The 51,777-nt window shown below is 52.8% G+C and carries 47 protein-coding genes and 3 tRNA genes (1 of these 50 running past the window's edge); 18 read left to right on the top strand and 32 right to left on the bottom strand.

Annotated elements, in window-relative coordinates:
* Window positions 1-440: 440 nt before the first annotated feature.
* Window positions 441-1,325, bottom strand: a complete 885-nt coding sequence (locus tag DW47_RS0111560; RefSeq protein ID WP_029686577.1) for a LysR family transcriptional regulator — start codon at window positions 1,323-1,325, stop codon at window positions 441-443.
* Between the two features lie 111 nt (window positions 1,326-1,436).
* On the opposite strand from DW47_RS0111560, the gene DW47_RS0111555 reads away from it, so the two are divergent.
* From DW47_RS0111555 to DW47_RS0111525, 7 genes are all read left to right on the top strand, one after another.
* Window positions 1,437-2,432 carry an ABC transporter substrate-binding protein gene (locus DW47_RS0111555; protein WP_051150920.1) on the top strand — a complete coding sequence of 332 codons (996 nt, stop codon included), beginning with the start codon at window positions 1,437-1,439 and terminating at the stop codon, window positions 2,430-2,432.
* A 135-nt stretch (window positions 2,433-2,567) separates the two neighbouring features.
* On the top strand, window positions 2,568-3,659 hold the full coding sequence (locus tag DW47_RS0111550; protein WP_029686575.1) for an LLM class flavin-dependent oxidoreductase: 1,092 nt from the start codon (window positions 2,568-2,570) through the stop codon (window positions 3,657-3,659).
* A 19-nt stretch (window positions 3,660-3,678) separates the two neighbouring features.
* Complete coding sequence (locus DW47_RS0111545) at window positions 3,679-4,845, top strand: acyl-CoA dehydrogenase family protein (RefSeq protein ID WP_029686574.1); 1,167 nt, start codon at window positions 3,679-3,681, stop codon at window positions 4,843-4,845.
* A gap of 70 nt (window positions 4,846-4,915) precedes the next feature.
* Window positions 4,916-6,013, top strand: a complete 1,098-nt coding sequence (locus DW47_RS0111540) for an ABC transporter substrate-binding protein (protein WP_029686573.1) — start codon at window positions 4,916-4,918, stop codon at window positions 6,011-6,013.
* Window positions 5,994-6,992, top strand: coding sequence for an ABC transporter permease (locus DW47_RS0111535; RefSeq protein WP_029686572.1), 999 nt, complete (start codon window positions 5,994-5,996; stop codon window positions 6,990-6,992). Before DW47_RS0111540 ends, DW47_RS0111535 begins: the two co-directional genes overlap by 20 nt.
* Window positions 6,986-7,771: an ABC transporter ATP-binding protein gene (locus DW47_RS0111530; protein ID WP_029686571.1), complete on the top strand. Its 786-nt coding sequence runs from the start codon at window positions 6,986-6,988 to the stop codon at window positions 7,769-7,771. The genes DW47_RS0111535 and DW47_RS0111530 overlap by 7 nt, the downstream gene beginning before the upstream one ends.
* 19 nt (window positions 7,772-7,790) lie before the next feature.
* Window positions 7,791-8,573, top strand: a complete 783-nt coding sequence (locus DW47_RS0111525) for a class II aldolase/adducin family protein (RefSeq protein WP_051150919.1) — start codon at window positions 7,791-7,793, stop codon at window positions 8,571-8,573.
* A 31-nt stretch (window positions 8,574-8,604) separates the two neighbouring features.
* On the opposite strand, the gene cybC is transcribed toward DW47_RS0111525, so the two are convergent.
* Both cybC and pmbA read right to left on the bottom strand, forming a co-directional pair.
* Complete coding sequence (cybC, locus tag DW47_RS0111520; RefSeq protein ID WP_029686569.1) at window positions 8,605-8,991, bottom strand: cytochrome b562; 387 nt, start codon at window positions 8,989-8,991, stop codon at window positions 8,605-8,607.
* 51 nt (window positions 8,992-9,042) lie between these two features.
* Entirely contained in the window at window positions 9,043-10,383 is a 1,341-nt protein-coding gene (pmbA, locus tag DW47_RS0111515) for a metalloprotease PmbA (protein ID WP_029686568.1), read from the bottom strand.
* Between the two features lie 114 nt (window positions 10,384-10,497).
* On the opposite strand from pmbA, the gene yjgA reads away from it, so the two are divergent.
* Window positions 10,498-11,043 carry a ribosome biogenesis factor YjgA gene (gene yjgA, locus DW47_RS0111510; RefSeq protein WP_029686567.1) on the top strand — a complete coding sequence of 182 codons (546 nt, stop codon included), beginning with the start codon at window positions 10,498-10,500 and terminating at the stop codon, window positions 11,041-11,043.
* A gap of 43 nt (window positions 11,044-11,086) precedes the next feature.
* On the opposite strand, the gene mpl is transcribed toward yjgA, so the two are convergent.
* Entirely contained in the window at window positions 11,087-12,442 is a 1,356-nt protein-coding gene (mpl, locus tag DW47_RS0111505) for a UDP-N-acetylmuramate:L-alanyl-gamma-D-glutamyl-meso-diaminopimelate ligase (protein WP_029686566.1), read from the bottom strand.
* A gap of 150 nt (window positions 12,443-12,592) precedes the next feature.
* Between mpl and fbp the strand changes: the two genes are divergently transcribed.
* Both fbp and ppa read left to right on the top strand, forming a co-directional pair.
* Window positions 12,593-13,591: a class 1 fructose-bisphosphatase gene (gene fbp, locus DW47_RS0111500; RefSeq protein WP_029686565.1), complete on the top strand. Its 999-nt coding sequence runs from the start codon at window positions 12,593-12,595 to the stop codon at window positions 13,589-13,591.
* Between the two features lie 251 nt (window positions 13,592-13,842).
* A complete protein-coding gene (gene ppa, locus DW47_RS0111495; RefSeq protein WP_029686564.1) occupies window positions 13,843-14,370 on the top strand; it encodes an inorganic diphosphatase in 528 nt (175 codons plus the stop codon).
* Window positions 14,371-14,420: 50 nt separating this feature from the next.
* Here ppa and DW47_RS0111490 read toward each other — a convergent pair whose 3' ends face one another.
* Genes DW47_RS0111490 through tamA form a run of 3 tightly spaced genes read right to left on the bottom strand, consistent with a single transcriptional unit; the run spans window position 14,421 to window position 20,304 of the window.
* Window positions 14,421-14,771 carry a gamma-glutamylcyclotransferase family protein gene (locus DW47_RS0111490; protein WP_029686563.1) on the bottom strand — a complete coding sequence of 117 codons (351 nt, stop codon included), beginning with the start codon at window positions 14,769-14,771 and terminating at the stop codon, window positions 14,421-14,423.
* Window positions 14,771-18,613, bottom strand: coding sequence for an autotransporter assembly complex protein TamB (gene tamB / locus DW47_RS0111485; protein ID WP_029686562.1), 3,843 nt, complete (start codon window positions 18,611-18,613; stop codon window positions 14,771-14,773). The genes DW47_RS0111490 and tamB overlap by 1 nt, the downstream gene beginning before the upstream one ends.
* Window positions 18,610-20,304, bottom strand: a complete 1,695-nt coding sequence (tamA, locus tag DW47_RS0111480) for an autotransporter assembly complex protein TamA (protein ID WP_051150922.1) — start codon at window positions 20,302-20,304, stop codon at window positions 18,610-18,612. Before tamA ends, tamB begins: the two co-directional genes overlap by 4 nt.
* 555 nt (window positions 20,305-20,859) lie before the next feature.
* Here tamA and paeA point away from each other — a divergent pair.
* Window positions 20,860-22,185 (top strand): polyamine export protein PaeA, encoded by a 1,326-nt coding sequence (paeA, locus tag DW47_RS0111475; RefSeq protein ID WP_029686560.1) that lies wholly within the window; start codon window positions 20,860-20,862, stop codon window positions 22,183-22,185.
* 41 nt (window positions 22,186-22,226) lie between these two features.
* On the opposite strand, the gene DW47_RS0111470 is transcribed toward paeA, so the two are convergent.
* The 3 genes from DW47_RS0111470 to fklB form a co-directional block, all read right to left on the bottom strand.
* Window positions 22,227-22,433 (bottom strand): DUF1107 domain-containing protein, encoded by a 207-nt coding sequence (locus tag DW47_RS0111470; protein WP_029686559.1) that lies wholly within the window; start codon window positions 22,431-22,433, stop codon window positions 22,227-22,229.
* Window positions 22,434-22,751: 318 nt separating this feature from the next.
* On the bottom strand, window positions 22,752-23,492 hold the full coding sequence (gene cysQ, locus DW47_RS0111465) for a 3'(2'),5'-bisphosphate nucleotidase CysQ (protein ID WP_029686558.1): 741 nt from the start codon (window positions 23,490-23,492) through the stop codon (window positions 22,752-22,754).
* 160 nt (window positions 23,493-23,652) lie between these two features.
* Window positions 23,653-24,273 carry a BamJ family beta-barrel-assembly machinery protein gene (fklB, locus tag DW47_RS0111460; RefSeq protein ID WP_029686557.1) on the bottom strand — a complete coding sequence of 207 codons (621 nt, stop codon included), beginning with the start codon at window positions 24,271-24,273 and terminating at the stop codon, window positions 23,653-23,655.
* A 322-nt stretch (window positions 24,274-24,595) separates the two neighbouring features.
* Between fklB and DW47_RS0111455 the strand changes: the two genes are divergently transcribed.
* Window positions 24,596-25,135 (top strand): LysM-like peptidoglycan-binding domain-containing protein, encoded by a 540-nt coding sequence (locus DW47_RS0111455; protein ID WP_029686556.1) that lies wholly within the window; start codon window positions 24,596-24,598, stop codon window positions 25,133-25,135.
* Window positions 25,136-25,207: 72 nt separating this feature from the next.
* Here DW47_RS0111455 and rplI read toward each other — a convergent pair whose 3' ends face one another.
* From rplI to rpsF, 4 genes are read right to left on the bottom strand one after another with little or no spacing between them, the layout of a single operon-like run.
* Window positions 25,208-25,657 (bottom strand): 50S ribosomal protein L9, encoded by a 450-nt coding sequence (gene rplI, locus DW47_RS0111450; protein ID WP_029686555.1) that lies wholly within the window; start codon window positions 25,655-25,657, stop codon window positions 25,208-25,210.
* A gap of 39 nt (window positions 25,658-25,696) precedes the next feature.
* Complete coding sequence (gene rpsR / locus DW47_RS0111445) at window positions 25,697-25,924, bottom strand: 30S ribosomal protein S18 (protein WP_000135199.1); 228 nt, start codon at window positions 25,922-25,924, stop codon at window positions 25,697-25,699.
* A gap of 4 nt (window positions 25,925-25,928) precedes the next feature.
* Window positions 25,929-26,249 (bottom strand): primosomal replication protein N, encoded by a 321-nt coding sequence (gene priB, locus DW47_RS0111440; protein ID WP_029686554.1) that lies wholly within the window; start codon window positions 26,247-26,249, stop codon window positions 25,929-25,931.
* Between the two features lie 3 nt (window positions 26,250-26,252).
* Window positions 26,253-26,648 (bottom strand): 30S ribosomal protein S6, encoded by a 396-nt coding sequence (gene rpsF, locus DW47_RS0111435; RefSeq protein ID WP_029686553.1) that lies wholly within the window; start codon window positions 26,646-26,648, stop codon window positions 26,253-26,255.
* Between the two features lie 267 nt (window positions 26,649-26,915).
* Between rpsF and DW47_RS0111430 the strand changes: the two genes are divergently transcribed.
* Together DW47_RS0111430 and bsmA are read left to right on the top strand one after the other, a co-directional pair.
* Window positions 26,916-27,374, top strand: a complete 459-nt coding sequence (locus DW47_RS0111430) for an Ivy family c-type lysozyme inhibitor (RefSeq protein ID WP_161606704.1) — start codon at window positions 26,916-26,918, stop codon at window positions 27,372-27,374.
* 82 nt (window positions 27,375-27,456) lie between these two features.
* Window positions 27,457-27,786 (top strand): biofilm peroxide resistance protein BsmA, encoded by a 330-nt coding sequence (gene bsmA, locus DW47_RS0111425; RefSeq protein ID WP_051150917.1) that lies wholly within the window; start codon window positions 27,457-27,459, stop codon window positions 27,784-27,786.
* Between the two features lie 25 nt (window positions 27,787-27,811).
* Here bsmA and rlmB read toward each other — a convergent pair whose 3' ends face one another.
* The 14 genes from rlmB to nnr all read right to left on the bottom strand — a co-directional run bounded on the left by rlmB (window position 27,812) and on the right by nnr (window position 44,051).
* Entirely contained in the window at window positions 27,812-28,546 is a 735-nt protein-coding gene (gene rlmB / locus DW47_RS0111420; protein WP_029686550.1) for a 23S rRNA (guanosine(2251)-2'-O)-methyltransferase RlmB, read from the bottom strand.
* Window positions 28,547-28,616: 70 nt separating this feature from the next.
* The gene (rnr, locus tag DW47_RS0111415) at window positions 28,617-31,130 is read right to left on the bottom strand and encodes a ribonuclease R (RefSeq protein ID WP_029686549.1); all 2,514 of its coding nucleotides are present in this window, start codon (window positions 31,128-31,130) and stop codon (window positions 28,617-28,619) included.
* 14 nt (window positions 31,131-31,144) lie between these two features.
* Window positions 31,145-31,588, bottom strand: a complete 444-nt coding sequence (gene nsrR, locus DW47_RS0111410; RefSeq protein WP_029686548.1) for a nitric oxide-sensing transcriptional repressor NsrR — start codon at window positions 31,586-31,588, stop codon at window positions 31,145-31,147.
* A 195-nt stretch (window positions 31,589-31,783) separates the two neighbouring features.
* Window positions 31,784-33,082 (bottom strand): adenylosuccinate synthase, encoded by a 1,299-nt coding sequence (locus DW47_RS0111405; protein WP_029686547.1) that lies wholly within the window; start codon window positions 33,080-33,082, stop codon window positions 31,784-31,786.
* Window positions 33,083-33,207: 125 nt separating this feature from the next.
* Window positions 33,208-33,396, bottom strand: a complete 189-nt coding sequence (locus DW47_RS17015; RefSeq protein ID WP_071846642.1) for a DUF2065 domain-containing protein — start codon at window positions 33,394-33,396, stop codon at window positions 33,208-33,210.
* A 58-nt stretch (window positions 33,397-33,454) separates the two neighbouring features.
* Window positions 33,455-34,459, bottom strand: coding sequence for a protease modulator HflC (hflC, locus tag DW47_RS0111395; RefSeq protein WP_029686545.1), 1,005 nt, complete (start codon window positions 34,457-34,459; stop codon window positions 33,455-33,457).
* Window positions 34,459-35,706: an FtsH protease activity modulator HflK gene (gene hflK, locus DW47_RS0111390; protein WP_029686544.1), complete on the bottom strand. Its 1,248-nt coding sequence runs from the start codon at window positions 35,704-35,706 to the stop codon at window positions 34,459-34,461. The genes hflC and hflK overlap by 1 nt, the downstream gene beginning before the upstream one ends.
* Before the next feature lie 92 nt (window positions 35,707-35,798).
* Window positions 35,799-37,079, bottom strand: coding sequence for a ribosome rescue GTPase HflX (hflX, locus tag DW47_RS0111385; protein WP_029686543.1), 1,281 nt, complete (start codon window positions 37,077-37,079; stop codon window positions 35,799-35,801).
* A 73-nt stretch (window positions 37,080-37,152) separates the two neighbouring features.
* Window positions 37,153-37,452 carry an RNA chaperone Hfq gene (gene hfq / locus DW47_RS0111380; protein ID WP_029686542.1) on the bottom strand — a complete coding sequence of 100 codons (300 nt, stop codon included), beginning with the start codon at window positions 37,450-37,452 and terminating at the stop codon, window positions 37,153-37,155.
* Window positions 37,453-37,550: 98 nt separating this feature from the next.
* Complete coding sequence (gene miaA, locus DW47_RS0111375; protein WP_029686541.1) at window positions 37,551-38,501, bottom strand: tRNA (adenosine(37)-N6)-dimethylallyltransferase MiaA; 951 nt, start codon at window positions 38,499-38,501, stop codon at window positions 37,551-37,553.
* Window positions 38,494-40,398 (bottom strand): DNA mismatch repair endonuclease MutL, encoded by a 1,905-nt coding sequence (gene mutL / locus DW47_RS0111370; RefSeq protein ID WP_029686540.1) that lies wholly within the window; start codon window positions 40,396-40,398, stop codon window positions 38,494-38,496. Before mutL ends, miaA begins: the two co-directional genes overlap by 8 nt.
* A 50-nt stretch (window positions 40,399-40,448) precedes the next feature.
* Complete coding sequence (gene amiB, locus DW47_RS0111365) at window positions 40,449-42,062, bottom strand: N-acetylmuramoyl-L-alanine amidase AmiB (protein ID WP_029686539.1); 1,614 nt, start codon at window positions 42,060-42,062, stop codon at window positions 40,449-40,451.
* Complete coding sequence (tsaE, locus tag DW47_RS0111360; protein ID WP_029686538.1) at window positions 42,062-42,538, bottom strand: tRNA (adenosine(37)-N6)-threonylcarbamoyltransferase complex ATPase subunit type 1 TsaE; 477 nt, start codon at window positions 42,536-42,538, stop codon at window positions 42,062-42,064. The genes amiB and tsaE overlap by 1 nt, the downstream gene beginning before the upstream one ends.
* Before the next feature lie 4 nt (window positions 42,539-42,542).
* A complete protein-coding gene (gene nnr, locus DW47_RS0111355) occupies window positions 42,543-44,051 on the bottom strand; it encodes a bifunctional ADP-dependent NAD(P)H-hydrate dehydratase/NAD(P)H-hydrate epimerase (protein WP_029686537.1) in 1,509 nt (502 codons plus the stop codon).
* Between the two features lie 1,226 nt (window positions 44,052-45,277).
* Between nnr and DW47_RS0111350 the strand changes: the two genes are divergently transcribed.
* Complete coding sequence (locus DW47_RS0111350) at window positions 45,278-46,135, top strand: branched-chain amino acid aminotransferase (RefSeq protein ID WP_029686536.1); 858 nt, start codon at window positions 45,278-45,280, stop codon at window positions 46,133-46,135.
* Between the two features lie 190 nt (window positions 46,136-46,325).
* Here the strand turns inward: DW47_RS0111350 and DW47_RS0111345 are convergent.
* The 4 genes from DW47_RS0111345 to orn form a co-directional block, all read right to left on the bottom strand.
* Window positions 46,326-46,401: transfer RNA gene (locus DW47_RS0111345), tRNA-Gly, on the bottom strand.
* 35 nt (window positions 46,402-46,436) lie between these two features.
* Window positions 46,437-46,512: transfer RNA gene (locus DW47_RS0111340), tRNA-Gly, on the bottom strand.
* Between the two features lie 34 nt (window positions 46,513-46,546).
* Window positions 46,547-46,622: transfer RNA gene (locus DW47_RS0111335), tRNA-Gly, on the bottom strand.
* A 145-nt stretch (window positions 46,623-46,767) separates the two neighbouring features.
* Window positions 46,768-47,319 carry an oligoribonuclease gene (orn, locus tag DW47_RS0111330; protein ID WP_029686535.1) on the bottom strand — a complete coding sequence of 184 codons (552 nt, stop codon included), beginning with the start codon at window positions 47,317-47,319 and terminating at the stop codon, window positions 46,768-46,770.
* Between the two features lie 102 nt (window positions 47,320-47,421).
* On the opposite strand from orn, the gene rsgA reads away from it, so the two are divergent.
* The 3 genes from rsgA to mscM all read left to right on the top strand — a co-directional run.
* Complete coding sequence (rsgA, locus tag DW47_RS0111325; RefSeq protein WP_029686534.1) at window positions 47,422-48,474, top strand: small ribosomal subunit biogenesis GTPase RsgA; 1,053 nt, start codon at window positions 47,422-47,424, stop codon at window positions 48,472-48,474.
* An 86-nt stretch (window positions 48,475-48,560) separates the two neighbouring features.
* Window positions 48,561-49,457, top strand: coding sequence for an archaetidylserine decarboxylase (asd, locus tag DW47_RS0111320; RefSeq protein WP_051150916.1), 897 nt, complete (start codon window positions 48,561-48,563; stop codon window positions 49,455-49,457).
* 17 nt (window positions 49,458-49,474) lie between these two features.
* Window positions 49,475-51,777, top strand: partial view of a miniconductance mechanosensitive channel MscM gene (gene mscM / locus DW47_RS0111315; RefSeq protein ID WP_029686532.1) — the 5' portion only. 1,033 nt of this gene lie beyond the right edge of the window; the window shows 2,303 of its 3,336 coding nt (coding positions 1-2,303); its start codon is at window positions 49,475-49,477; the stop codon falls past the right edge of the window.

Genomic DNA, 51,777 nt, shown 5'->3' with positions numbered 1-51,777 from the left:
CAATTTAGCAGCAACGAACCCGTCTGGCTGTCGTGGACCTGTCCACGACACTCTTCATGAAAGAATGCGGCTTACCAGTCAGCTTTAACTTTTTCTGTAAAAACCCGCTTCGGCGGGTTTTTGCTTTTCTGCTTCCGAAAAAAGACTGCGTGGCCTGCCTGTCGTAGACAGGTCCACGACACTCTTCATGAAAGAATGCGGCTTACCAGTCAGCTTCAACTTTTTCTGTGAAAACCCGCTTCGGCGGGTTTTTGCTTTTCTGCTTCCGAAAAAAGACTGCGTGGCCTGCCTGTCGTGGACATGTCCACGACACTCTTCATGAAAGAATGCGGCTTACCAGTCAGCTTCAACTTTTTCTGTGAAAACCCGCTACGGCGGTTTTTTGCTTTTCTGCTTCCGAAAAAAGACTGCGTGGCCTGCCTGTCGTGGGGGCTTACCGATCAGGGAAGTTGCTCCGCAACCAACCGCGCAAATTCACGGATAGCCGGCATCAGATTGCCTTGTTCTGGGGCAGAGATCAGCCATAAGAAACTCTCTGGGCAATACTCCTGTTCAGCAATCACTTCGATGCGACTGTGCTGCGGGCTGCTATCCACTACGCCTCGGGGCAGAATACCCAAGCCGGTTCCCGCGGCGACCAGTTCGGCCTGTAGGTAGGCTCCAACACTTTCGGCATTCACTTTCAACGGACAGCCCTGTTGTTCCAAGTAACGGATCATCCCCGCTCTCAGGCCACAGCCTTCTGGATTCAGTACCCAGCCACTTCGGGCAGCGTCACTCAGAGAGACTGTTGGGCTGAACATCCCTTTACGCGCAATGACAACGACCTCCAGCGGTTTGATCCGTTCAGCGTGCAGATGCCCCGCCACGGTCAAACCTGCCGGACCAATGGCCAGCGTCGCATCCAAGTCCAGACTTTCCATACGCTGTAACAACTGCCCTCCCCAACCGCAACTGACCGTCACTTCTGCCTGCGGTGAGTGACGACGTAGTCCTTCTAATAACGGCGGTAGGCTGAGCTCACTCAGGCTTTGTGGCAGACCGAGTCGCAATGGGCCACGGGCCTCCCCATCAGGGTCCGCCAGCGCATATAGGCGTCGTGTTTCCCGTTTCAGGGTCAGACACTGCTGATAAACCCGTTGACCCACGGTAGTTAGCCGTAAAGGTTTGGTCTGGCGGTCCAGTAACTGCGCCCCCAGCGCCTGCTCTAAGCTTTGTAAACGGCGAGTAATTGCCGATTGGGTGATCCCAAGGTGTTCAGCCGCTTGGCTAAGGGAGGAAAACTGCACTACGGCGAGTAGCGCTTCAATATCATCGATTCGCATCCATTTCCCTTATGAGCATTGCGCATATTAACTTAGCTTAAATTTGAATTTCGTGAATAAAAATCACTTTGCTAACGTAAATATCACATTTTATCGCGGCGGGAAATGGTTATGACCACTCAGAAAACAGTCACCCCGCGCCGGAACAAGTTCGCCGGCCTAGTGACTACAGTGCTGTTGCTAAGTAGCAGCCTTTCAGTGCATGCAGCAGACACTACGCTGGTTATTGGCGATCAAGCCCGGATTATGCGCAGTCTGATGGAGTCCGCTGGGGTATTGAATAATTTGCCCTATCAGATCCGTTGGGCCAATTTCCAAGGGGCAGCACCGCTGTTTGAAGCCCAGCGTGCAGATGCGGTGGATACCTCCTTCGCCGGTGACCTGCCGGTATTACAGGCATTGGCCGGTGGCGTTCGGCTGACTATCCTGCAGACGGATGTCGCGACGGGGAAAGGGAATGGCATCGTAGTGCCTGCTGGGAGTCCAATCCGGTCTATCAGTGACCTTAAAGGACAACAGGTGGTGGTTTCATCCGCTGCCGGCAGTATCTCGCAAAATCTGCTGTATCTGGCGCTCGCCAAAGCGGGCATCGACCGCCAAGCCACCCGCCTCCGTTTTGTGTTACCCACCGATGCCAGTGCTGCCTTTGACAGTGGGCAAATCAAGGCGTGGGCGGTGTTTGACCCGTATCTGGCGGTCGCTCAGGAAAACGGGGCTCGTCTACTGACCGATGCCAGTCATCTCACTACCAGTTTCTCATTTCTCAGCGCCACCACCGCCTCGCTAGCGGATCCCCACAAGCGACAGGCAATCTGGGATTTCGCTAAACGGGTACGTCAGGCCCGGCAGTGGGCTATCGACCATCCGGCGCTTTATGCCAGCAGTTATGCGCAACTCAGCCATCTGCCACTGAAAACCGCGCAACTGATCACCTCCCGTGGTCCGAGCATCTCACGTCCGGTCACGGAAGCTGATCTCAATGCCCTGCAACAAACGGCTGACCGTTTTTATCACTACGGGATCCTGCCGACAAAAATTACTGTCCGGCAATTCGCTGATACTGATTTTCTGACTCATGCGGCTAACTCCACGCAGAGTACACCCTGATTTTTATATCTTCATCGCATGATAGCTAATCATAAAAATGAATTTTGATCATATTAACGCCGAGATTACAGTATAAAAAACAACCTCCTCTTGATGGAGGCCGCCCGGTTATCACCTTGAATGAAGGAAATACTTATGAGCGTGCAGTTTATCGGAATGATCAGCCATCGCCTGGCGTCTGAAACCATCGCCCCGTCTGGCCCTGTGTTCAACCGTGATTACATCACCCGTATCGCCCGCGCCCATGAACACGCCGGGTTTGACCGACTGCTGGTGGCTCATGCCTCCGACCAGCCGGACGGATTTCTGGTCACGGCGCTGGCTGGACTGTCCACGGAAAAAATTAAGTTCCTGCTGGCCCACCGCCCGGGATTTGTCTCGCCGACCTTAGCGGCGCGTAAATTCGCCACCCTGCATCAGCTACTGGATAACCGGCTGGCAGTCCATATCATCAGCGGCGGTAGCGATGCCGAGCAGCGCCGTGACGGCGATTATCTGGATCACGACCAGCGCTATGCCCGCAGCGATGCGTTTCTGGACGTGGTGAGACAGGTATGGCAAAGCGAAAAACCGTTCGATATTGATAATGATTTTTATCGAGCAGAGCAGGCGGTCTCCGCCATTCGCCCCGCCGCTGAGCAGCCAATCCCAGTTTTCTTTGGCGGCTCCTCAGAGGCTGCAATCCGCGTCGCAGGTAAGCATGCGGATGTCTATGCATTATGGGGAGAATCACTCGCCCAAACCCGCGAAACCATTGAACGGGTCAGGGCCGAAGCTGCCCGTCATGGTCGCAACGTAGAATTCAGTGTCTCGTTCCGGCCCATCATTGCCGATACCGAACAGGCGGCTTGGCAGAAAGCAGAACAAATCCTTGCCACTGCGACTGAGCGTCAGCGCGTCAGTGGGCCGCTAAAACCGGATAGCAAACCACAGAGTGTCGGTGCGCAGCGACTGCGGGAAACGGCAGCCCTCGGCGACGTAGTGGATAAACGCTTATGGACCGGTATTGCTCGTCTGGTCGGTGGTGGACAAAACTCTACCTCACTGGTCGGCACCCCGGATCAGGTCGCTGATGCACTCCTTGATTATTACGACCTCGGAGTACGCAACTTCCTGATCCGCGGTTTTGATCCGCTTAATGATGCCCTGGACTACGGTAAAGAATTACTGCCTCTGACCCGTGAAAAAGTGGCTCGCCGTGAGCAAGCCGCCCTGAAGCGGGCCTGAGGACAACAAGGAAATGCCCATGAAACAGGCTGGCTCCCCCTTTTTAGACGCGGAAAACCGCCCATCACTGTCAGAAATTACCCGTCGGATGGCGGAAAGTGCCGCGCAAATCGATGAAGATGCCGCTTTTCCCCATCACACATTGAGCTGGTTACAGCAAAAGGGGCTCTGCGGGCTGGCGACTGCGGAAACCTTTGGCGGCGGCGGTGCATCACTGCTAGAGCTGCAACAGGTGATCAGCGCTATCGCCGCAGGTGAACCTTCTACTGCGCTGATTGTTTGTATGCATTATCTCTACCATCTGCGACTACGCCGCCATTCACACTGGCCGACGGATCTGCTACGCCGGGTCTCTGAAAGCGCTGTCACGGAAGGTGGGTTGATTAACAGTCTGCGGGTAGAGCCGGACCTAGGGTCTCCCGCACGGGGCGGCTTACCCCATACTTTGGCCCGGCGCACCGCGACCGGTTGGGTACTCAACGGCCATAAGCTCTACACCACCGGTATTGAAGGGCTGCACTGGTTGGCCGTCTGGGCACGCAGTGATGATGAGGTGCCACTGGTGGGCAGTTGGCTAGTCCCAAAATCGGCACCCGGGATCACGGTCGTGCCGAGTTGGGATCATCTCGGGATGCGCGGTACGGGCAGCCATGAAGTGATCCTCAAAGACGTCACGGTACCGCTCAGTTATGCAGCAGAAGTGCACCCGTTTAACGCCCCGCCATTGTTTGACAGTGACGCGGCTACCGCGACGGCGAATGCCAATACCGCGTTACTGGCTGCCATTTATGACGCGATTGCTCGCAGTGCCCGTGACTGGCTGTATCAGTGGCTGCGGATCCGTACCCCTTCCGGTCTCGGTAAACCCTTGGCCACTCTGCCGCGGGTGCAAGAACAGGCAGGACAGATTGAAGCTCTGCTGTTAGTTAATCGAACCCTACTTGAACAGGCGGCTCGTGACGGTCTGAGTCACAGCGAGGCTGAACTGGCTAAAGTAACCATCACTGATAATGCGATCCAGATCGTTGATTTGGCGTTGCAGCTCTGCGGAAACCATGGGCTGACACGTCATAACCCGCTGCAACGTCACTACCGCAATGTGCTCTGCGGGCGCATTCATACCCCGCAAAAAGACAGCGCTTGGGTTACAGCTGGGCGGCAACAGTTACACAGTGCCGCAGACTGACCGCGGGCTATTACCCTTTTTCTGAACAACATCCTCTCCCACGCAGGGAGAGTATTACAAGGAAAGCATTATGCGCCCAACACACTTTTCCCGTAGACGTTTCCTGGCTCTGGGGTCTGGTTTCACTGCCGCATCATTACTGGGGGGATTTTCCTCCCCTTTATGGGCAGCCGACGGTTCCGCTACTAGCATGCCCGGTATGGCGGGAATGATAGAAACGGCTGATAACACCTCTGGAGGCGTTGCCGACACATCATCATTGCGTCTACCACAACCGTTTAAACTTAAGCTGGCCATCAATCAGAGTGCGATCTGTATCGCCCCTGTTACCGTGGCACAACAGCAGGATCTGTTTAGTAAGTACAACCTCGATGTGGAGTTTGTTAATTTCGGCAACTCGACAGATGTCTTGCTACAAGCGATTGCGACCGGCAAGGCGGATGCGGGGATTGGTATGGCACTACGCTGGCTGAAAGCCCTGGAGCAGGGGTTTGACGTCAAGCTAACCGCAGGCACCCATGGCGGCTGTTTGAGCCTGTTGACCGCCAATAATAGCCCCTATACCTCACTGAAAACCCTGAAAGGCCAGTCTATCGGTGTCACTGACATGGCAGGGCCGGATAAGAACTTCTTTGCTATCTTGCTGAAAAATCAGGGAGTAGACCCGATATCGGACGTGCAGTGGAAAGTCTATCCCGCGGATCTGATGAGCCAAGCACTGGATAAAGGCGAAATCGCAGCCATCAGCGGCAGCGAACCTTTCAGTACCCGCCTGTTGGATACCGGTAAATACCATCTGCTGGCCAGCAATATGTCCGGTGAATATGCTCACCTCAGTTGCTGCGTGATCGGCGTCAGTGGTGCATTGGTTCGCAAACATAAACCTGCAGCGGCAGCGTTAACCCAGGCTCTGTTGGATGCGCACAGCTTTGCGGCCCATAACCCGCAAAAAGTCGGTACCGAATTTATGGCCCATGCCCTCAACACCACGCCACAGGAAGTAGCAGCGATTTTAATGAGCCAAGCTCATGATCATCATGCCGTCGGCCAAGTCTTTGTGAACGAAATGACCCAATACGTCACCGACCTAAAACGGGTGCAGGTGATCAGCCCATCGGTCGATCCTCACCAATTTGCGGAGAGTATCTATGCAAATGTTTTCGCCTGACCAGGTCATCACCGAACAACGGCTGGTCCTGCCGCGGGTATGGCTAAAAGGGGCTATCGCGACCTTGGCCTGGTTCGCCTCTGCCGCCATCACCCGTTACTGGCCGGATGCCGCCCGGAACTGGCCGTATTCGACGCTGTGGGCAGAGATCAATGCCACCCTTGGCGTGTTACTGCTGATCATGACGTTGAGCTATAGCCGCTGGTCCGCGCATTGGCCACAGCTGCGTCATGCCGCTGGTTGGCTGATAGCTCTGCCACTGCTGTTAAGCGCTTGGCAGTTGCTGACCGCTAAGTTACTGCTGTTGCCAGTACCTTTTTTTGCTCCCCCTCAAGCGCTGTTACAAGTCTTCCACGACGACTGGCCGCGCCTGCTCGACAGTCTGTATCACTCACTGTCACTGTTGATGAGTGGTGTGGTACTGGGGACGGTAGCAGGCTTTATTGTCGGCCTTGCTATTGGCTGGTCACCGAAGGTGGGATACTGGATCCATCCCCTGTTACGGATCCTCGGCCCTGTACCGGCCACCGCGCTGCTGCCGCTGTGTTTTTTTCTGTTTCCCACCAGCCATGATGCCAGTGTCTTTTTGATCGCGCTGGCCACCTGGTTTCCGGTAACCGTGCTTACCTGGTCCGGCGTCGCTGCCATTGATAAAGCTTGGTATGACGTCGCGCGCACGCTGGGTGCCAACAGCCGCTTTCTGATCCTACGAGTGGCGATCCCAGCCGCCCTGCCAAGCGTATTTGTCGGCCTGTTTATGGGGCTTGGCGCCTCATTCTCGGTGCTGATCGTTGCGGAAATGGTCGGCGTGAAATCCGGGATTGGTTTCTATCTGCAGTGGGCACAAGGCTGGGCGGCGTATTCCAATATGTATGCCGCCTTACTGCTGATGGCCCTGCTCTGTTCTGGGTTGATCACCCTGTTGTTTCTGGTCAGAAACCGCGTGTTACGCTGGCAAAAAGGAACCGTAAAATGGTAAATACCGCCCCACAGCTCACTCCCGGACGCGGACTGTCTGTCAGCCTGAAAAATATTAGTCATCGCTTCACGCTGAAAGATCGCCAATTACCGGTACTGGATAACGTCAGTCTCGAGATCGCCCCCGGCGAAAGTGTGGCCTTGCTCGGCCCATCCGGTTGCGGAAAGTCGACACTGCTACGTCTATTGGCCGGGTTAGATCCATTGCAACAGGGTCAGTTATTGGCCGATCAACAGCCGATCACTGCCCCCGATCCGCAGCGGATCCTTGTCTTTCAAGATCCGACCCTCTATCCGTGGCTCACTGTCCGGCAGAACGTTTTGCTCGGTCCTCAGGCCAGAGGGGAAAAGGGGCTGGAATCCAAAGCCGATCAACTGATTGCGCGCATCGGACTGCAAGAGTTCAGTCATGCCTGGCCCTCCCAGCTCTCCGGCGGCATGGCACAGCGTGCAGCCCTCGCTCGAGCATTACTTAATGAGCCAGGTCTGCTGTTGCTGGATGAACCACTAGGTAAACTGGACTCGCTGACCCGTATTCGCATGCAAAGCGAACTGATCCGTCTGTGGCAGACCCAAGGTTACACCAGCATATTGGTGACCCACGATGTAGAAGAGGCACTGTTACTGAGCCATCGGGTCATCGTCTTCTCTCCACGTCCGGCGCGGATTCTGGCTGAGTTTCACAATCCAGCCCCATTCCCGCGTCACCGCGATGCACCACTATTGGTTCGTCAACGTCAGGAAATTCTTGCTCTGCTGGGTCAGGGCACCGATTGGTAATTCACCGACAGGAAGTATTATGAGCACAACGCATGCAGTTCGTCCGATAGCCCCGACCACCACCGGTTGGTCAGACGCGGAGTATCAGGTCCGCCGTGACTTGTCACTGGCCTACCGACTGGCCGCTAAGCTGAAACTCACTGACCATATTTATACCCACTTCTCCGCACGATTGCCGGGTGAAGAGGAGCATTTTCTGATTAACCCTTATGGGCTGTTATTCGAGGAGATCACCCCGCATAACCTGATCCGTATCGACGTTCACGGCACCATTATTGATGACCCGACCGGGCTTGGGATCAACCAAGCTGGCTACGTGATCCACAGCGCTATCCATCAGGCCCGCCCGGATCTCAAAGTGATCCTGCATACCCATACCCGTGACGGTGCTGCCGTCTCTGCTCAACGTGAGGGGCTATTACCGATCTCTCAGCATGCCTTAAGTTTCTATTCCAGGATCACCTACCACGAATATGAAGGGGTAGCGCTGGACACGGATGAACAACAACGGTTAGTGGCCGATCTGGGGGGCAGTGATGTGATGATTTTACGTAATCATGGCTTACTGGCCGCTGGTGTGAATATAGCCCAAGCATTCCGTCACCTGCATGTGTTAGAACGGGCCTGTAATATTCAGGTTGCCGCCTTGGCCGGTGGCCGTGAACAGTTACAATTGGCCCCGCAGGCGGCCATCGAAAAAGTGCGTGAACAGTCGTCCCGTTTCAGTCACGGCGATGATCCGATTATCGTGAAGCACTGGCAGGCATTGGTTCGTTCTCTGGGATCGGAAGCACTGCTGTGAGCAGGGTGCCCTCTGCGGGCACCCTCAGCCCTTAACGGAATTTACTGTGGTTCTGGTTACGGATATCGACCAGTTTGCGGGCCTGCTGTTTTGCTTGATCAAGCTTGCCATGCTGGACCAGTTTATCGACCACATCAATCTGAGCGATCAACTGATGGATACCGGCACGGTAGGCGGTCATCGAGGCACTGTCAGCGGCCTGGCCCTGTAGGCTATACGGCGTTTGCTTTTCGGCATCCAGCGCGGCAGCGCGCATTTTTTTCAATGCCTGCTGCATCTCTGCGGCATTATTGCTGTGTTGTACAGTGACTAGGTTTACCCCAAGAATATCCATATCCTGAGACAGTGACTGTGCTTCGGTCATCATCGAAAAACAGAACAGTGAGGCCGACAACGCCACTAGGCTAATACGACGCATAGTATTACTCCGTTGAGTCGGGCCGCCTACGCGGCCATCCAAGAATGCCGTTTACTGGCCGGCGATATACATTTCAGGTAACAGTACCGAGCCGCACTGAATATTACTACGGGTTTCGATATCATCGCCGATGGTGACCACATTCTGCCACATCTCTTTGAGATTGCCGGCGATAGTGATCTCACTGACTGGGTACTGAATTTCACCGTTCTCAACCCAGAAACCTGAGGCACCGCGGGAATAGTCACCGGTCATGGCACTGACCCCTTGGCCCATCAGTTCAGTGACCACCAAACCTGTGCCCATCTGTTTCAGCAACTGATCGAAAGAACTGCCCTGGCCGGCAATCCGCCAGTTGTGGATCCCCCCGGCATGGCCGGTGCTGTGCAGTCCCAGTTTGCGGGCAGAGTAGCTGGTCAACAACCACTGTTGTAGCACACCCTGATCGATAATAGTCCGGTCCTGGGTGCGTACGCCTTCGCTATCAAATGGCGTGGAAGCCACGCCTTTAAGGATATGGGGACGCTCTTCAATGCTCAGCCACTCAGGGAAGATCTGCTGCCCCATTGAATCCAGTAAAAACGTGGATTTGCGGTAGACACTGCCCCCACTGATTGCCCCGACCAGATGGCCGAACAGCCCCGGTGCCACCTCAGAAGAAAAGATCACTGGCGCTTTGCGGGTAGATAATTTACGCGGCGCCAAGCGGGCCAAGGTACGACGGGCACACTCTTCACCGACCCACTGTGAGCTGTGTAAATCTGCCGCATCCCGGGCCGCGGTATACGCGTAGTTACGCTCCATGTGGCCGTCCTGTTCCGCGATCACGCTGGCGGAGATGCCATGACGACTACTGCAATAACTTTTCAGCAAGCCGTGGCTGTTACCGAACACACGAATGCTGGCATGGCTGTTGAAGCTGCCGCCCTCGGTGTTAACAATTCGCTTATCCGCCTGCAGGGCGGCCTGTTCAGCGGCTGCCGCCAGTTCAATCCCGCGATCGACGTCGATGTCCAGCGGATGAAACAAGTCAAGATCCGGCGCATCCCAGGCCATCAGTTCTTTTTCCGCCACTCCGGCATAAGGGTCTGGCGAGGTGTAGCGGGCAATATCGACCGCTGCCTGTACGGTACGGGCAATCGCCTCTGGGCTTAAATCGGTAGACGAGGCACTGCCTTTGCACTGCTGCAGATAAACGGTGATCCCTAACGCCCCGTCACTGTTGAATTCCACGTTTTCCGCTTCGCCATAGCGAGTGCTCACGCTAATGCCGGTGGTTTTACTGACCGCAACTTCTGCGCCGTCGGTGGTGGCTTTCGCCAGTTCAAGGGCGTGAGAAACTGCCTGTTCCAGTACTTTACGTTGTTCTGCAACCTGAGTTGATACGTTCATCGATCTGCCGTCTACTCTTATGTATGAATATATTCAGTCTAACAGAGTCAGAGAACAATTTCGCAGTCACACCGTAACCTGTTAGGATTAGCCTCTTTTTCTAGGAACACGAGAATGACCAGACAGCCCGATGACTGGCTCGACCATGAGCCCGACCCGATAGATGATGAAGATGAAGAGATTATCTGGGTCAGTAAAAGTGAAATTAAACGTGATGCCGAAGAGCTAAAACGCTTGGGTGCCGAGCTGATTGATCTCAGCAAAAATGAGTTAGAGCGCATTCCGCTGGATGAACCGCTGCGCGATGCCGTCGAACTGGCCCAGCGCATTAAGAAAGAGGCCCGCCGCCGTCAAGTTCAGTTAATTGGTAAGCTGTTGCGTGCCCGTGATGTAGAGCCAATCCGCCTAGCGCTGGATAAGCTAAAGAACCGCCATAATCAGCAAGTGGTGCTGTTCCACAAATTGGAAGGGATCCGTGACCGCCTGATCACCCAAGGTGATGACGCGATGACAGAAGTACTGACACTGTATCCGGCGGCAGACCGCCAGCAGCTGCGCAGTCTGATCCGTAATGCTCAGAAAGAAAAGGCTGCTAACAAGCCGCCGAAATCAGCACGACTGATTTTCCAGTACCTACGTGAGCTGGCTGAAGCCGAATAACTGTCCAGACCGGGCGGCAGTCCGCCCGGCCGGACGCCTGCCCTTAGGCGCTGAGACGTTGCTGTAATTTCTGATGGATCCCGTCAAATCCACCGTTGCTCATGACCAGCACCGTATCCCCCGGTTTTGCTTCACCGCCAATCATCTCTGTCAGCGCATCAATGTCCGCGCTCCAATATGCCGGTTGCTGACAGGCATCCGCGATTTCAGAGACCTGCCAGCCGATATGTGCCGGCTGATACAGAAACACCTGATCCGCTTTCGCCAATGACGGAGCCAGTTCATTTTTGCTAACGCCCAGTTTCATGGTGTTGGAGCGGGGCTCCAGTACCGCTAAGATGCGTGCTTGATCACCGACTTTACTGCGCAGCGCCGACAGTGTCGCCTGAATTGCCGTCGGGTGATGGGCAAAATCGTCATAGACGTCAATACCGTTAAAAGTGCCACGCAGCTCCAGACGACGTTTAGCGTTGATAAAGTCATTCAGTGCGCTGGCCGCATTCTGTGGCGTGATCCCCACATGCCGAGCGGCGGCGATGGCCATCAGGCCATTGTGCATATTGTGTTCACCCACCAGCGACCAGTCCACTTCCGCCACTCGCTTACCGTCACACTGCACTTCCCAACGGGAAGCGTCTTCGGTCAGTTTATGGGCCTGCCAATGTCCTGCACCGCCCAGAGTTTCCTGTTCGCTCCAGCAGCCCATCTGCAAGACTTCCCGCAATGCACGGTCTTGCTCTGGCCACAGAATTTTGCCCTGACCGGGAACGATACGCACTAGATGATGGAACTGCCGCTGAATGGCCCGCAGGTCGTCAAAGATATCCGCATGGTCAAATTCAAGGTTATTGAGGATCAGCGTGCGCGGGCAGTAATGGACAAATTTGGAACGCTTGTCGAAAAATGCACTGTCATATTCATCCGCTTCGATAACAAAGAACGGACTATCACCAAGACGGGCTGACACATCAAAGTTACCGGGTACGCCACCGATGACAAAGCCCGGAGCCAGGCCGCAGGCTTCAAGGATCCAGGCGACCATACCGGAGGTAGTGGTCTTGCCGTGGGTCCCAGCCACGGCTAGCACCCAGCGATCACGCAGCACATAATCGTGCAGCCACTGTGGCCCTGACAGATAAGGGATATTTTTTTCCAGTACCGCTTCCACACAGGGATTTCCCCGTGCCATCGCGTTACCGATGATCACCAGATCCGGCTGCGGATCCAGCTGTTCCGGGTCATAGCCTTGGGTTAACGCAATGCCCTGCTGTTCCAGCAGAGTGCTCATAGGCGGGTAGACATTATTGTCTGATCCGGTGACTTCATGCCCCAGCGCACGGGCAAGTATTGCTAACCCGCCCATAAATGTGCCACAAATACCCAGAATGTGAATTCGCATAAACAGATCCATTACCAAAAGTTCGGCTACAGTTTAACCCCTGAATCCGTCCCAGAGAAACAGATGATTGATCGACGTATTCTCACCCTTAAAATTTGCATTGGTGTTAATATTAGGTAAGTCATTAATTAACCACTCCAGAGAATTGTTATGAAAACATTAGGTGAATTTATAGTTGAGAAGCAGCATGATTTTCCTCATGCCACCGGTGAACTGACCGCACTGATTTCAGCGATTAAGCTGGGTGCTAAAGTGATCCATCGCGATATCAACAAAGCCGGACTGGTAGATATTCTCGGTGCCAGCGGTGTGGAGAACGTGCAAGGTGAACAGCAGATGAAGCTGGACCTGTTCGCCAACGAAAAGCTGAAAGCGGCCCTTAAAGCCCGTGGCATCGTCGCCGGTATCGCCTCTGAAGAAGAAGATGAGTTCGTGATCTTTGAAGGAGTGGAAGACGGAAAATATGTGGTGCTGATGGACCCACTGGACGGCTCCTCGAACATCGACGTGAACGTCTCCGTCGGCACGATTTTCTCCATTTATCACCGAATTACCCCACCCGGCACGCCGGTCACCGAAGAAGACTTTATGCAGCCCGGTACCCAACAGGTGGCTGCCGGTTATGTGGTCTATGGCTCATCCACCATGCTGGTGTACACCACTGGTCACGGGGTACATGCCTTTACCTATGACCCGTCACTGGGGCTGTTCTGCCTAAGCCAAGAACGCATGATGTTCCCGCCGCAGGGCTATACCTATTCGATTAACGAAGGTTATTACTCGCGCTTCCCTAAAGGGGTGAAACGCTACCTGAAATTTTGTCAGGAAGATGACGAAGCGAGCCGCCGCCCTTACACATCACGCTATATCGGCTCTCTGGTCGCAGATTTCCACCGTAACCTGCTGAAAGGCGGAATTTATCTCTACCCGAGCACCGCACAGTACCCAAATGGGAAACTGCGTCTGCTGTATGAGTGCAACCCGATGGCCTTCCTGGCGGAACAGGCTGGCGGCAAAGCCAGCGATGGAGTTAACCGTATCCTTGAGCTGAAACCCGAAAGCATCCATCAACGTAGCCCATTCTTTGTCGGTAACACCGCAATGGTCGACAATGTGGAACACTTTATCCGCGAAAACCCAGAATCCTAACGGTTGACGCTTATCCGGCTGGACAAACTGGCCGGATAAGCCTTTCTGCCTTCTTCCTGTGACACGGTATGTCGCCGTCTAAACCCACTTCCCTGCTCACGGATGTATCCCGATATCCTGTGGCTAACTGCCCCCAAACCCACGTATGACTGGGCAGGGATCACTCTGAAAGAAGAAAAAGAGACATTACTTTCATCGCCAGTTAGCTATAATACCGGCCACTGAATTTACGATACTAAAGGAATTAAACGATGAGTTTGAACCTGGTTGAAGCAGGTAAAGATCTGCCAGAAGATATTTACGTGATCATTGAAATCCCAGCGAATGCTGATCCGATCAAATATGAAGTTGATAAAGAATCCGGCGCCCTGTTTGTTGACCGTTTCATGTCTACCGCCATGTTCTACCCATGCAACTACGGTTACATCAACAATACGCTGTCCCTGGACGGAGATCCGGTTGACGTGCTGGTTCCGACCCCGCATCCGTTACAGCCAGGTTCTGTGATCCGTTGCCGTCCGGTTGGCGTTCTGAAAATGACCGACGAATCCGGTGAAGATGCGAAAGTGGTGGCGGTTCCGCACACCAAGCTGACCAAAGAGTACGACCACGTTCAGGACGTTAACGACCTGCCAGAACTGCTGCGTGCGCAGATTTCTCACTTCTTTGAACACTACAAAGATCTGGAAAAAGGCAAGTGGGTAAAAGTAGACGGTTGGGCCGATGCGGCAGCCGCTAAAGCAGAGATCGTCGAATCTTTCAAACGCGCTCAGAAATAATTTTTCTGGCCGTAAAAAAACGCCGTCTGTATTCAGACGGCGTTTTTTATTTATGACGATATATCTTGCCGATCCAACCAATCCCCACTGACTATCTTCTGGCGATCCATGACTGGGCGTTGATAAATATATAACCATGCACTGCCATAAGGGGTTGAAATAAGCTCACGCTTATATTCCCCACCACGGGTTCTCAGCGCATCCAGCTCTCCCAGTGTGGTGGAATCTATCCGATAGACTTCACAATAAACACTGCCTTCCCCAGCAACCACCCCGGGATAAAGGCCAAGGTGATAAAGCTCATATCCTTCGGCCCGATAATCCCCTAACCACTGCGCATTGGTCATCCAGTGACTGTTTCCCTGCTTGCGCCTTAAACTGCCGTAGACAATTATTCGCATTACTCAAACTCGAACTGATAAAGCAAATCGAGCGCCTGGTCTACGCCAGACACAGCTTCCAAATAGAGTCTGGGCATCAGCCGGTATCGCAGCGTCAGGGTTGCCAGTGAGTCAAATAGACCAACACCGTATTTCACCTGCAGCCCCGGCAGGACATAGCCACTGACCTGCACCTGCTGACTATCACCGACCCCTGCAGTATCCAGCGACAGATTGCTGACACCGAAGGTTTCGCCGATTTTACCCATCACCTGACCACTTTGTGCGACCCCAAGTCCGACCAAGGCGGAGGTCAGCGCATTACTGTCACCATCACTTCCCAGGCCCTCACCGCGCAGTAAGTACGATAAGGCTTCCTGTTGTGACATCGTCGGGTCGGAGAACACTTCCACTTTCGGGGCATTCGCCAAACCGGTGACTCGTATGCCTGCCGTCACGTTATCTTCGGTGGCATCAGGGTTGCGGATCGCTTCCATATTGATATACGGCTGAGACGGTGGTCCAGAGAACTGGAGTTGTCCTTTGCGTACCACCAGGTCTTGTCCATAGGCATGGAAGCGTCCTGACGGAATATTAATCTGTCCGTTCAGTCCGAGTCCATTCTTATCCTGCGATACTTTCAAATCTCCCCCCAGACGGGCATTCAGACCGAATGCCGACAGGCGGACATCATCACCAATATGGATCACCAGATTGCTGTTAATGGCAATCGCATTGGTGGCCGGTTGAATCGGTTGCAGGTTGTTGTCCAGCATCACTTCATCGGACGAGACCCCTACTGCGCTTTCCGGTACCTGTTGGACGGTGATCCTTGCCCACGGAATATCCACCCGCCCATCAAGGTTGAAGGCCGACGGTGTTGCCTCGAACGTCAGATCCGGCGACACATCCATGCGGACCATTGGCGGCACCGTAACGCGGATACGCTCACCTTTGGCGGCAATCCGTGCCCGCCAGTTATCCAATTGGCTCCAGTCGGCGTTACCGGACAAACTGAGGTTACCTTGACGGGTACCAATCAGCCCTTCCAAGGTCGAACTGACTCCGTTGAATACCAGTTTTAGGTTTCCGGTGGTCATATCGATCGGCATAAAGTTACCGTTGATATCTACATCGTTCAGCGTGGTCTGACCAAACACTCGCGGATTTTTCAGGTTACCGCCAAGCCGCAATTGGCTATTCAGCATCCCTTTAATACTTTCACCACGCGCCAAGATGGCGTTAAACATTCCCAACGAGAAGCGGTCAATATTTACCGTACCGCTGAGATTACGCGCATTCTGTGGATCACTGATTACCACATTACCGTTCAGCTCGCCGTTATTAGCAATCCGGATAAGCCACCCCAACTGCGCCCGTCCATTAACCAGCCCCGCTTTCAGGTTGAGGGTATCAAAGATCACCGGCAAGGTTTTCCCCTGTACCGACTGCTGTACCTCTACTCCTTTTCCGTTCAAGGTGACATTACCGGTCGGTAAACCGCCATTAGCCGTCCAGTTAACCCGCGCATCACCGCTGAACACCCCTTGCAACTTAGTGGTGGACGGTAGCATCGGTTTCAACATTGCCAGATCCACACGTGTCAGCTGAATGCGAGCATGCCCTTCTGGCCCCGCAACGACCGGCTCTGGCAGACAGATCTGCGCATTCGGGTTCAGCCAGCAATGGCTACCGATGGTAATGCTCTTACGGGCATTCTGGTAATCCAGGCTGACAGCCCGGCTGATGCGCCATTCGCCGACCGGGGTATCAAAGCGCGTTTGGCTGAGGCTACCCCGCCAGCGCTGTTGCTGGCGGTCAAAGCTGCCGTTGAGGGTTAACTGCCCTGACACCGGCTTACCATCGATGCTCAACTTCAGCTGATGCTGCTTCTCAGTCCCGCCTGCATCCAATACCACACTGCGAATATCCAAGGCGCCCTGTTGTAACTGATTGACGCGTAGCGCCAGTTTGCCGGCAATCTGTTGCGCCGAGGTGACATCACCTTTTAGGCTAAAGTTCTGTAGGGTCAGTTGCTGCCAACGGATACCATGGCCAGCCAGGTCTGCTTGCACCTGTGGCTGCTCCAAGGTGCCGCGGGCGTTAATAGTGCCTTTGACTGACCCTGTCAGCCCCGGTAGGGCATTATCCAGATGTGAGGCATCGATCACTGCATCGACATTAATTTTCTTATCAAGGGTCCCTTTCAGATCCACCCGGTTTTGCCCCAGTTGCAGGTTGATCCCCGGGATGTTCCACTGGTTGTAGCTATTACCGGTCAGAGAACCCTTCACATTGACGGCGTTCTGTTTCACGTTACCGTGCAGGTTAATTGACGGTACTTTCACCTGCCAGCTCCCCCCGTACAGACTGCCACCTGTCGTGACCGTTCCGTCCAGTCGTGACGGCCATTGCGGGTACTGTTTAGCGGTATTGATCCCCGCCAGAGTCAGTTCACTGTTCCAACTGATCGCCTTGGTCCAGTCGACCAATGCTTTCAAAGTAGCGGTTCCCTGCAGTGCTGACAGCTGGAGTTTATCCAAGCTGAATTGATCAGTATTCCCTTTACCTTGCAGCGCAATATCCGCCGGTGGAATAGTGTTGCCAGAGACCGAACTGCCGAAACGCAGGTTGTAGTGGGTGGCACTGCCTCCGGCATTCAGGTTCAGGTTACGGACATTCCACTGTGCCTCACCAGTTAGTGGCCAGCGAAGCTGCGGGCTGGTCAGGTTCAAGGAGAACGGTAATCCTGTCACTGCGGGTTGGGCCATCGCCGCCAGCTGTGCCTTCACCGGTCCGGAGAGATTCAGCGCCAGATCCAGCTGTTTCTTGGCCGCACCGCTGAGGGTCAGTTTAATCTTCTGCCCTTTGACCGGATCCATATTGATAGCGCTGTTCAGGGTCAGGTTGACCGGCCAGTCACCATTGAGAGTCGCCTGACCACTGGCGTTAATCAGCCCCTGTTGAGCGTTCACTTTCAGGGTCTCTAGGTTCACCTGGTTGTTAATCGCCTGCGCCTTAATCTGTAGCTGATTCACAGTGATGTCAGTATCGCCAGTCATGCGCAACTGTTCGCCGGTAATATCGTCGATACGGATATCCAGCGGCAAACGGAAGTCCGGTAGGTTGAGCAATGGCTTAGCAAACAGCGCTCTCAGCATTTCTGCCGGGGGCTGCTGTGACGCGGCGGCGGCTTTAGCAGCCGCCTGCTGTTGCTGCTGTGCCTGCTTTTGCTGCTCTGGTGTCTGGGTCAGCTTTTCCGCCTGTCCGGCCACGGCAGCCGTAGCACTGTTCTGTGCCACGGTTTTCGCTTTTGGCAGCGCCAGTAACAGGCTTTCGATACGCGTCGGAGTCAGGGTTAACTGGCGACCTTCAAAGGCCATTCCTGAAGAGAAGCTGGCCAACGAGATCGCGGTGTCATCCACCTTAACATTGACATTTTCCAGCCCAATATGGCGCAGGAATACTGGGTAAGGCGTTGAAATCTCACCACTGCTGCTGTCGTCACTGCTTTTCTGCTCGGCAGCAGGGGCCATTTTACTGGTGTCTACGACCACACTGACATCTTTCAGGGAGATATCGTCGATACACACCTGGGAGTGCAGCAGACAGGACACATTTAAAGAGAGATGCAGTTCGCCATCAGAGACGTTAACCCCGGCCATCTGATAGCCGACGCCTCTAAGGGTCAGGTTTTTCCAGCCGCCCTCCACCTGTTTGATGGTCAACCCCGGCACCCAGCGGGCTGCGCTATTGAGGATCAGATGTAGCCCCGGCGTGGTGCCGATCAACAGGCCCAGTGCCAAGATCATCACCAGTAAAAATATCAGGATCCCTGTCAGGATTTTCTTCCATAACTTCATAGCTCTGACCCCAGCCCGATGTAAAACTCAATACCGCGTTGATCTTTATCACCCACTGCGCGGGCAATATCTAATTTGATGGGCCCGACCGGCGATGCCCAGCGAACCCCCACCCCGGTACCGGTTTTGAAATTCGAATCATGAATATTGTTAACCGCTTCACCGCTGTCGATAAACACGGCACCCCACCATTTGCCGGTGACGTTATATTGGTACTCCGCCGATCCAGTAAACATTTTTGAGGCTCCGGTCAATTTGCCATCGGAATCTCGCGGCGACACGTTTTTGTATTTATAGCCACGGATACTGTTATCGCCTCCGGCGAAGAAGCGCAGATCCGGTGGAATACGGCTGAAATCATTGGTTGCCAGCCAACCGGCGGTACCGCGGAACACAAAGCGGTGTTTCTCCGCTAAGGTGCGGATCCAGACATTATTCGCCTGCAGCATGACAAAGTTAGCATCCGAGGCCCAGGCACTATCCGCCACATCCACCGAATAGCGCTGCGAATCGCCCCAAGTCGGCATCAGGCCGCCACGAGAGCGGGTACGGTTAACGCTGACGCCGGGATAGATCAACATGGTAGTGTCGGTTTCATTACCTTGAGTAAAGTGGTCCAGACGCCAGTGCAGGTTCAGGGCACGCTGCCAGCCGCTCTCATATTCCCAGTAGCGGGACACCGCCAGCGTTGAGGCATCAGAGCGGGTATCATTGAGATCAGTACGTTTCACGCCCCCTTGCAGCAGGTAATATTGATCCAGTGGACTCTTCAGCAGCGGAATTTTATAACTCATGTCTAGCTGCTGTTCTGGCTGGGAGAGATAGGTGCTGAACGACATACTGTGGCCATCGTCGTTCACCCAAGGGCGCTTCCAGGTGGCTTTCACATGGGGGCCGACATCGGTTGAATACCCGACCCCGGTTTCAACGGTATTTTTCACCGCCGGCGTGAGGGCTGCACTGATCGGCAGGACTTTAGTTTGGCGGCCTTGGCTAAACTCCGGGGCGGCGACAACCGAACTAAACCAGCCGGTTGCCGATAGACGGCGGTTTAACTCAGCCAATTGCAACGAACTGTATTGATCGCCTTTATGGAAGGGGATCAAATTACGCAAATAAGCCTCGCGAATTTGCGAGCCTTGAAAACTGACATCGCCAAAACGGTAGCGCGGACCGCTGTCATAATCGAGGTCCCAAAAGGCCTCGCCGCGACCCACCGCGACGCCAAGCTGGCTCTTTTTAAACTGACCATCAAAATAGCCATTCTGCAGGGCCAGGGTGGAGAAGCCACTTTTAAAGCTGTCGTAATCGCCCTGATTCAGTACCGTACCGACTTTCGGAGTCCCTTTTTTTATCCAGGCCTGATAATCAGGGTCTTGCTTCGCTTCGCCTTCCACCACAATGGTGCTGCCAGCAATTTTGACCGGCGGGCCAGGATCGACCTTAATATGCAGCACGGCGTCAGTACCAGACAGGGATTCTGGTGTGGTCTGAAAAGTAATCACCGGTTGAAAATAGCCAAGAGCCTGCAGGCTTCGCTTAATCGAATCCGTTAACCGTGCCTGAAAACGTCCGTCAGCAGAAACTTCGTCACTGGATATGGAGGCCAGACCGATTCTGACATTGTTTTGTAATTCCCCTGACAGGCCATCCAGCTGTAAGCGTACCGTAGCGGCCTGCAATGAAGGCATCGCCAGAAGAACAGCCGTGATACCGTACAGTGATAAACGTAGACGTGGCACGTAAACTCCTGTTTAAAACCTGCTCTCTTCCCGGAGAAAGGGCTCTGAGAAGCTAAAATTTGCTTAGTTACAGCGTAGTCGTTCATCGCCGAAATGATGATGAATTTCTTCGAAAAAACGGAGTTTCTCCGCATCAGGGTATTGTCTGAAAATGCGCGCTTCAACACAACACTACAGTGCAGATAAAAAAACCAAAATCGCACATTTTTTCAGCTACCCTGACGACACTATCACAATAAAAAACTATTTTTCTTATTTTTGCGCTATTAAATATTTTTGTTTAAAAAGCGTTCCTTTTTACCTCTGGTAGGCATTCAGGGGCTGCTGTTATAATGCACCCTTCAGCTAACCCTGAAATAATTCTGTCTGACAGGTGCCCGATTCCGGGAGCCGGACAGACATTTTTGGCGCGGATAGCCCCCTGCACGGACCTTTATAAAGTCTTCACGCTGGGAACGTGTTGCCCACGCCAAAAATGACAAGAGTATAAAAATTGGATCCTTTATGTTAGATAACTTACTTGTCATCTTATTACTGATTGTCATCAGTTCTTTTTTCTCTCTTTCTGAAATCTCTCTGGCTGCAGCCCGTAAAATCAAGCTGAAACTGCTGGCCGATGACGGAGATGTCCGCGCCCAGCACATTTTGAAAATGCAGGAATCTCCCGGCATGTTCTTTACGGTAGTGCAGATTGGCCTCAATGCGGTGGCGATCCTTGGTGGTATTGTCGGTGACTCCGCCTTTTCACCGGTGTTTAACCGCTTATTTCTACGCTTTCTCTCTCCTGAATGGGCTGAACAGCTGAGCTTTATCTGTTCTTTTACCATCGTCACCAGCCTGTTCATTCTATTCGCGGATCTGACGCCGAAACGTATCGGCATGATCGCACCGGAAGCCATTGCCCTGCGTATTATCCACCCGATGCGCTTCTGCCTGACGGTGTTCCGCCCGTTAGTCTGGTTTTTTAACGGCATGGCGAACAATATTTTCCGTCTGTTTAAAATCCCGATGGTGCGCAAAGACGACATTACCCCTGACGATATCTATGCGGTAGTGGAAGCCGGTGCCTTGGCCGGGGTATTGCGTAAGCAGGAACATGAGCTGATCGAAAACGTGTTTGAGTTGGAATCACGTACCGTTCCTTCCTCAATGACCTCCCGCGAGAACATTGTCTGGTTTGATCTGAATGAAGATGAAACCTCGCTAAAAACCAAAATTGCCCGCCATCCTCACTCTAAGTTCTTGGTATGCAACAACGATATTGACCATATTATCGGTTACGTCGATTCCAAAGAACTGTTGCTGCGGGTGCTAGGCAACCAGAGCCTGACCTTAAACAGCGGAGTGCAGATCCGTTCGGCGCTGATCGTACCGGATACCCTGACGTTATCCGAAGCCTTAGAAAGTTTTAAATCGGCCGGCGAAGATTTCGCCGTGATCATGAACGAATATGCCCTGGTGGTGGGCATTATCACACTTAACGATGTGATGACGACGCTGATGGGTGACCTAGTGGGTCAAGGCTTTGAAGAGCAAATTGTGGCGCGTGATGCCAATTCATGGCTGGTTGAAGGCGGTACGCCAATTGATGATGTGATGCGAGTGCTGAATATCGATGAGTTCCCGCAGTCAGGTAACTACGAAACCATCGGTGGCTTTATGATGTATATGCTGAGAAAGATCCCGAAACGCACTGATTTCGTGATGTTTGCAGGCTATAAATTTGAAGTGGTTGATATCGACAGCTATCGTATCGATCAGCTGCTGGTCACGCGAATCGATGAGCGCCCGGCGGTGATTGCACCGATTGGACAGGTCACTACTGAATAACACCTTTTACTACTGGGGCGTCATCAGACGCCCCGCTACTATTAACGATACTCCGCCTGCAATCGCAGCACCTGTCGGTTAATCTCCGACATCACGTTCAGTTGCAGTTTATCCCTGACGGCTGGCAGCAAAATCCTACCGCGATCAAAATCAAAGGTACCAATACCTCGGATAAACAAACGTCCCTTAAACAGTATTTTTACGTATTTGGCAATTTGCAGGGGATTGTATCGCTGAAAAATCTTCATCCTTTTGATCCTTTCTCACTCATGTCCTAGGTGACCTTCAGCCGAGTAGCGGCTAAATGTCGGGACATAACATACCGAAAAAAAACCTCGAAAGTTATAGGAATAAACTATAAATAACCCCGATTGCAGACTGATATCTTGATGGTTGATTTTAACGCAGGATAAAAATAACATCTGTGCGTGAGCACACAAAAAATTAACATTCAGTGACGGCGAGTATCGGCGATAAAGATGTCAGCAGGATGACAGGGAATTGAGTGGCCAGGCAGTCCCAGCACAAGATATGAAGGCCCTTATGAAAAGGGCCTTGGAAGTCACTCAGTAAAGTGTGACCCGGAAACCAGGATTGAGGAAAGATTCCCGAGGCGTGTAATCCAGGGTATTGCCCTGCCAATCGGTAATATGTGCCCCGGCCGCCATCGCCACCGCATGACCGGCACCGGTATCCCAGATATTGGTTGGCCCGAAGCGCGGATAAAGCTGCGCCTGACCTTCAGCCACCAAGCAAAATTTCAGGGACGAGCCGACCGCTACCGTCTGATGTTCTCCCAGCTGATGCAAATACTCCTGCAACTCGGCATCCCCATGGGAACGGCTGACCACCACCAATGGTGGATGGGCTTCCTGTACCTGAATCTGTGTTCTGACACCCTGCTCTTCTTTCCACGCTTTACCCTCAGCAGCCAAGTACATCAGATCACTGGCGGGGGCATACACCACTCCGGCAACCGGTACACCATTGTCAATCAGGGCAATATTGACGGTGAATTCACCGTTACGATGAATAAACTCCTTGGTGCCGTCCAGCGGGTCGACCAGCCAATAACGCTGCCAGTGCTGACGTTGTTCCCAGGGAGTTGGTGACTCTTCTGATAGTACCGGAATGTCTGGGCTTAAGACTTTCAGCCCCGCCAGGATGACATGGTGGGCTGCCATGTCCGCGTCGGTCACTGGCGAGTTATCCGCCTTGTGCTCGACCCGGGCAGGCTGCTCTGCAGTATAAATCTTCATAATTTCCAGACCGGCCTGACGGGCCAGCTGACAAATATCTTCCAGCATTGTTCACCTCCTCATTAGCGCCGCGATCTGTTGCCGGCGCATACTTCAGCCTTTCTGTGAAGTGTAACTGATTTCGCCGAGCTTGGCAGACTCTGCCATCGCGACGGGTCACTCCCATAAAAAAGGCCGGTCAACTGACCGGCCTTTAGGCTGTGCGGAATTACAGAATATCCAGCAGCTCCACTTCGAATACCAGGGTGCTCAGTGGCGGGATTGAGGCACCGGCGCCACGCTCACCGTAGGCCAGCTGCTGAGGGATCACCAGTTCCCATTTAGACCCAACCGGCATCAGGGTCAGGGCTTCGATCCAGCCAGCAATCACGCCGCTAACAGGGAATTCTGCCGGTTGGCCACGCTGTACCGAGCTGTCGAACACCGTGCCATCGATCAATTTACCGGTATAGTGAACACGTACACGATCCTGACGAGAAGGGATTGCACCTTCACCTTGGGTCAATACACGGAATTGCAGACCAGACTCGGTGCTACTAACGCCTTCACGCTGACGGTTCTCTTCCAAGTATTTCAGCCCTTCAGCCGCCATCTGCTGAGTTCGTTCCTGACGCACGGCGTCCGCACGTTCGTGGACTTCACGCAGAGCACGGTGCAGAACGTCAACAGGCACAGCCGGCGAATTTCCTTCCAGCGCATCACGCAGGCCAGCCAGTAATGCTTCTGGCTGTAAACCCTCTAAACCGGATTCCTGCAGTTGCTGTCCAACCTGCAGGCCAATACCATAACTTGCCTGCGCTTCTACGCTGTCAAAAGAAAGAGTCGTCATTTCTGTTCCTGATTTATCTGAATATAAGGAGGGGAAGCATAACAGTGTGGGTTGCTCGGGTAAAACCGAACCTGTCGTTGATGACTTTTTTTTCTGAAAGGTGAACAATATCATTGTAAAGATGCAGAACCTTGTCACTCTGCTATAACACTATAACGGCTTAACCGCCAACTGCCGATTATCCCTGTGATAAGTGAGAACCACTATGGGCCGACCTGCCCGCCAGCAACATCAGACATTCCGTCGACGTCTTACGGAGATGGTAAAAGCAACTCGTTTCCCGGAGCTCCGCAGGGCATACTCGCCGGGTAAGGAAGCGGCAATGCGCAATAATAATGACTCTACCTCCAGTAGCCGGTTTAACAGGCTGATACATTGGCCGGAACGGCTACACTGGTTGGATCCCCTGCCGCTCACTCATCGTTGGGGGCTTGCCGGGGGCTTGTTACTGATCATTATCGGTTTTATTCTGCCGAGTGAGTCACAACAGTTTCCAGTCCGCCAGAATATCGAGACATCTTCCGCGACGATGCAGGCACAGCTTGACTCGCCTAGCGGCGATGACGATGCCCCACCACCTTCATCGACCCGTGACCCACAGGGACAGTGGCGCAACTATACCATCGCTGCTGGGCAAACACTGGCACAGCTGTTTCGCGATAATAATTTGCCGGTGAGTGATGTGTTTGCGATGGCCGAAGTGGAAGGCCAGGATAAGCCGCTGAGTAACTTACAGACAGGGCAACGGATAAGACTGCGTATTAATGATCGGGGAACAGTGACTGGCCTGACGCTGAATACCAAAAACGGGCAAGCACTGTTTATCCGCCAAGGAGACGGTAGCTTTATACAAGCACAGTAGTGCTGTCAGTGATTGGGTAAGGATACCAACAAAAACGCCGGCACAAGGCCGGCGTTTTTAGGTTGTCTACAATTATGCAGCAACCACGTTAACAACCAGTTTAGCAACAACGTCGCTATGAACCTGGAAGCCAACTTCGTATTCACCGGTAGAGCGCAGAACGCCTTCCGCTAAACGAACTTCGCTTTTTGCAACGTCAACACCTGCGGCAGACACTGCATCAGCAATGTCACGTGCGCCGATAGAACCAAACAGACGACCGCCGTCACCGGCTTTAGACGTGATGGTTACAGTACCCAGTGCGTTGATTTTCTCAGCACGGGCATTGGCAGCAGCCTGAACTTCAGCCTGTTTAGCTTCCAGCTCAGCACGACGAGTTTCGAAAAACTCGATGTTGTGTTTGGTCGCAGGAACAGCTTTGCCCTGTGGAACCAGGAAGTTACGAGCATAGCCCGCTTTAACGTTAACCTGATCACCCAGGTTACCCAGATTTGTTACTTTATCAAGCAGAATAACTTGCATTACCTTATCCTCTCAAAGTCGTTAATGGACAGTGGCCGATTACTGATGACGATCAGTGTACGGCAGCAGAGACAGGTAGCGCGCGCGCTTGATAGCACGGGCCAGCTGACGCTGGTATTTTGCGCGAGTACCGGTAATACGGCTCGGTACAATTTTGCCACTTTCAGTGATGTAGTTTTTCAGCGTTGCGATATCTTTATAATCGATCTCTTGAACGCCTTCCGCGGTGAAACGGCAGAACTTGCGACGACGGAAATAACGTGCCATTAGGCTAGTCTCCAGAATCTATCAATTCAATCTGCTCGGCATGTAACACCATTCTGCTTTGTCCCGATGCTGCCTGATGGCAATGCAGGAAACCGTCTAGAATGAGTTGCGTGCCGACCGTTATATGTTGAGTAATCTGCAGGTGTTGTTGGCCACTGATAATCACAGGGAGACGACACCATGCATGCCGGCTTAAGCCGGCTTCCTCCTGCATCGATTGATGCTCTAGCACAAACTGGCAGTGAGGAATTCCTGAGGGGCTGGTCTTTCTGACGACTCTGCCACAGACATTGCCGGACAGACGCAGATGATTCGCCACCGTCATGGATTACTCTTCAGAATCCTCAGCATCTGAGCTATCAGAGGTTTCGTTAGCGAAGTCTTCACGACGATCACGACGTTCTTCTTTCGCTTTAACCATCGGAGATGCTTCAGTTACCGCGTTTTTAACGCGCATAACCATGCTACGGATAACGGCGTCGTTGAAGCGGAAGTTAGTTTCCAGCTCATCGATCACGCTCTGCGGAGCTTCTACGTTCAGCAGAACATAGTGTGCTTTGTGCAGTTTGTTGATCGGGTAAGCCAGCTGACGGCGGCCCCAGTCTTCCAGACGATGGATCGTGCCTTCTGCACCAGTGATAGCACCAGTGTAGCGCTCGATCATGCCAGGAACCTGCTCGCTCTGGTCAGGATGGACCATAAATACGATTTCGTAATGACGCATCGGTTGCTCCTTACGGATTATTCAGCCTCCTGTCAGGGTCAGCCGCGGCCCATGGAAGCAAGGAACGTGTTTAAGTACGGCTGAAAAAATTGACGCGTAATAATACTTATAGCGGGCGGGAAACTCAAGCAAATAAATCAGCGCCGTGCCGTTTAGGACAGCCCGCTGACACAAATGCCTCAAACCACAGAATCCTCCGGATTTGACAGCAAAAATGCAATTAACCGATATAATCAGCAAAGACCCTATAACATCTGTGAGGTTACCGTGAAGCGACTGTCCCTTACCCTACTGCCACTACTCCCTGCCCTGTCATTTTCTGGCTATACCTTGGCAGATACTCCACGACTCAGCGATATCATCAAAGATCCTGCCACCGCTAAACCCTTTGCCGCGCTGATCGCCAACCAGCATCTGCCGAGCTGGGTCAAACAGGGCGGTGTCGAATCACCGATGCAGCAGGTGACTCTAAAGGGCCAATCCTATCAGGTCTACAGCACCTGTCAGCCTCACCACTGCGGGCAGCAGAAATTTGCATTGCTGTATTCGCCACGCCATCAGCAAATGAGCGGTCTGTGGCTACGCAGCGATGAAGACGGAAAACGAGAAACTCTACAATGGCTGAAGATCAGTGATGAACTGTCGATTGATGGGAAAACAGTGCTGTATGCGGCCCTGACCGGCAGTTTGGAAAATCATCCGGCGGCATTTAACTATCAGCCTTAAACGGTGGCAGGGAAGATCCACTGTTGCGCAGTCACGCTTTTCGGCGATACTGATATCTTGTCCTCTGCCGCCGGAAAATCCTATGCGCCCGTTTCTGTTATTGCTGCCACTGCTGCTGTCCGGTTGCACCCTACTGACGCCGACACCAGAGCCGCGTCCGCCGCTTAAGCCTTACGCTCAGGAACTGAGTCTCGGCATGACGCTCGATTTATGCAAACTGCGCTCGGTACAGGTTATGGTGCACGGTTCACCCGATGATGCACAACGGGCCATCGCCGCACAAGCGAATCAGGCAGGTGTGCGTTGGTATCGAATTATCATGATCACGGAGACGGTGATCCCAGGAAGGTGGTACAGCGAGGCTATTTTTTACGGTACCCAACCTCATCGCTGTGAAGTGACCGCCCCGTAACTTGACGGGACGGCCAACCAGGAAGTTATCCCTGGCGCTGGCGGACGGCCTCAAACAGACAGATGCCGGTCGCGACCGACACGTTCAGTGAAGAGACACTTCCGGCCATCGGAATACTGATCAGTTCATCACAGTGTTCACGGGTCAGACGACGCATCCCCTCACCTTCAGCGCCCATCACCAGGGCCATCGGGCCGGTCATTTTACTCTGATAGAGGTTATGGTCCGCTTCACCAGCGGTTCCAACGATCCACACATGGTATTCCTGTAACAGCCGCATAGTCCGGGCCAGGTTAGTGACCCGAATTAACGGTACGGTTTCCGCCGCTCCACAGGCCACTTTCTTGGCCGTGGCGTTCAGGGAAGCTGAACGATCTTTCGGGACAATCACCGCATGGACACCAGCCGCATCGGCGCTGCGTAGGCAGGCACCCAGGTTATGCGGGTCAGTGACACCATCCAGAATCAACAAAAACGGTTGCTCAAGCTTTTCCAACAGATCAGGGAGGTCACCTTCCTGATAGTGACGGCCAGGTTTGACCTTCGCCAGGATCCCTTGATGGACAGCGCCATCGGCCTGGTTATCCAGCCACTGGCGGGTCGCAACCTGTACTACCACACCCTGCGCTTCCAGTGCCGCCACCAGAGGTTGCAGACGGCGGTCATCGCGTCCTTTCAGAATATATACTTCCTGAAAACGCTGAGGGTCACGCTCCAGCAGGGCTTCAACGGCATGAATGCCAAAAATTATTTCGCTCATAACTCAGTTCGATGGTTAGACGTTAAATGCCGGCTCCCTGCCGCACTCTGGCGGCAGGGAGAGCGGGTAATCAGTCTGACTGTTTGGTCGCAGACTTCTCTTTTTTAGCTGCACGCTTCGCTTTGGTGGCGGCAGCAATCTTACGGGTTTTCTCCGAAACCTTTTTTACTTTCTTCGCCGGCGCGCCCGCAGTGGTGCTGGCCGGGGTCTGGCTATTATCGGTCACGGATTTTTTCTTCTTACCGCGCTTTCTAGCAGGTTTCTTACTGTCATTGCGGAAAGCACTGTCCGGCTCAAAGTTAGCCCCATTACGCACTTCACGACGACGTTTTGAGGTCGTCGAAGTGGCTTTTTTGGCATTATCTTTGGCGGTTTTACCTGGATTACGCGGCTGGCGCTGGCTAGAAATCAGGGCAAAATCGATTTTACGCTCATCAATATGCACTGCTTCCACCCGGACTTCGACGATATCACCAAGGCGGTAAGTGCGTGCACCGGATTCACCGATCAGTCGCTGACCGATAGCATCGAAGCGATAATAGTCGTTATCCAGAGACGAGACATGCACCAAACCATCGATAAACAGGTCGTTGAGACGAACAAAGAACCCGAAACCGGTGACACTGGAAATCACGCCGCTAAAGCTGTTCCCCACCTGATCCTGCATGAAGTCACATTTCAACCAGTCGGCAACATCACGGGTGGCTTCATCGGCACGACGCTCGGTCATTGAGCAGTGTTGCCCCAATTGCAGCATCTGTTGCATATCATAGTGATAACCGCCAGTTGGAGTGGTGTTCCCCTCCAGCTGACCGGCATTTTTCGCCAGTAGATACTTGATCGCACGGTGCAGCAACAAATCCGGATAACGGCGGATTGGCGAGGTAAAGTGCGCATAAGAGGTCAGCGCCAAACCAAAGTGTCCACGGTTTTCTGGGTCATAGACTGCCTGCTTCATCGAGCGCAGCAGCATGGTTTGCAGCATTTCCGCATCAGGACGGCCCGCGATCTTTTCCAGTAATTCTGAGTAATCCAGCGGAGCAGGCGTTCTGCCACCGGACAAGCTCAGGCCCAGCTCACTCAGTACCGTACGGAAGCCTTTGATGCTATCTTCGGTCGGACGGTCATGGTCACGGAACAGTGCCGGTTCCTGATATTTTTCAACAAAGCGTGCGGAGGCGATGTTCGCTAAAATCATACACTCTTCGATCAGTTTATGGGCATCATTACGCGACGCTCTCTCCACACGTTCGATACGACGCTCGGCGTTGAAGATGAATTTTGCTTCTTCGGTCTCAAATGAAATGCCGCCGCGCTGCGCACGGGCCTGCTCCAGGACCTGATACATATTGTGCAGCTCCTGCAGATGACCGACCAGCGGCGCATACTGTTCACGCAGCTCTTCATTGCCCTGCAGAATACTCCACACTTTGTTATAGGTCAGACGAGCATGGGAGTTCATCACTGCTTCGTAGTGCTTGTAACCACTGAGCTTACCGCTGGCGGAGATCGTCATCTCACAAACCATACACAGGCGATCAACCTGCGGGTTGAGTGAACACAGGCCGTTTGACAGCACTTCCGGCAGCATTGGCACGACCTGAGACGGGAAATAGACCGACGTGCCGCGCTGTTGCGCTTCGTTATCCAGTTCAGTACCCGGCCGCACATAATAGCTGACGTCAGCAATGGCTACCCACAAACGCCAGCCGCCGCCGCGTTTTTTCTCGCAGTAGACCGCATCATCAAAGTCACGGGCATCTTCGCCGTCGATAGTGACCAGCGGTAACTGACGCAGGTCAACGCGTCCTTGTTTGGCTTGCTCCGGCACCTGCTCACTGAGCGCGGCCATCTGCTCGGAAACGGCTTCCGGCCAGTCGTGGGGGATCTCATGGGTACGCAATGCCATATCAACGGCCAGCCCAGTGCCCATATTATCGCCGAGGATCTCGACGATACGCCCTAAAGCTTTATGGCGGCGGTTACCGCGTTTTTCGATTTCCACCACCACTACCGCGCCCATACGGGCATTGAGGGTGTACTCCGGCTCAATCAGAATATCAAAGTTAAGGCGGCTGTCATCTGGCACCACATAGCCAGCACCGGCATCGACAAAGTAACGGCCAACAATCTGGTTATTGCGAGGCTCGGCCACCCGCACCACCCGTGCGTCACGGCGACCACGACGGTCTGAACCGCCGGTCTGTGCCAGAATAATGTCACCATGCATGCATAGCTTCATCTGTTCTGCCGACAGATAGAGATCATCTTTGCTGTCTTCGAGACGCAGAAAGCCGTAGCCATCACGATGGCCAATCACTTTACCGCGCAGTAGATCAAGGCGTTCCGGCAGGGCGTAGCACTGGCGGCGGGTAAATACCAATTGACCATCACGCTCCATGGCGCGCAGGCGGCGGCGCAGAGCTTCGGTGCGTTCTTCACCGCTGATGTCTAATTCCTGCGCCAACTCATCACGGCGGGCAGGTTTATCGCGCTTTTCTAAATGCGCGAGGATAAATTCTCGGCTTGGGATCGGATTATCATATTTTTCCGCTTCCCGTTGCTCAAAAGGATCGTGTGACATAGGTACCTCCGATGTCATGAATGTGTAGTTACCACAGCGGCATCCGTGATAAGAATTTTATATAGATCGTTGTTATCTTTAACGATATCCGCGAGCGTATAAGTGTCCAGTTCCCTAAGAAATTGTTCCATTGCTTTATGTAACGCTGCTTTTAAACGGCAGGCCGGGGTAATAGCACACTCATCACAATTGACTAACTGCAAGGGTTCCAGCTTCCTGACCACTTTACCCAGATTAATTGCCTGTGCAGGCATGCCGAGCCGAATACCCCCATTTTTACCGCGACTGGTATAGATAAAGCCTTCACGACTCAGTTGGTGAATCACTTTAACCATATGGTGACGGGAGACTCCGTAGATCTCCGTGACTTCAGTAATATTGGTCATTTTACCTTCCGGTAAGGTGGCCATATAGACTAATGCACGCAGCGCGTAATCGGTAAAGCTGGTTAGATGCACGGTTTCCTCGGTATATGTGCCGCACAGTTTCTGTACGGTAAGTCAGCAAAAAGCCCTCTGTGTACTGATAATAAACCAGAGTCCGTTTTTGCGGAGAATTATTTAAGTAACCGATAAACCTGATCAGCAAACGAAGGGAGAAGACAGACAATACCAGAAAAGACAAAGGCCGGAAACAATCCGGCCTGAGTATGATTATGCATCAAACGGGTCGCGTAGGATCATCGTTTCACTGCGATCAGGGCCGGTTGAAATAATATCAACCGGAACGCCTGTCAGCTCTTCAATGCGCTTGATGTAATCATGGGCAGCCTTCGGCAGACCTTCCGGCGTTTTCACACCAAAAGTGCTCTCTTTCCAGCCTGGCATTGATTCGTAAATCGGTTCAATCCCTTCCCAACCTTCCGCTGCCAGCGGAGTGGTGGTCACTTCACGGCCATCTGGCATACGGTAGCCGACACAGATTTTCACCGTGTCTAATCCATCCAGAACATCCAGTTTTGTCAGGCAGAAGCCAGACAGCGAGTTGATTTGGACGGCACGGCGTACCGCGACAGCATCCAGCCAGCCAGTACGACGGCGACGCCCGGTAGTCGCACCAAACTCGTTCCCTTTCTGACCCAAGTATTCGCCAACATCATCAAATAGTTCAGTCGGGAATGGGCCACCACCGACACGGGTGGAGTAAGCTTTAACGATACCCAGTACGTAATCCACGTAACGCGGGCCCAGACCTGAACCGGTTGCCACGCCACCAGCAGTGGTATTAGACGAGGTCACATACGGATAGGTGCCATGGTCGATATCCAGCAGGGTGCCTTGTGCCCCTTCGAACATCATCAGATCACCGCGCTTACGCGCGTTGTCCAGCAGTTCAGAAACATCTACGACCATACCGGTCAAGATATCGGCAATTGCCAGCACGTCATCCAGAACTTTCTGGTAATCGACTGGGTCAACTTTGTAATAGTTGACCAGCTGGAAGTTGTAGTACTCAACAATTTCTTTCAGCTTAACGGCGAAGGTGTCTTTATCAAACAGGTCACCGACGCGCAGACCGCGGCGGGCCACTTTATCTTCGTAAGCAGGACCAATGCCGCGTCCTGTGGTGCCGATAGCCTTATCGCCACGCGCTTTTTCGCGGGCCAGGTCCATCGCAACATGATACTGAAGGATAAGCGGGCAGGCTTCGGATAACAGTAGACGGTCGCGTACAGGGATGCCGCGATCTTCGAGGCCTTTCATCTCTTTCATTAAGGCTTCAGGTGACAATACTACGCCGTTACCAATAATGCTGGTGACGTTTTCGCGTAAAATACCTGATGGAATTAAGTGGAGGACGGTTTTTTCACCGTTGATGACAAGTGTGTGACCGGCATTGTGGCCGCCTTGGTAGCGGACAACATAATTAGCACGTTCAGTCAGAAGATCTACGATTTTACCTTTGCCTTCATCACCCCATTGGGTGCCAAGGACGACAACGTTCTTACCCATTTTCCAAAACCACCGATTGCTTAAAAAAGGATTCTACCATCTGAAATGGTCGCTTTCAGCATTTTTAGCACACGATTGCGCAGTTTTTTGCTGAATTTTTATCTTATGCGCCGGATCAGTGGCCCTCAATGGCTGGTCATATAGAAGATAACAATCCCTGCCACCACTAGCCCACCCCCAAACCGCCTCAGTAACCGGTCTGGTAGCCCCGTCACCGAAGCGATAAACTTTCGCCAGCCACCGGGAAATAACATCGGCCCGAGACCTTCGAGGATCAAAACCAGCGCCACGGCGCTCCATATTGTTGTATTCATCACTCATTTCCATAAAAAAGGCCGGCGAATCTGCCGGCCCCAATTAGTACCGTCCTGATCAGCGACTGCTGGTCACAGGAGATTTCATATATTTTAAGAAATCACTGTCTGGGCTCATAACGATCACATCACGGTTACCCTTGAAACTGTTCTCATAGGCGGTCAGGCTACGCATAAAGGCATAGAAGTCCGGGTCTTGGCTGAACGCATCGGCGAACAATTTAGCCGCCTGAGCATCACCTTGCCCACGGATGATCAGTGCTTCACGCTGAGCTTCCGCCAGTGTTGCAGTGACCTGATAATCGGCCTGAGCACGGATTTTTTCCGCTTCTTCCTGCCCCTGAGAGCGCTGGCTACGGGCGACGGATTCTCGTTCAGCCCGCATACGGTTATAGATAGCATCCGACACTTCAGCAGGCAGGTTGATCTGCTTGATGCGGACATCAACCACATCGATCCCCAGTGCCGCCATACTGTTCGGATTCACCGCAGCGACCTTGCCTTGCGTCTCCTGCTCTACCCGGGCCGCCGCACTGGCGATGGCATTGTCCGCCGCAGGCGTCTGCACATCATCATCGCTGCCGGCACTGCCTGTGTTGAGTGCGTCCCGCACATCAGTGGTCAGACGCCCGCGGGAGTCCGTCACGATGTCTTTCACATCCAAGCGGCCAATCTCCGAGCGCAGACGGTCGCTAAACTTACGGCGCAACAACAGCTCGGCCTGAGACATATCTCCACCACCGGTAGCCAAATAATAACGACTGAAATCACTGATCCGCCACTTAATATAGGAATCGACAATCAGATCTTTTTTCTCTTTGGTAACAAAGCGGTCTGCCTGATTGTCCATGGTCTGGATACGGGCATCGAGGGTTTTTACTGTTTCAAAGAAAGGTACTTTAAAGTGCAGCCCCGGGCCATAGACCTTCGGTTTGTTATCACTGTCGCGCAGAACTTTACCAAAGCGCACCATGATCCCCCGCTGCCCTTCCGGCACGGTAAACACTGACGAAAATAGCCCTACCAATACCACAACGGCTACTATCATTACTGAATTACGCATTATTCTTCTCCTTCACGCACGCCGTCGTTACGCAGAGCATTAGCCCGGCGCTCATCCATCACACTTTCCACCCCAGACGAGGGCTGCGAATGTCTGGCACTGACTCCAGCAGAAGAAGAAGAAGGCGCTTTCATCGGCGGCACAGTAGTCTTCGCCGACGGTGTCACGCTTACGGCGTTGCCGCCCTTCAATAATTGATCTAAAGGTAACACCATCAGGTTATTGCCTTTATCGCTGACAATCACATTACGGGTCTGCGAGAGAACCCGCTCCATCGTATCCAGATAGAGACGTTCACGGGTGATCTGAGGAGCTGCTTTATATTCCGGTAAAATTTCGGAGAAACGTGCCACTTCCCCCTGGGCTTCAAGCACAGTACGCTCTTTATAGGCTTTCGCCTCTTCCAGAATACGCTGTGCCTGACCATTCGCTCGCGGCTGCACTTCATTGGCATAAGCCTCAGCTTCACGCACATATTGCTCACGGTTTTCTCGAGCAGCAATGGCGTCGTCAAAAGCGGCTTTCACCTCTTCCGGCGGACGAGCGGCCTGGAAGTTTACATCCAGTACACTGATCCCCATATTGTAAGGGCGAATAGTCTCTTCGATTTCACGCTGCGTTTCACTGCGCACCACGGTACGGCCTTCGGTCAGGACACGGTCCATGGTCGAGCGGCCAATCACGCCACGTAACGCACTGTCCGTTGCCTGACGCAGGCTTTCATCGGCATCATTCACCGCATAGAGATATTGTTCCGGATTGGTGACCCGGTACTGCACGTTCATCTCAACCCGCACCACGTTTTCGTCGGAGGTCAGCATCACTCCGGTGGTCGCCAATTCTCTGACCGCTTCCACATTGACGGCACGCACATTATCGATAAAAGTAGGTTTCCAGTTCAGACCTGGCTCCACCAGATGACTGAATTTACCAAAACGGGTAACCACACCGCGCTCAGCTTCACCAATAGTATAAAAGCCGCTACCTGCCCAGATAACTACCGCAACCACCACCACAATACCGGCAATTTTACCGGCAGCAGGCCCTGGGCGCTGATCAGAGGAAGAGCCGTTACCGGATTTCCCCGGCTTGCTAAACTTACGGCTCAATTTGCGAAACAGATCGTCCAAATCAGGCGGTCCCTGCTCACGCCCTCCGCGTTTTCCCCCAGAGTTATTGCCTTTATTGCTGTTGCTTCCCCAGGGGTCGCGGTCCTGTCCGTTATTACCGGGCTGATTCCACGCCATGCTTATACTCCATTTATCATAATTATGGTGCTCGTTGTCGGTGCGGCGGTATCGAAGGTCAAGATACGCTCTTCAGGTATTGAAAAATAAAATCAAACAATATAACCAATGACAGCGGGTTCCTGCTTACACATCCGGCGCCAGTCTACGATTGGCATCCGAATTTGCAGGCCAGTACTTCCGTCGTCTTCATTCCACTCTTTTTCGATCGCCTGTAACTGGTAAAAACGGCTACGAATTTTGCCAGCCTCTGGAGGCAGACGTAACTCATACTGTGCAATCTCACCGGCCAGACGTTCGGATAATGCCTGCCACAGCAGCGGCAGCCCTGCACCGGTCTGTGCTGATAACCAGACACGTACCGGAACATTCTCTTCATTGCGATCGATGCGTGGCTCAAAGCCGTCCAAACAATCGATCTTATTCATCACCAGCAGAAACGGGATCTCATCGGCTTCGATCTCCGCTAATACCTCATCGACCGCCTCGATATTCTCATCGACGCGCAGATCCGCGGCATCCACCACATGCATCAGCAAAGATGCTTCGCGGGTCTCCTGCAACGTGGCTTTAAAGGCCGCCACTAAGTCGTGGGGCAGATGACGGATAAAGCCGACGGTATCAGCCAGTACCACATCTCCGACATCGGTGATATGCAACCGCCTTAAGGTCGGGTCGAGGGTGGCGAATAACTGATCTGCTGCATAGACATCGGCGGCAGTCACTGCATTGAACAACGTCGATTTACCGGCGTTGGTGTAACCCACCAGCGATACAGTGGGAATATCAGCTTTAGCACGGGCCTGACGTCCCTGCTCACGCTGTTTCTCAACTCGGCTTAAGCGTGACAAAATCAGGCTGATACGGTTGCGCAGTAAACGGCGGTCCGTTTCCAGCTGGGTCTCCCCAGGACCACGCAGACCGATCCCCCCTTTTTGTCGCTCCAAGTGGGTCCAGCCGCGCACCAAGCGGGTTGCCAGATGGCGTAACTGAGCCAGCTCGACCTGTAATTTCCCTTCGTGGGTACGGGCGCGCTGTGCAAAAATATCCAGAATCAGTCCGGTACGATCGACCACGCGGCACTGACAAACCGCTTCCAGGTTACGTTCCTGGGCCGGAGATAAGGCATGGTCAAATAAGACTACCGAGGCGCCGGTGACTTTGACGGCATCAGCGATTTCTTGCGCCTTACCTTCACCGACAAAATATTTAGGATGGGGGGCTTTCCGACTTCCGGTGATCACCCGCAGTGATTCGACACCCGAGGAAGAAACGAGTGTTTCAAATTCCTGTAAATCTTCCTGATCGCGATCTTGGCTAAACCAGATATGGACCAGTACGGCCTGCTCGCCAGCTTCATAACGCTCAAACAAGCGAAAACCTCTCTTTAATATAAAAAAACAGGGTGGAGACGCATTGCCCCCGCCCCTGTATTACGGTTGCAAATTACTCTGCACTGTCACCGTCTTGTTGCGACTGAGTGGATGCAGTTCCGTTATTATGATAGTGACTGCCACCCGTAGGTGCATTGGTATGGTGAGATACCGGACGTGAAGGAACAACTGTAGAGATAGCATGTTTGTACACCATCTGGCTGACAGTGTTTTTTAACAGAATAACAAACTGATCAAAGGATTCGATTTGACCCTGCAGTTTAATTCCGTTCACCAGATAGATAGAAACCGGTACACGTTCGCGACGCAATGCGTTTAAAAACGGGTCTTGTAATGATTGCCCTTTAGCCATTATTTCTTTTCCTTATAGGTTTGTTGTTTATTATTTCAGAACCAACAGTTAAAAAATTGCGAAAATTTTGCGCACGGTAACCTATCAATTGTACACAATCACCCGATGTTAGCACTAACTACCTTCATTATTGCGTCCTCTGCTTGCAGGGGCTGATCACTGTCTAGCCAGTGAACATTCTGCCAGCCACGCAACCAGGTAATCTGTCGTTTTGCCAACTGACGGGTAGCACAAACGCCGCGAAAAACCATCTCGTCATAGCTGATTTCATCCGCAAGCCATGACCACATTTGGCGGTAACCTACGCAACGCACGGAAGGCATATCTGTATGCAAATCTCCACGCGCGAATAATTCCCGCACCTCGTCCTCAAATCCCGACGCTAGCATCTGCTGAAAACGTAACTCAATGCGCTGATGAAGCAGTTCACGGTCCGCCGGAGCGATCGCAAATTGTGTCACATCGTAAGGTAACGCTTCACCGGATGTTTTTGTCAGGCCAGTTAAAGTTTTACCCGAAATATAGAAAACTTCCAGTGCCCGAGACAGTCTCTGCGGATCATTAGGATGAATACGATCGCCCGCATCAGGATCAATGCGACATAGCTCCTGATGCAGCGCTTCCCACCCCTCATTGGCCGCCCGTTCTTCTATCTGACGGCGTATCTCTGGATCCGCAGCCGGCAGCGGCGACAGCCCTTCAAGCAGGGCTTTAAAATAGAGCATGGTTCCGCCCACCAGCAGGGGGATCTTTCCGTCACGGGTGATCGCTTCCATTTCCCGGAGGGCATCACGACGGAACTCTGCCGCTGAATACGCTTCTGCGGGATCACGGATATCCAGTAAACGGTGAGGGGCCAGAGCCAGCTCTTCAGCAGAGGGCTTCGCTGTGCCGATATCCATCCCTTTGTAGATCAGTGCCGAATCAACACTGATAATTTCTACCGGTAGCTTCTGGCGCAGGGCAATCGCCTGAGCGGTCTTACCGGATGCCGTCGGTCCCATCAGAAATATCGCTTTTGGTCGTACGGACTGTTGTTTTTCACTCATGTTTCAACGCTTCAAATACATTGGTTAAATCCACTGCCTGTAATAATCCGGCAGGCGGTGATGCCACCAGAGCAGGCATTAGCCGCTCTAAATCTGCCAGTAAAGCAATAGCCTGTGAGTGATTCCATTCGGGATGTGTAGGTTGACAGCGAAGTGCCAGCCACTGGGCGAGTTGTCCCGCACCGATCTCTGACTGTTGGGAAAGATAGCCTAACAGTTCCGGAATCAAGTTTTGTAAATTTTGTGTGCGCAATGGTAAAGGCACCCCGCGCAGGGTGATATGCCGGGTATCGCTGGCGAAATCCAGTCCAATCTGGTCTAGCAGGTCTCGATGTGCAGTCAGTGCCTGATGCTCTTGCTTATCCGCCGCGAGCCGTAAAGGGATCAATAACGGCTGTGAGCGGAGCGGCTGGTCATCGCAGTGTAGCTGCGCCTGTACCAGCCAGCGCGCGGCCACCGGTAGCGCAATCAGGCTCAGCCCCTGCCCATGTTCTGTCAGAGCGTAACCTTGCTGCAATACCGTCAGTACCCGACCGAAGCTGCTGACATGGGCCGTAAGAGGATCGGCAACCTCATCTGATCTAGCCTGTGAAACCTGACTGATCGCTGCTGCAGTTCCCCTGGGCTTAGCTTCGCCAGCCGGTATATGGGCCGCCTGTGATAGCATCTGCTGATAAACCCGCCCTTCTCGCGCCTGATAACGGGGGCTGTCATAGTTGGCCTGCGCTTGCGAAGGGTAAACAGGCTTTTCGCTGCGTCCGCAGTCACTGGATGGCGCAGATCCGGCGGCAGATGGCTGGGCAGGTTGCCTTGCCTCATCTGTAAACAGATTCCCCCCTGCCGCGGTGCGGTTGACCGCTCCCGCTGGCGGGATCGCCTGTGTCTCGGGCGCTAATTGGGCGGCACTTTGCAGGGCTGTCAATACCCCTTGGTAAATAAAGTCATGCACCAGTCGCGACTGATGAAAACGTACTTCGTGTTTGGCGGGATGCACATTGACATCCACCTGATGGGGATCGATCGTTAGGTAAAGCACATAGGCAGGCTGCTGATCTTCTCCCAAGCTGTCCTGATAAGCCTGACGGATAGCGTGATTGATCAGCTTATCACGCATCATACGTCCGTTAACGTAGCAGTATTGTAGCTCAGAGAGCTGTTTGGCGCCCTGCGGGTCGGCGACCCAGCCACTGAGGCTTAATGAGTCGTGCTGCCACTCTAGTCGTAGCGCATGTTCCAGAAACAGGTTGCCGCAGATGGCGGCCAGCCGGCGTTCTTGCTGCTTTTGACCCGTTGCCGCCCGATAGTGGCGGACCCTTTTACCGTTATGACTCAGTGAAAACTCCACATCAAAACGGACCAGCGCTATGCGGCGGATCACTTCATCAATATGGGTAAACTCGGTTTTTTCTGTGCGTAAAAATTTACGCCGTGCAGGGGTATTGTAGAACAAGTCCAGCACTTCAAGGGTGGTGCCACAGGGATGGGCTGCCGGTTTTAGTGAAACGTCCATTTCACGGCCTTGAGCATACGCCTGCCAAGCATCGGCTTGGGACTCCGGCCGTGAAGTCAGGGTCAGGCGTGAAACCGAACTGATACTGGCCAGCGCTTCACCGCGAAATCCTAGGCTCATGATCGCTTCCAGATCATCCAGACTGGTGATCTTACTGGTCGCATGCCGTGCCAACGCCATCGCCAGTTCCTCACGGGAAATACCACAGCCGTTATCGCGAATGGCAATGCGCTTAGCACCGCCTTTATCGATATCTACCTCGATACGGGTGGCCCCCGCATCGAGGCTGTTCTCTACCAGTTCCTTCACCACCGAGGCCGGCCTTTCCACCACTTCACCGGCTGCTATCTGGTTCGCCAGCTGAGGCGGTAATATTTGTATTGCCATTGCCATCCTCACCGCTTAAATGTGACAAAAAACACCCGCCTATGCGAGTATCAGGGGACGGTAATCGTCAGCGTTTGTCCTAGCATTACATTCTCAGAGCGCATCCGGTTCTGTTGCATAATCGAGCGGGCACTGACTCCATATTTTACTGCCAGACCATTGAGCGAATCCCCAACAACCACTTTATGCCTGATCACCTTTGCCGTCACGGCCTTGGGCGTTGCGGCTTTAGACACACTGTCACTGACGGGGACTTTCAACCGCTGGCCGATCCATACGCCCTCTGTTTTCAGGCGATTCATCTCGATCAACTGACGATTGCTAATACCATAGCGACGCGCGATACCAGTCAGCGTTTCTCCGCTGCGCACCACGTGAAGGGTGGTCGCCCCGTTCACCGTAGACGCTGATGCCACCGGTTGCGGCGTATTTTCTTTACGCGGGATATTCTGCATCGGGTGCGCTTTGAAGTAGTTACGCAATCCACGATATATTGCTTTAGCAATTTTATCCTGGTAAGCGCTACTACCCAGCAGCTTTTCTTCTTTTTTGTTACTGATAAATCCGGTTTCCACCAGCAACGACGGAATATCCGGTGAACGTAATACCCCCAAGCTGGCATGCTCTGGCAGGCTTTTATGCATCGGCGTAACACCGCGCAACTGCTGTATCACTTTTACCGCGACGTCATAACCGACCCGCTGCGAATGGCCAAATTGTAAATCGAGTACTGCTTGGCTAAAATAGGGGTCCGCTTGATTATTCGCCAGTAAATCACCGGCTCCCCCCAGCAACTCTGACTGCTTTTCCCGTTGCTCAAGCCAACTTGCCATCTCTGAATTCGCGCGCCGGTTAGACAGCACCCACACCGAGGCACCGCTTGCCGAATGACTGGGGGCCGAGTCGGCATGGATAGAGACCAGCAGGTTGGCATTATCTTTACGCGCCACCTCTGAACGCCCCATCACCGAAACGTAATAATCACCGTTACGGGTCATGACGGCTTTAAACATGCGATCACTGTTTAGCAATTTCTGCAGTTTACGCGCAATCGCAATGGTGACATTTTTTTCTTTTAGGCCATTCTGGCCGGTGGCACCCGGATCCTGTCCACCATGGCCAGCATCAATCGCAACAATCACCTGATCATTGCTACGCACTTTGCCACCGGGATAGGTGGTGGTATTAGTATTAGTGGCTGCTGTGCCGTTCTGACCATCAAATGGGTTACTGGTGGCGCTGCTGTTCCCTGCAGCTACCTGACTGGCTTTTTTCCCCCGCAGGGTGAAAATTACTTGGTAGTCGTTGCCTTGAGTCTCCATACGGGTCACTGTTTTGACCGGTTGGGTGACTTCGAACACCAGCCGGAAGCTGTTGCCATTAACCGGTTTACTGGTACGAATACGCTTAACGACATTCTCTCCGCTAAAATTCAGCGGCAGGCCTTTAATGGTACCGGCCTGATTGATATCCATCACCACTCTCTCCGGTTGGTGCAGTGGGAACCAGGAATAGTCAGGTTTTCCGGTGAAATGCAGCGTGACTTTGGCTTGAGAGCCGCCATTATCGACACTGATATTTGACAGGCTGGCCGCATGGTTCACTCCGGGGATCAAAAGCAGTAACCACAGCAACAGCCCTGACTGCCAAAGAGACCGCAGCATCACCCCCATCGGTTGTCCGCTCCCGCAGAGCCAATAATCGTTTCACCATAGGCGCTGCAGGCAACCAGCTCCGCTTGGCGGCAATCATTTACATAACTCATTGTGATGATCACATCAGGTTCCGGCAGGAAGCCTTTCCCCTGTTGCGGCCATTCCACCAGCGACAGGGTATCTTCAGCGAAATAATCACGGATCCCCATAAACTCAAGCTCTTCAGGATCGGCAAGTCGATAGAGGTCAAAATGGTAAACGGTCCGCGCCCCCAGTTGATAGGGTTCAACCAGAGTGTAAGTCGGACTTTTAACGTTGCCCTGATGACCCAGAGCTTGGATAAATCCACGGCTAAAGGTGGTTTTTCCTGCTCCGAGATCACCATACAGATAGATAACGGTGGCGTTGTGGCACGCCTGTGCCAGGGTAGCGCCCAAGTTCAGCGTTGCCGCCTCATCAGGTAACACGATTACAGAGGTTTTCATTCTTTTATTTTAATTTCATGTCCGGATTAACAAATCGCCGTAACGGTTGCAATAAGTCGGTGGCTAGCATACCCCGCATCCCGTACTCATCAGCGACACTATCAGCTGCGGCGCCATGGGCAATAACCCCCGCGCAGGCTGCATCATAAAGAGAGAGTTTTTGCCCAGCAAGTGCGGCAATAATTCCGCTCAGCAGGTCTCCCATCCCACCGGTGGCCATTCCTGGATTGCCCACATCGGCAATGGTCATCTCACCTTGTGCAGAAGCCACCAGCGTGCCGGCACCTTTTAACACCACAACGCCACCATAGCGGCTGACCAGTTCACGGACCGCACCCAGACGATCTTGTTCAATCTCTGCGACAGAAACCCCTAGTAACCTGGCCGCCTCACCCGGATGGGGAGTCAAGATCCGATTCTGACGTGTATCAGGATCGATTGCCAGAAGGTTAAGGGCATCGGCATCCCAAAGTGCCGGTTTTTTACTTTTTTTTACCCTAGAAAGCAGTGACTGTCCCCATTGATCCTGTCCAAGCCCCGGACCAATCGCAATCATATCCGCCCACTCCAGTGCCTCATCTAAGCGTTGCAACGTAGCCTCCGCCACCATCAGTTCTGGGCGTGCGCTCAGTAAAGGGCCAACATTATCCCGGTGAGTCAGGACCCGAACCAAACCGGCGCCGCTGCGTAATGCGGACTCTGCGGATAAGCGTATGGCACCACCGGTACCTTCGCCGCCGCCTATCAATAGCAGCCGACCATTATCCCCTTTGTGCGCGGTGGCCTTACGGCCCGACAGCCAGTGTGACAAATCTCCAGCATCACAACGTCGTATCGGCGGGATCTCCCTAGGATCTTCGGCGTTGAAGCCCAGCGGATCACACCACAGTTTGCCGCAATACTCTCGCGCTTTACCAGTGAGTAAGCCCGCTTTCAGGGCAATAAACGTCAGGGTTGCACTGGCGTTGATCGCCACCCCTGGCACTGCGCCGCTGTCGCTGAGCAGTCCCGAAGGGATATCCAGCGCAAGGATCGGCACACCGCGATCATTTGCCGCCACAATCAGCTCCTGATAGTCACCTTGGGGCGCACGGTTCAGTCCGATACCGAACAATGCATCAACAATAAGATCCTCCTGATCCTGCCATGCATCATTAGGATCACGGCAACTGCCGCCACAGGCTAGCCACTCTTCCTTAGCACGCGCTGCTTCGGCCGGTGGCTCCTGCTGCTGGCAGGCCACTAGCGTCACCCGGTAACCGGCCATTTTTGCCAGCCTAGCCACCACATAACCGTCACCACCGTTATTGCCGCTGCCGCAGAGGATCCGCCAATAGCGCGCATCCGGCCAGTTTTCGCGGATCCGTGTAAACGCAGCCATTCCGGCCCGTAACATCAGTTCATGAGTAGTGAGTTGTGCTTCCGCACACAGCCGTTTTTCTAGAGCGGGAAAGTGATCCGCCGGCCAGATCCCAGCAGGTAAAGACGTAACACTCTGTTTAGACGCAGACATAGGTGACCCTTTAAGACTGGTGAGTATCAGTTGAGGATAACATAGCCCACCAAGATAACGAGTCGGTCCCCCTACGCCATAAGGATAACCGCCAGAATCAAGCCGGTGGAAACACCTTTCGCTAGCCTTGTTAACGTATCGTTTTTCATTGTGGATAAAAATAAAAAAACGTTTTGATTCAATCAATACAAACAGAACATGATTAAAATCACATACTGAGAAAATAAAAATATAAACAATAAAATCAATTAATTAAAAAAATATGCTATCAATAACAGGATAAGACGAAGGCTGTGAGCAGATAAGGGAATACTGTGGATAACTCTGTTTACAGAGATCCTAGAAAAATGGCAGGTAATAGGTGATAGTCAATAGAAACGCTGACCTGTTTGAGACTTATCAGAAAGCTTTACCAGTGCCCGGCATTTCGGGGAGGCGTATTATGCAGGTGGTGCTGGTGAATAGCAACAGCACTCGGCCATTTTTTCCGGAAAATCTGTAGCGGCTGCGAAAACCGCCATCGCTCAGCCACTGAGTGGGTGATCCTTAACCACTACGGGCACCGGACAGTGAGCTCAGGTAAAGATCGTCAGGATCTCCGATCACAGAAAACAGTCTTATCCCAAAATAGCCCGAAAGGTTAATCAGTAAAGAGGAAGTCCTCGTCACCCCATCATAACGACGATAATCGCAATAACCCCATTATTATTACAGCGGTTAATATCCCTGCCCTTTGACTCGATAGCCTACCTAGGAAAGTATTACCGGCAGTCAGGTAAAAAAAGTGAGGCTGTTACACAGATAAAAACCGGTAAAGGTCCCATTCATTAATCATTGAGTTAAAGCAATTCAGAATAACTCCCCCCTCCACGTTAAGTTCTTCAATCCTTATTGTCTAAACCCTTTCCCTATTAGCACGCTGCTTACTAGTATTAGGGTGTATTAGTCTGCAGAAAGTCTTTTGTTGTGTCTTATATCAGAGGTTTCACGATAGGGATGGGCATGTGTCTTTATCCCGTGCACATTTTTTTCCCAATTGGGTGTATTAAAATATTTACTTTTTAGTCGCTGCCTTTTCATTCTCGGGGGGTTTATCAGCTACTTTTTCTTGGTATGCTGAAGTCAACTGTGCGTGCTGGCTGTTAATATTTTCTTAGCTAAACAGTTTCAATAATAAATTATATCTGCACCCTGGAAACAGGGAACTATGGGTACTGAGGAATACAATGACTAACCGCGAAATAATCTGGTCTAACGGCGAATGGAGCACCGAAGACAAACCCACTATCGGCATCACTGACCATGCATTATGGATGGCTTCAACTGTTTTTGATGGCGCGCGCGCTGTTAAGGGCCATCTCCCTGATCTGAAACCTCACTGTCAGCGAGCCATTAACTCTGCGCTGGCGATGGGTATGGAGCCCAAAGTGACCGTGGATGAGATTATCAGCCGCGTCTACGAAGGCTTGGCAAAGCTGCCTCACGATACCGATTACTATATTAAAGTATTGTTCTTCTCTCCGGGTGGTTTTATCCTGCCGGATCCAGAAAGCACTACCTTCGCCCTGCACATCTTTGAAACTGCCCTGCCAGAAGATACCGGTTTCAGCGCGACCTTCAGTCCATTCCGTCGTCCAGATGCCACCATGGCACCGACCGAAGCTAAAGCATCCTGTTTGTATCCGAATTCCCAGCGTATTCTTCGTGAAGCCAATAAGCGTGGTTTCTACACCGCAGTTGTATTGGATGGTGAAGGCAATATTGCTGAATTTGCTGCCGCCAACCTGTGGATCGTGAAGAATGGCACGGCTTATACGCCAGTTCCTAACGGCACCTTCTTGAACGGTATCACCCGTCAGCGTGTCATTAAGCTGTTACGTGAAGACGGCATTCCTGTTGAAGAAGTGACCTTGACCCCGGAAGATGTGTTGAATGCGGATGAAGTCTTCAGTACCGGTAACCACGGCAAAGTGCTGCACTGCAACCGTATCGAAGACCGTGAACTGCCACGTGGCCCAATTTGTGCCCGTGCCCGTGAACTGTATCAGGAATTTACTTTAGCGTCGGATAAAGTTCCAGCCTAAAACGGGTCTCCCGATCGGCGGTAAAAGGATGATCAGCGTACTGCGGTGCGCTGATTTTTTTTGCCCTCAAATAGGCAAAGTGTTCCGCCGCCAAAAGGGGTAATCCCTGATCTGGAATCTGGAATCTGGAATCTGGAATCTGGAATCTGGAATCTGGAGAGAATAAAACAGAACAAAAAGAAAGAAAATTTGGAGCGGGAAACGAGACTCGAACTCGCGACCCCGACCTTGGCAAGGTCGTGCTCTACCAACTGAGCTATTCCCGCATTGGAGGGTACTACTTGTAATATCTTACATTCTCTGGAGCGGGAAACGAGACTCGAACTCGCGACCCCGACCTTGGCAAGGTCGTGCTCTACCAACTGAGCTATTCCCGCATCGGAGAAACTACTACAACATCATTTTTTAATTTGGAGCGGGAAACGAGACTCGAACTCGCGACCCCGACCTTGGCAAGGTCGTGCTCTACCAACTGAGCTATTCCCGCGCCGGCAACGACATAAATTCTTCATCGTTACGGGGTGCGAATTATACGAGAATAATTTCCCGGCGCAAGCCCCGTTGTTCATATTTTTTCAGCTTTTTATCTGACTGCTGATTAAAACATCAGGTTGCTGACAGAATAGTCGTTTTTACTTAAGACTAAGGAAATTCTCGCGGTAGTAGCGTAATTCAGCTACCGACTCACGAATATCATCCAGTGCCTGATGGCTACCGGTTTTTTTGAAGCCAGGCAAAATTTCAGGCTTCCAGCGACGAGCCAATTCTTTAAGGGTGCTGACATCCACAGCCCGATAATGGAACCACTCTTCCAGTTCTGGCATATATTTGTATAAAAAGCGGCGGTCTTGGCCGATACTGTTCCCGCAGATCGGCGAGGCATTAGCCGGTACCCATTGCTTTAAGAACTCTAGTGTAGCCAGTTCCGCCCGGCGGTCATCATAGTCACTGACTTTGACGCGGTCAACCAGCCCACTACCGGTGTGGGTTCGGACATTCCACTCATCCATCAGCGCCAGTTGTTCCGCTGACTGATGCACCGCAATCACCGGCCCTTCTGCCAAAATGTTCAAGTCAGCATCAGTAACCAGTGTGGCGATTTCGATGATTCGATCCTGTTCCGGGTCCAGCCCGGTCATTTCCAGATCAATCCAGATCAGATTGTTTTCACTTGCGGTTGTCATACTTCTCTCTCACCGTTGCTAAAATCGTCTATGAGTCACTATTAATGGTATCATAGACGTTTTGCCCCGCCGGGCGAAGTCTGGCAAATCATGAGAGGAAGTGTGAGCAAAAATAAACTGTCAAAAGGTCAACAGCGTCGGGTGAATGCGAACCACCAGCGACGCCTGAAAACACGCGCTGAAAAACCAGAGCCCGATGACAGCCTGTTTGGCGAGCCGCAGGAAGGTATTGTGATCAGCCGATTGGGCATGCATGCCGATGTAGAAGATAGCCAAGGCCAAATTCTGCGCTGTAATCTACGCCGAACGCTACGCTCACTGGTGACCGGGGACCGCGTCGTGTGGCGCGCCCCGCAAAGTGGTACCGGCAAAGGCATTGTTGAAGCAGTCCACGAGCGCACCTCGGTGTTGAACCGTCCTGATTACTACGACGGCCTGAAACCGATTGCCGCGAATATCGATCAGATAGTCATCGTCTCGGCCATCTTGCCGGAGCTGTCACTGAATATTATTGACCGTTACTTGATTGCCTGCGAAACACTGGGTATTGCTCCATTACTGGTTCTGAATAAAACCGACCTACTGGATGATGATGGACGCCGTTTCGTCGATGAGCAGATGGGGATTTATCGCGATATCGGGTATCCGGTGCTGATGGTTTCGAGCCACACTCGCCAAGGTCTGGCGCCTCTTGAGCAGGCATTGACTGACCGTATCAGTATTTTTGCCGGACAATCTGGCGTTGGCAAGTCGAGCCTATTAAACAAACTGCTGGGACTGGATAGCGGTGAGCAGGAACAGATCCTAACCAACGATGTCTCTGATAATTCAGGCCTCGGTCAGCATACCACTACGGCAGCCCGCCTTTATCACTTCCCGCACGGCGGCAAGGTGATTGACTCCCCGGGAGTCAGAGAATTCGGCTTGTGGCACCTTGAGCCGGAACAGGTTACCCGCGGCTTTGTAGAATTTGCCGACTATCTCGGCCACTGCAAATTTCGCGATTGTAAGCACGATACCGATCCAGGTTGTGCCATCCGCCAAGCGGTCGACGACGGAAAAATCAGTGAGATCCGCTTCGACAGCTATCACCGCATCCTTGAGAGCATGGCACAGGTGAAAGTCCGTAAAAACTTCTCAGTCAGTGAGGATTAACTGACGTCATCACACAGACTGGCGGACACCACAGCGGTGTGAATTGCCCTTTTACTTTTAAGAACATGTTAACGCCAGGAGGCAACATGCTGGAACGAATCAAACTTGGCATCAATGCAGTATTACCTAAAAAAGCCTTAACCGAACTGGCAGGCTGGGGAGCAAGCCGCAAAGGTGGCTGGCTGACACGGGCAGTGATCGATCTGTTTGTCTGGTATTACAAAGTGGATATGTCTGAAGCCGTCAAAAAAGAGACCTCTGCCTACCCCACCTTCAACGATTTCTTCGTTCGCCCTCTGAAAGAGGGTGCCCGCCCAATTGATAACGATCCAAACCTGCTGACTCAGCCAGCAGACGGTGCCGTCAGTCAAGCCGGACGCATTGAAGAGAACCTGGTCTTTCAAGCCAAGGGCCATAATTATACCTTAGAAGCACTGCTGGCCGGCGATGAGCGTCGGGCCGCTGATTTCTACAATGGCCAATTTATCACTACCTATTTGGCCCCCCGCGATTATCACCGTGTACACATGCCGTGTAACGGTATTCTGCGTGAAATGGTCTACGTGCCAGGCGATCTCTACTCGGTTAACCCGCTGACGGCACGCAATATCCCTAACCTGTTTGCCCGCAATGAACGCGTGGTCTGCTATTTCGACACCGATTTTGGCCCGATGGTGCAAATCCTCGTCGGCGCTACCATTGTCGGCAGTATTGAAACCGTCTGGGCCGGTACCATTACCCCACCACGTGAAGGAGTGATTAAGCGCTGGCATTATCCTGCAGCAGAAGCTGACGGAGCAGTAGTATTGCTGAAAGGTGATGAGATGGGCCGTTTCAAACTGGGCTCTACCGTGATCAATCTGTTTGCCCAAAATAAAGTGATGCTTAGCGAATCTCTGGAAGCGGGTAGCCGTACTCGCCTCGGCCAGCCGCTGGCAGCTGCTATGAGCAGCCTTCGCACTGACACTGCGGCTACTGAGTAAGCTCGGAGGATCCTGACGTGCGTCTGATTGCGGCGATCGTGCTGAGCCTCGGGCTCAGTTTTTCTGTGTGTGCGGCAGATAGCACTGACGCGACACAGATCAAACAGGCTCTCAATGATGCCAGAAGTGCCAAAGCGACTCCTGCCCAGGCTGAACAGATCCAGGCGCTACAAAGCGCACTGGATTTTCTCGATCAGCGCACGGCATCTATCGAACAGGCGGCACAGTATCAGTCTGTGATCGATAATTTCCCAAAGTTATCCAAAGCGTTGCGCCAACAGATCAGCGCAGTCACCGATAATCCAAAAACCGTTAATACCTCGCTGAATAGCAGTGATCTCGAACAGGAAATTCTACAGGTCAGCAGCCAATTACTCGAGGAAACACGTCAGGCGCAGCAGGAACAGGATCGCGCACGCGACATCAGTGACTCCCTAACCCAACTCCCTCAGCAACAGACAGAAGCTAGACGGGCACTGACAGACAGTGACCGCCGTTTACAAGGCCAGCAAACCACAGCCACCGCCCTCGGCCAGGCAAAAATTTGGGCCAGAGAAGCCGCCAATGCGGCCAATAAAGCTCGAGTCAATGAGCTGGAACTGGCGCAGCTCTCCGCCAGTAACCGTCAGGAACTGGCTCGATTACGGGCTGAACTGCACCAGAAAACCATGGCACAGCTCGACAGTTACCTGCAGGCCCTGCGTAACCAGCTGAATAACCAGCGTCAGCAAGAAGCTCAGCAGGCACTGGAACGTACTGAGCAACTGGCAGAAAACAGTGGTGAACTGCCCCCAGGCATCAGTGAACAGTTCAGTATTAACCGTGACCTCTCCTCTGCCCTGAATCAGCAGGCACAGCGTATGGATCTGGTCGCGTCACAGCAACGTCTGGCGGCTAATCAGACTTTACAGGTCCGACAGGCACTTTCCACCCTGCGCGAACAGTCGCAGTGGCTGGGAGAGTCTAATTTGTTGGGAGAAGCCCTACGCGCCCAAGTTGCGCGACTGCCGGAAGTGCCTAAGCAGCAACAAATTGACAGTGAAATGGGGGAATTACGAGTACAGCGGTTGCATTACGAAGACCTGCTCAACCGTCAGGCAAGTTTGCACTCCCTGACCCAAGAAAACGGTACGCCGCTTACTGCAGAACAAGTCCGCATTTTGGATGCTCAGATCCGCACTCAGCGTGAGCTGCTGACCTCACTGATCTCCGGCTGTGATTCGCTGATTCTGGAAATTACCAAGCTAAAAGTGGCCAATACCCAGCTTCAAGATGCGCTTAATGACGTCAAGGATGCCACCCACCGCTATCTGTTTTGGACTGCCGATGTCGGGCCGGTTAATTTCCATTACCCGGTACAGGTAGTGCAGGACCTCTCCCGCCTGCTGTCCTTAGATACGTTTGGCCAGTTAGGCAAAGCCACGGCAATGATGCTTACCAGCCGTGATACCATTATGCCGATCCTCGGCGCGTTACTGCTGGTGATCATCAGTATCAGCTCCCGCCGCCACTATCAGGCTTTTCTCTCCCGTGCTGCCGCTAAAGTCGGCAAAGTCACCCTCGACAAATTCAGTCTGACCGTCAGAACCGTGGTCTGGTCAGTATTGGTTGCTTTGCCGTTGCCAGTACTGTGGGCGGCTCTGGGGTATGGATTACAACATGCCTGGCCCTACCCGATTGCGGTGGCCATCGGCGATGGAGTGACGGCCACCCTACCCGTATTATGGGCCTTTATGATCAGCGCAGCCTTTGCCCGCTCACACGGGTTGTTTATTGCCCATTTCCGTTGGCCACAGGCCTCTGTCGCCAGAGCCATGCGCTATTACTCTCTGACGGTCGGCCTGATCGTGCCGCTAATTATGGTGCTGATCACCTTTGATAACCTCGAAGACCGTCAGTTTTCTGCCTCCGTCGGTCGTCTGAGTTTTATTTTGATCTGTATTGCCTTGACGGTGGTGACCAATGCCCTAAAACGAGCCGGATTACCGCTCTATTTTGATCGCCAGGGTAACAGCCACAATATGACCAATACCCTATTGTGGGATGTGATGATGGTTATCCCGCTGATAGCCGCTCTGGCGTCCTGTGTAGGGTATCTGGCGACGGCTCAAGCCCTGTTGGCCAGACTCGAAAGCTCGCTGGCAATCTGGTTTGTACTGTTAATTGTTTATCACATTATCCGTCGCTGGATGCTGATCCAGCGGCGACGTATTGAATTTGACCGTGCTCGCCAGAAAAGGGCCGATATGCTGGCCAGCCGCGCTCGCAGCGGTGAAGAGGAAAAAGAACATAGTAACGCCACCAGTACCGAATCCTATGA

The sequence above is a fragment of the Tatumella saanichensis genome (genome assembly GCF_000439375.1).
In the GTDB taxonomy this organism is placed as follows: domain Bacteria; phylum Pseudomonadota; class Gammaproteobacteria; order Enterobacterales; family Enterobacteriaceae; genus Tatumella; species Tatumella saanichensis.
This window is presented reverse-complemented; position numbering and strand designations above follow the sequence as displayed.

Excerpts from the sequence above, each read along its gene's own strand:
- DW47_RS0111560 (WP_029686577.1), bottom strand. The coding sequence starts at position 1,325 with ATGCGAATCGATGATATTGAAGCGCTACTCGCCGTAGTGCAGTTTTCC.
- DW47_RS0111555 (WP_051150920.1), top strand. The coding sequence starts at position 1,437 with ATGACCACTCAGAAAACAGTCACCCCGCGCCGGAACAAGTTCGCCGGC.
- DW47_RS0111550 (WP_029686575.1), top strand. The coding sequence starts at position 2,568 with ATGAGCGTGCAGTTTATCGGAATGATCAGCCATCGCCTGGCGTCTGAA.
- DW47_RS0111545 (WP_029686574.1), top strand. The coding sequence starts at position 3,679 with ATGAAACAGGCTGGCTCCCCCTTTTTAGACGCGGAAAACCGCCCATCA.
- DW47_RS0111540 (WP_029686573.1), top strand. The coding sequence starts at position 4,916 with ATGCGCCCAACACACTTTTCCCGTAGACGTTTCCTGGCTCTGGGGTCT.
- DW47_RS0111535 (WP_029686572.1), top strand. The coding sequence starts at position 5,994 with ATGCAAATGTTTTCGCCTGACCAGGTCATCACCGAACAACGGCTGGTC.
- DW47_RS0111530 (WP_029686571.1), top strand. The coding sequence starts at position 6,986 with ATGGTAAATACCGCCCCACAGCTCACTCCCGGACGCGGACTGTCTGTC.
- DW47_RS0111525 (WP_051150919.1), top strand. The coding sequence starts at position 7,791 with ATGAGCACAACGCATGCAGTTCGTCCGATAGCCCCGACCACCACCGGT.
- cybC (WP_029686569.1), bottom strand. The coding sequence starts at position 8,991 with ATGCGTCGTATTAGCCTAGTGGCGTTGTCGGCCTCACTGTTCTGTTTT.
- pmbA (WP_029686568.1), bottom strand. The coding sequence starts at position 10,383 with ATGAACGTATCAACTCAGGTTGCAGAACAACGTAAAGTACTGGAACAG.
- yjgA (WP_029686567.1), top strand. The coding sequence starts at position 10,498 with ATGACCAGACAGCCCGATGACTGGCTCGACCATGAGCCCGACCCGATA.
- mpl (WP_029686566.1), bottom strand. The coding sequence starts at position 12,442 with ATGCGAATTCACATTCTGGGTATTTGTGGCACATTTATGGGCGGGTTA.
- fbp (WP_029686565.1), top strand. The coding sequence starts at position 12,593 with ATGAAAACATTAGGTGAATTTATAGTTGAGAAGCAGCATGATTTTCCT.
- ppa (WP_029686564.1), top strand. The coding sequence starts at position 13,843 with ATGAGTTTGAACCTGGTTGAAGCAGGTAAAGATCTGCCAGAAGATATT.
- DW47_RS0111490 (WP_029686563.1), bottom strand. The coding sequence starts at position 14,771 with ATGCGAATAATTGTCTACGGCAGTTTAAGGCGCAAGCAGGGAAACAGT.
- tamB (WP_029686562.1), bottom strand. The coding sequence starts at position 18,613 with ATGAAGTTATGGAAGAAAATCCTGACAGGGATCCTGATATTTTTACTG.
- tamA (WP_051150922.1), bottom strand. The coding sequence starts at position 20,304 with ATGCCTTCATTGCAGGCCGCTACGGTACGCTTACAGCTGGATGGCCTG.
- paeA (WP_029686560.1), top strand. The coding sequence starts at position 20,860 with ATGTTAGATAACTTACTTGTCATCTTATTACTGATTGTCATCAGTTCT.
- DW47_RS0111470 (WP_029686559.1), bottom strand. The coding sequence starts at position 22,433 with ATGAAGATTTTTCAGCGATACAATCCCCTGCAAATTGCCAAATACGTA.
- cysQ (WP_029686558.1), bottom strand. The coding sequence starts at position 23,492 with ATGCTGGAAGATATTTGTCAGCTGGCCCGTCAGGCCGGTCTGGAAATT.
- fklB (WP_029686557.1), bottom strand. The coding sequence starts at position 24,273 with ATGACGACTCTTTCTTTTGACAGCGTAGAAGCGCAGGCAAGTTATGGT.
- DW47_RS0111455 (WP_029686556.1), top strand. The coding sequence starts at position 24,596 with ATGCGCAATAATAATGACTCTACCTCCAGTAGCCGGTTTAACAGGCTG.
- rplI (WP_029686555.1), bottom strand. The coding sequence starts at position 25,657 with ATGCAAGTTATTCTGCTTGATAAAGTAACAAATCTGGGTAACCTGGGT.
- rpsR (WP_000135199.1), bottom strand. The coding sequence starts at position 25,924 with ATGGCACGTTATTTCCGTCGTCGCAAGTTCTGCCGTTTCACCGCGGAA.
- priB (WP_029686554.1), bottom strand. The coding sequence starts at position 26,249 with ATGACGGTGGCGAATCATCTGCGTCTGTCCGGCAATGTCTGTGGCAGA.
- rpsF (WP_029686553.1), bottom strand. The coding sequence starts at position 26,648 with ATGCGTCATTACGAAATCGTATTTATGGTCCATCCTGACCAGAGCGAG.
- bsmA (WP_051150917.1), top strand. The coding sequence starts at position 27,457 with ATGCGCCCGTTTCTGTTATTGCTGCCACTGCTGCTGTCCGGTTGCACC.
- rlmB (WP_029686550.1), bottom strand. The coding sequence starts at position 28,546 with ATGAGCGAAATAATTTTTGGCATTCATGCCGTTGAAGCCCTGCTGGAG.
- rnr (WP_029686549.1), bottom strand. The coding sequence starts at position 31,130 with ATGTCACACGATCCTTTTGAGCAACGGGAAGCGGAAAAATATGATAAT.
- DW47_RS0111405 (WP_029686547.1), bottom strand. The coding sequence starts at position 33,082 with ATGGGTAAGAACGTTGTCGTCCTTGGCACCCAATGGGGTGATGAAGGC.
- DW47_RS17015 (WP_071846642.1), bottom strand. The coding sequence starts at position 33,396 with ATGAATACAACAATATGGAGCGCCGTGGCGCTGGTTTTGATCCTCGAA.
- hflC (WP_029686545.1), bottom strand. The coding sequence starts at position 34,459 with ATGCGTAATTCAGTAATGATAGTAGCCGTTGTGGTATTGGTAGGGCTA.
- hflK (WP_029686544.1), bottom strand. The coding sequence starts at position 35,706 with ATGGCGTGGAATCAGCCCGGTAATAACGGACAGGACCGCGACCCCTGG.
- hfq (WP_029686542.1), bottom strand. The coding sequence starts at position 37,452 with ATGGCTAAAGGGCAATCATTACAAGACCCGTTTTTAAACGCATTGCGT.
- miaA (WP_029686541.1), bottom strand. The coding sequence starts at position 38,501 with ATGAGTGAAAAACAACAGTCCGTACGACCAAAAGCGATATTTCTGATG.
- mutL (WP_029686540.1), bottom strand. The coding sequence starts at position 40,398 with ATGGCAATACAAATATTACCGCCTCAGCTGGCGAACCAGATAGCAGCC.
- amiB (WP_029686539.1), bottom strand. The coding sequence starts at position 42,062 with ATGCTGCGGTCTCTTTGGCAGTCAGGGCTGTTGCTGTGGTTACTGCTT.
- tsaE (WP_029686538.1), bottom strand. The coding sequence starts at position 42,538 with ATGAAAACCTCTGTAATCGTGTTACCTGATGAGGCGGCAACGCTGAAC.
- nnr (WP_029686537.1), bottom strand. The coding sequence starts at position 44,051 with ATGTCTGCGTCTAAACAGAGTGTTACGTCTTTACCTGCTGGGATCTGG.
- DW47_RS0111350 (WP_029686536.1), top strand. The coding sequence starts at position 45,278 with ATGACTAACCGCGAAATAATCTGGTCTAACGGCGAATGGAGCACCGAA.
- orn (WP_029686535.1), bottom strand. The coding sequence starts at position 47,319 with ATGACAACCGCAAGTGAAAACAATCTGATCTGGATTGATCTGGAAATG.
- asd (WP_051150916.1), top strand. The coding sequence starts at position 48,561 with ATGCTGGAACGAATCAAACTTGGCATCAATGCAGTATTACCTAAAAAA.